Annotated in this window: 54 protein-coding genes, 1 tRNA gene and 1 pseudogene (2 of these 56 cut by a window edge); 37 read left to right on the top strand and 19 right to left on the bottom strand. The window is 64.4% G+C overall.

Annotated features, from left to right (window positions below):
- From parC to B5V03_RS20375, 6 genes are all read left to right on the top strand, one after another.
- A protein-coding gene (gene parC, locus B5V03_RS20405; protein ID WP_129272192.1) for a DNA topoisomerase IV subunit A crosses the window boundary here: on the top strand, nucleotides 1-1,394 show its 3' portion. The gene continues 865 nt to the left of window position 1, outside the view; the window shows 1,394 of its 2,259 coding nt (coding positions 866-2,259); the start codon falls outside the window, past its left edge; it ends in the stop codon at nucleotides 1,392-1,394.
- A gap of 264 nt (nucleotides 1,395-1,658) precedes the next feature.
- The gene (locus tag B5V03_RS20400; RefSeq protein WP_129272191.1) at nucleotides 1,659-3,209 is read left to right on the top strand and encodes an ABC transporter substrate-binding protein; all 1,551 of its coding nucleotides are present in this window, start codon (nucleotides 1,659-1,661) and stop codon (nucleotides 3,207-3,209) included.
- A 4-nt stretch (nucleotides 3,210-3,213) separates the two neighbouring features.
- Entirely contained in the window at nucleotides 3,214-4,758 is a 1,545-nt protein-coding gene (locus tag B5V03_RS20395; protein ID WP_129272190.1) for a GMC family oxidoreductase, read from the top strand.
- A gap of 1,132 nt (nucleotides 4,759-5,890) precedes the next feature.
- Nucleotides 5,891-6,439 (top strand): 2'-5' RNA ligase family protein, encoded by a 549-nt coding sequence (locus B5V03_RS20385; protein ID WP_129272189.1) that lies wholly within the window; start codon nucleotides 5,891-5,893, stop codon nucleotides 6,437-6,439.
- A 2-nt stretch (nucleotides 6,440-6,441) separates the two neighbouring features.
- Entirely contained in the window at nucleotides 6,442-6,777 is a 336-nt protein-coding gene (locus B5V03_RS42395; RefSeq protein WP_245502280.1) for a hypothetical protein, read from the top strand.
- A gap of 524 nt (nucleotides 6,778-7,301) precedes the next feature.
- A complete protein-coding gene (locus B5V03_RS20375) occupies nucleotides 7,302-8,261 on the top strand; it encodes a c-type cytochrome (protein ID WP_245502279.1) in 960 nt (319 codons plus the stop codon).
- A 25-nt stretch (nucleotides 8,262-8,286) separates the two neighbouring features.
- On the opposite strand, the pseudogene B5V03_RS20370 reads toward B5V03_RS20375, so the two are convergent.
- Nucleotides 8,287-8,615 (bottom strand): annotated as a pseudogene (locus B5V03_RS20370) (chromate transporter); the annotation flags it as partial.
- Nucleotides 8,616-8,761: 146 nt separating this feature from the next.
- On the opposite strand from B5V03_RS20370, the gene B5V03_RS20365 reads away from it, so the two are divergent.
- Complete coding sequence (locus B5V03_RS20365) at nucleotides 8,762-9,247, top strand: GNAT family N-acetyltransferase (RefSeq protein ID WP_164988153.1); 486 nt, start codon at nucleotides 8,762-8,764, stop codon at nucleotides 9,245-9,247.
- An 87-nt stretch (nucleotides 9,248-9,334) separates the two neighbouring features.
- On the opposite strand, the gene chrA is transcribed toward B5V03_RS20365, so the two are convergent.
- Together chrA and B5V03_RS20355 are read right to left on the bottom strand one after the other, a co-directional pair.
- A complete protein-coding gene (chrA, locus tag B5V03_RS20360; RefSeq protein ID WP_129272187.1) occupies nucleotides 9,335-10,720 on the bottom strand; it encodes a chromate efflux transporter in 1,386 nt (461 codons plus the stop codon).
- Nucleotides 10,720-11,538 carry a chromate resistance protein ChrB domain-containing protein gene (locus tag B5V03_RS20355; RefSeq protein ID WP_164988152.1) on the bottom strand — a complete coding sequence of 273 codons (819 nt, stop codon included), beginning with the start codon at nucleotides 11,536-11,538 and terminating at the stop codon, nucleotides 10,720-10,722. Before B5V03_RS20355 ends, chrA begins: the two co-directional genes overlap by 1 nt.
- A gap of 198 nt (nucleotides 11,539-11,736) precedes the next feature.
- Between B5V03_RS20355 and dmeF the strand changes: the two genes are divergently transcribed.
- The 5 genes from dmeF to B5V03_RS20330 all read left to right on the top strand — a co-directional run bounded on the left by dmeF (nucleotide 11,737) and on the right by B5V03_RS20330 (nucleotide 17,716).
- Nucleotides 11,737-12,696 (top strand): CDF family Co(II)/Ni(II) efflux transporter DmeF, encoded by a 960-nt coding sequence (gene dmeF / locus B5V03_RS20350; RefSeq protein WP_129272185.1) that lies wholly within the window; start codon nucleotides 11,737-11,739, stop codon nucleotides 12,694-12,696.
- Between the two features lie 89 nt (nucleotides 12,697-12,785).
- Nucleotides 12,786-13,616, top strand: a complete 831-nt coding sequence (locus B5V03_RS20345) for an N-acyl homoserine lactonase family protein (RefSeq protein ID WP_129272184.1) — start codon at nucleotides 12,786-12,788, stop codon at nucleotides 13,614-13,616.
- A gap of 80 nt (nucleotides 13,617-13,696) precedes the next feature.
- A complete protein-coding gene (locus B5V03_RS20340) occupies nucleotides 13,697-14,575 on the top strand; it encodes a DMT family transporter (RefSeq protein WP_129272183.1) in 879 nt (292 codons plus the stop codon).
- Between the two features lie 352 nt (nucleotides 14,576-14,927).
- The gene (locus tag B5V03_RS20335) at nucleotides 14,928-15,575 is read left to right on the top strand and encodes a hypothetical protein (RefSeq protein WP_129272182.1); all 648 of its coding nucleotides are present in this window, start codon (nucleotides 14,928-14,930) and stop codon (nucleotides 15,573-15,575) included.
- A gap of 77 nt (nucleotides 15,576-15,652) precedes the next feature.
- Complete coding sequence (locus B5V03_RS20330; RefSeq protein WP_129272181.1) at nucleotides 15,653-17,716, top strand: methyl-accepting chemotaxis protein; 2,064 nt, start codon at nucleotides 15,653-15,655, stop codon at nucleotides 17,714-17,716.
- A 13-nt stretch (nucleotides 17,717-17,729) separates the two neighbouring features.
- Here B5V03_RS20330 and B5V03_RS20325 read toward each other — a convergent pair whose 3' ends face one another.
- Nucleotides 17,730-17,918 (bottom strand): hypothetical protein, encoded by a 189-nt coding sequence (locus B5V03_RS20325; RefSeq protein WP_129272180.1) that lies wholly within the window; start codon nucleotides 17,916-17,918, stop codon nucleotides 17,730-17,732.
- 31 nt (nucleotides 17,919-17,949) lie between these two features.
- Nucleotides 17,950-19,107 carry an MFS transporter gene (locus tag B5V03_RS20320; protein ID WP_129272179.1) on the bottom strand — a complete coding sequence of 386 codons (1,158 nt, stop codon included), beginning with the start codon at nucleotides 19,105-19,107 and terminating at the stop codon, nucleotides 17,950-17,952.
- Between the two features lie 175 nt (nucleotides 19,108-19,282).
- Here B5V03_RS20320 and B5V03_RS20315 point away from each other — a divergent pair, with 175 nt between their 5' ends.
- A complete protein-coding gene (locus tag B5V03_RS20315) occupies nucleotides 19,283-20,542 on the top strand; it encodes an adenylate/guanylate cyclase domain-containing protein (protein ID WP_129272178.1) in 1,260 nt (419 codons plus the stop codon).
- A 25-nt stretch (nucleotides 20,543-20,567) separates the two neighbouring features.
- On the opposite strand, the gene B5V03_RS20310 is transcribed toward B5V03_RS20315, so the two are convergent.
- Nucleotides 20,568-21,812 carry an MFS transporter gene (locus B5V03_RS20310; RefSeq protein WP_129272177.1) on the bottom strand — a complete coding sequence of 415 codons (1,245 nt, stop codon included), beginning with the start codon at nucleotides 21,810-21,812 and terminating at the stop codon, nucleotides 20,568-20,570.
- 169 nt (nucleotides 21,813-21,981) lie between these two features.
- Between B5V03_RS20310 and B5V03_RS20305 the strand changes: the two genes are divergently transcribed.
- Entirely contained in the window at nucleotides 21,982-23,334 is a 1,353-nt protein-coding gene (locus B5V03_RS20305) for an Nramp family divalent metal transporter (RefSeq protein WP_129272176.1), read from the top strand.
- 130 nt (nucleotides 23,335-23,464) lie between these two features.
- Here the strand turns inward: B5V03_RS20305 and B5V03_RS20300 are convergent, their stop codons facing one another.
- The 3 genes from B5V03_RS20300 to hemB all read right to left on the bottom strand — a co-directional run bounded on the left by B5V03_RS20300 (nucleotide 23,465) and on the right by hemB (nucleotide 26,263).
- Nucleotides 23,465-24,241: an arginyltransferase gene (locus B5V03_RS20300; RefSeq protein ID WP_129272175.1), complete on the bottom strand. Its 777-nt coding sequence runs from the start codon at nucleotides 24,239-24,241 to the stop codon at nucleotides 23,465-23,467.
- 110 nt (nucleotides 24,242-24,351) lie between these two features.
- Complete coding sequence (locus B5V03_RS20295; RefSeq protein ID WP_129272174.1) at nucleotides 24,352-24,891, bottom strand: RDD family protein; 540 nt, start codon at nucleotides 24,889-24,891, stop codon at nucleotides 24,352-24,354.
- A gap of 310 nt (nucleotides 24,892-25,201) precedes the next feature.
- On the bottom strand, nucleotides 25,202-26,263 hold the full coding sequence (gene hemB, locus B5V03_RS20290) for a porphobilinogen synthase (RefSeq protein ID WP_129272173.1): 1,062 nt from the start codon (nucleotides 26,261-26,263) through the stop codon (nucleotides 25,202-25,204).
- Between the two features lie 124 nt (nucleotides 26,264-26,387).
- On the opposite strand from hemB, the gene B5V03_RS20285 reads away from it, so the two are divergent.
- The 12 genes from B5V03_RS20285 to B5V03_RS20230 all read left to right on the top strand — a co-directional run bounded on the left by B5V03_RS20285 (nucleotide 26,388) and on the right by B5V03_RS20230 (nucleotide 36,989).
- Nucleotides 26,388-26,891, top strand: a complete 504-nt coding sequence (locus B5V03_RS20285; protein WP_129272172.1) for a DUF6163 family protein — start codon at nucleotides 26,388-26,390, stop codon at nucleotides 26,889-26,891.
- Nucleotides 26,892-27,406: 515 nt separating this feature from the next.
- Entirely contained in the window at nucleotides 27,407-27,925 is a 519-nt protein-coding gene (gene ldtR, locus B5V03_RS20280) for a transcriptional regulator LdtR (RefSeq protein ID WP_011087797.1), read from the top strand.
- Nucleotides 27,926-28,123: 198 nt separating this feature from the next.
- A complete protein-coding gene (locus B5V03_RS20275; RefSeq protein WP_129272171.1) occupies nucleotides 28,124-28,360 on the top strand; it encodes a hypothetical protein in 237 nt (78 codons plus the stop codon).
- Between the two features lie 37 nt (nucleotides 28,361-28,397).
- Entirely contained in the window at nucleotides 28,398-28,619 is a 222-nt protein-coding gene (locus B5V03_RS20270) for a hypothetical protein (RefSeq protein WP_129272170.1), read from the top strand.
- A 258-nt stretch (nucleotides 28,620-28,877) separates the two neighbouring features.
- A complete protein-coding gene (glyA, locus tag B5V03_RS20265; protein WP_129272169.1) occupies nucleotides 28,878-30,176 on the top strand; it encodes a serine hydroxymethyltransferase in 1,299 nt (432 codons plus the stop codon).
- Nucleotides 30,177-30,192: 16 nt separating this feature from the next.
- Nucleotides 30,193-30,675 carry a transcriptional regulator NrdR gene (nrdR, locus tag B5V03_RS20260; protein ID WP_129272168.1) on the top strand — a complete coding sequence of 161 codons (483 nt, stop codon included), beginning with the start codon at nucleotides 30,193-30,195 and terminating at the stop codon, nucleotides 30,673-30,675.
- Nucleotides 30,672-31,820, top strand: a complete 1,149-nt coding sequence (gene ribD / locus B5V03_RS20255; protein WP_129272167.1) for a bifunctional diaminohydroxyphosphoribosylaminopyrimidine deaminase/5-amino-6-(5-phosphoribosylamino)uracil reductase RibD — start codon at nucleotides 30,672-30,674, stop codon at nucleotides 31,818-31,820. The genes nrdR and ribD overlap by 4 nt, the downstream gene beginning before the upstream one ends.
- Nucleotide 31,821: 1 nt before the next feature.
- Entirely contained in the window at nucleotides 31,822-32,433 is a 612-nt protein-coding gene (locus B5V03_RS20250; RefSeq protein WP_129272166.1) for a riboflavin synthase, read from the top strand.
- A gap of 62 nt (nucleotides 32,434-32,495) precedes the next feature.
- Entirely contained in the window at nucleotides 32,496-32,987 is a 492-nt protein-coding gene (ribH, locus tag B5V03_RS20245) for a 6,7-dimethyl-8-ribityllumazine synthase (protein WP_129272165.1), read from the top strand.
- 3 nt (nucleotides 32,988-32,990) lie between these two features.
- Complete coding sequence (nusB, locus tag B5V03_RS20240; RefSeq protein WP_129272164.1) at nucleotides 32,991-33,485, top strand: transcription antitermination factor NusB; 495 nt, start codon at nucleotides 32,991-32,993, stop codon at nucleotides 33,483-33,485.
- A 154-nt stretch (nucleotides 33,486-33,639) separates the two neighbouring features.
- Complete coding sequence (gene thiL, locus B5V03_RS20235; protein WP_245502278.1) at nucleotides 33,640-34,641, top strand: thiamine-phosphate kinase; 1,002 nt, start codon at nucleotides 33,640-33,642, stop codon at nucleotides 34,639-34,641.
- 227 nt (nucleotides 34,642-34,868) lie between these two features.
- Nucleotides 34,869-36,989 carry a sodium-translocating pyrophosphatase gene (locus tag B5V03_RS20230; protein ID WP_129272163.1) on the top strand — a complete coding sequence of 707 codons (2,121 nt, stop codon included), beginning with the start codon at nucleotides 34,869-34,871 and terminating at the stop codon, nucleotides 36,987-36,989.
- A gap of 105 nt (nucleotides 36,990-37,094) precedes the next feature.
- Here the strand turns inward: B5V03_RS20230 and B5V03_RS20225 are convergent, their stop codons facing one another.
- The 4 genes from B5V03_RS20225 to B5V03_RS20210 all read right to left on the bottom strand — a co-directional run bounded on the left by B5V03_RS20225 (nucleotide 37,095) and on the right by B5V03_RS20210 (nucleotide 39,738).
- Entirely contained in the window at nucleotides 37,095-37,511 is a 417-nt protein-coding gene (locus B5V03_RS20225; protein WP_129272162.1) for a carboxymuconolactone decarboxylase family protein, read from the bottom strand.
- The gene (locus B5V03_RS20220) at nucleotides 37,450-37,878 is read right to left on the bottom strand and encodes a MerR family transcriptional regulator (RefSeq protein ID WP_129272161.1); all 429 of its coding nucleotides are present in this window, start codon (nucleotides 37,876-37,878) and stop codon (nucleotides 37,450-37,452) included. Before B5V03_RS20220 ends, B5V03_RS20225 begins: the two co-directional genes overlap by 62 nt.
- A gap of 242 nt (nucleotides 37,879-38,120) precedes the next feature.
- Nucleotides 38,121-39,134: a Bug family tripartite tricarboxylate transporter substrate binding protein gene (locus tag B5V03_RS20215; protein ID WP_129272160.1), complete on the bottom strand. Its 1,014-nt coding sequence runs from the start codon at nucleotides 39,132-39,134 to the stop codon at nucleotides 38,121-38,123.
- A 118-nt stretch (nucleotides 39,135-39,252) separates the two neighbouring features.
- A complete protein-coding gene (locus B5V03_RS20210) occupies nucleotides 39,253-39,738 on the bottom strand; it encodes an outer membrane protein assembly factor BamE (RefSeq protein WP_129272159.1) in 486 nt (161 codons plus the stop codon).
- Between the two features lie 98 nt (nucleotides 39,739-39,836).
- On the opposite strand from B5V03_RS20210, the gene B5V03_RS20205 reads away from it, so the two are divergent.
- The 6 genes from B5V03_RS20205 to B5V03_RS20180 all read left to right on the top strand — a co-directional run bounded on the left by B5V03_RS20205 (nucleotide 39,837) and on the right by B5V03_RS20180 (nucleotide 44,371).
- The gene (locus B5V03_RS20205; RefSeq protein ID WP_129272158.1) at nucleotides 39,837-40,388 is read left to right on the top strand and encodes a ubiquinol-cytochrome C chaperone family protein; all 552 of its coding nucleotides are present in this window, start codon (nucleotides 39,837-39,839) and stop codon (nucleotides 40,386-40,388) included.
- Nucleotides 40,385-40,954 (top strand): YceD family protein, encoded by a 570-nt coding sequence (locus B5V03_RS20200; RefSeq protein WP_129272157.1) that lies wholly within the window; start codon nucleotides 40,385-40,387, stop codon nucleotides 40,952-40,954. The genes B5V03_RS20205 and B5V03_RS20200 overlap by 4 nt, the downstream gene beginning before the upstream one ends.
- A 300-nt stretch (nucleotides 40,955-41,254) precedes the next feature.
- Nucleotides 41,255-42,316 (top strand): phosphate acyltransferase PlsX, encoded by a 1,062-nt coding sequence (plsX, locus tag B5V03_RS20195; RefSeq protein ID WP_129272156.1) that lies wholly within the window; start codon nucleotides 41,255-41,257, stop codon nucleotides 42,314-42,316.
- Nucleotides 42,313-43,293: a beta-ketoacyl-ACP synthase III gene (locus tag B5V03_RS20190; protein ID WP_129272155.1), complete on the top strand. Its 981-nt coding sequence runs from the start codon at nucleotides 42,313-42,315 to the stop codon at nucleotides 43,291-43,293. Before plsX ends, B5V03_RS20190 begins: the two co-directional genes overlap by 4 nt.
- Nucleotides 43,294-43,426: 133 nt before the next feature.
- Complete coding sequence (locus B5V03_RS20185; RefSeq protein WP_026311906.1) at nucleotides 43,427-43,768, top strand: integration host factor subunit alpha; 342 nt, start codon at nucleotides 43,427-43,429, stop codon at nucleotides 43,766-43,768.
- A 24-nt stretch (nucleotides 43,769-43,792) separates the two neighbouring features.
- Nucleotides 43,793-44,371 carry a MerR family transcriptional regulator gene (locus B5V03_RS20180; RefSeq protein WP_129272154.1) on the top strand — a complete coding sequence of 193 codons (579 nt, stop codon included), beginning with the start codon at nucleotides 43,793-43,795 and terminating at the stop codon, nucleotides 44,369-44,371.
- 82 nt (nucleotides 44,372-44,453) lie between these two features.
- Here B5V03_RS20180 and B5V03_RS20175 read toward each other — a convergent pair.
- The 3 genes from B5V03_RS20175 to B5V03_RS20165 form a co-directional block, all read right to left on the bottom strand.
- Nucleotides 44,454-44,531 (bottom strand) — tRNA-Pro (locus B5V03_RS20175).
- A gap of 389 nt (nucleotides 44,532-44,920) precedes the next feature.
- Nucleotides 44,921-46,555, bottom strand: a complete 1,635-nt coding sequence (locus B5V03_RS20170) for an FAD-dependent oxidoreductase (protein WP_129272153.1) — start codon at nucleotides 46,553-46,555, stop codon at nucleotides 44,921-44,923.
- Entirely contained in the window at nucleotides 46,552-47,940 is a 1,389-nt protein-coding gene (locus B5V03_RS20165) for an MFS transporter (protein WP_129272152.1), read from the bottom strand. The genes B5V03_RS20170 and B5V03_RS20165 overlap by 4 nt, the downstream gene beginning before the upstream one ends.
- A 124-nt stretch (nucleotides 47,941-48,064) precedes the next feature.
- Between B5V03_RS20165 and B5V03_RS20160 the strand changes: the two genes are divergently transcribed.
- Together B5V03_RS20160 and B5V03_RS20155 are read left to right on the top strand one after the other, a co-directional pair.
- Nucleotides 48,065-48,817, top strand: coding sequence for a GntR family transcriptional regulator (locus tag B5V03_RS20160; RefSeq protein ID WP_129272151.1), 753 nt, complete (start codon nucleotides 48,065-48,067; stop codon nucleotides 48,815-48,817).
- A gap of 363 nt (nucleotides 48,818-49,180) precedes the next feature.
- Entirely contained in the window at nucleotides 49,181-49,972 is a 792-nt protein-coding gene (locus B5V03_RS20155; RefSeq protein ID WP_129272150.1) for a hypothetical protein, read from the top strand.
- 93 nt (nucleotides 49,973-50,065) lie between these two features.
- On the opposite strand, the gene B5V03_RS20150 is transcribed toward B5V03_RS20155, so the two are convergent.
- Complete coding sequence (locus B5V03_RS20150; protein ID WP_164988151.1) at nucleotides 50,066-50,686, bottom strand: TetR/AcrR family transcriptional regulator; 621 nt, start codon at nucleotides 50,684-50,686, stop codon at nucleotides 50,066-50,068.
- A gap of 117 nt (nucleotides 50,687-50,803) precedes the next feature.
- On the opposite strand from B5V03_RS20150, the gene B5V03_RS20145 reads away from it, so the two are divergent.
- Nucleotides 50,804-51,778 carry an alpha/beta hydrolase fold domain-containing protein gene (locus B5V03_RS20145; RefSeq protein ID WP_129272148.1) on the top strand — a complete coding sequence of 325 codons (975 nt, stop codon included), beginning with the start codon at nucleotides 50,804-50,806 and terminating at the stop codon, nucleotides 51,776-51,778.
- 121 nt (nucleotides 51,779-51,899) lie between these two features.
- On the opposite strand, the gene B5V03_RS20140 is transcribed toward B5V03_RS20145, so the two are convergent.
- Complete coding sequence (locus B5V03_RS20140; protein WP_245502277.1) at nucleotides 51,900-52,067, bottom strand: hypothetical protein; 168 nt, start codon at nucleotides 52,065-52,067, stop codon at nucleotides 51,900-51,902.
- Nucleotides 52,068-52,575: 508 nt separating this feature from the next.
- Here B5V03_RS20140 and B5V03_RS20135 point away from each other — a divergent pair.
- Entirely contained in the window at nucleotides 52,576-53,547 is a 972-nt protein-coding gene (locus B5V03_RS20135) for an SDR family NAD(P)-dependent oxidoreductase (protein ID WP_129272146.1), read from the top strand.
- Between the two features lie 288 nt (nucleotides 53,548-53,835).
- Nucleotides 53,836-54,951 (top strand): alpha/beta hydrolase family protein, encoded by a 1,116-nt coding sequence (locus tag B5V03_RS20130; protein WP_129272145.1) that lies wholly within the window; start codon nucleotides 53,836-53,838, stop codon nucleotides 54,949-54,951.
- A gap of 15 nt (nucleotides 54,952-54,966) precedes the next feature.
- On the opposite strand, the gene B5V03_RS20125 is transcribed toward B5V03_RS20130, so the two are convergent.
- Nucleotides 54,967-55,395, bottom strand: the 3' portion of a protein-coding gene (locus tag B5V03_RS20125; protein WP_164988149.1) for a MarR family winged helix-turn-helix transcriptional regulator. Its footprint extends 78 nt past the window's final position; the window shows 429 of its 507 coding nt (coding positions 79-507); the start codon falls outside the window, past its right edge — the gene reads right to left on this strand; its stop codon occupies nucleotides 54,967-54,969.

Here is a 55,395-nt window from a genome sequence, read left to right as displayed (position 1 = left end):
AGAAGAAGCTGCCGCTGGTCGGCGACATCAGGGACGAGTCCGCCGAAGACGTCCGCATCGTGATCGAGCCGAAGTCGAAGAACGTCGATCCGGCGCTGATGATGGAATCGCTGTTCCGGCTGACCGAGCTCGAGAACAAGATTCCGCTGAACCTGAACGTGCTGATCAAGGGCCGCGTGCCCAAGGTGGTCGGGCTAGCGGAGTGCCTGCGCGAATGGCTCGACCATCTGCGCGACGTCCTGATCCGACGGACCAATTATCGCAAGGTGCAGATCGAGAACCGGCTCGAGGTGCTCGGCGGCTTCTTGATCGCATTTCTGAACATCGACGAAGTGATCAGGATCATCCGCAACGAGGATGAGCCGAAGTCGGCGTTGATGAAGCGGTTCAAGCTCACCGAGGTCCAGGCGGAAGCCATCCTCAACATGCGTCTCCGGAGCTTGCGCAAGCTCGAGGAAATGGAGATCCGCACCGAGGACAAGAACCTCCGCAACGAGCTGAAGGGCGTCAACGCCATCCTCGCATCCGAACCAGAGCAGTGGAAGAAGGTCGGCGAACAGGTCGGCAAGGTCCGCGACATGTTCGGGCCGAAGACGCCGCTCGGCAAGCGCCGCACCACCTTTGCCGACGCGCCCGAGCACGATCTCGCCGCGATGGAGGAAGCCCTGGTCGAGCGCGAGCCGGTGACGGTGGTCGTCTCCGACAAGGGGTGGATCCGCACCCTGAAGGGCCACGTCGAGGATCTCTCGGGCCTCGCCTTCAAGCAGGACGACAAGCTCGGCTTCGCGTTCTTCGCGGAGACGACGTCGAAGCTGCTGCTGTTCGCGACCAACGGCAAGTTCTTCTCGATCGACGTCGCAAAATTGCCGGGCGGCCGCGGTCACGGCGAGCCGATCCGCCAGTATATTGATCTCGAGCCGGAGGCCGCTCCCGTCACGCTGTTCGTCAACAAGGGCGGACGCAAATTCCTGGTCGCGAGCCACGAGGGCCAGGGCTTTGTCGTCAACGAGGACGATTGCGTCGGCACCACCAAGAAGGGCAAGCAGGTCCTCAACGTCGACATGCCGAACGAGGCCCGCACGGTCACCGAGGTGATCGGCGACACCGTCGCTGTCATCGGCGAGAACCGCAAGATGCTGATCTTCCCGCTCGACCAGGTCTCCGAGATGGCGCGCGGTCGCGGTACGCGGCTGCAGAAGTACAAGGACGGCGGTCTTTCCGACGTCGCTGTCTTCGAGGCCAAGGCGGGCCTCACCTGGAAGGACTCCGCCGGCCGCGAATTCTCCGCGACCATGAAGGAGCTTGCCGAGTGGCAAGGCAACCGCGGTGATGCCGGCCGCCTGCCGCCAAAGGGTTTCCCGAAGTCGAACAAGTTCGGCAGGGTGATCGGGTAGGGGCGGTAGGACGCGACTGTTGCCACAACATCTGTGTATGCTCCGCGAAAGCGGGGCATCCAGTACGCTGCAGCTTCTCGGTTCGATCACGCCCGCCTCTGGAATACTGGATCGCCCGGTCAAGCCGGGCGATGACACCGATACTGAAGCGCGCAAACGCGCGGCAGATAGTCGTGAACGCATACGTGTTTCGGCCTTATGGGCACGAACATTGCCTTTTGTCTGACGACTTCAACGTTTCAGTCAAAAGGCAAAAACACACCAATGTTCAAACTGAAGGCTTTCATTCCGGCGCTGTTCGGCTTCGCGATTGTCGCAGCACCTGCGCATGCGGCGGGCAATCTCGTTGCGGTGCTCGAGGCGGAGATCGTCACGCTCGATCCGCATTTTTCCACGGCCTATATTTCGCGCACGTTCGGCTACATGGTGTTCGACACGCTGTTCGCGAAGGATTCCAAGGGCGACATCAAGCCGCAGATGGTGCAGGACTGGAAGGTCTCAGCCGACGGATTGACCTACAGTTTCACGCTGCGCGACGGCCTGAAATGGCATGACGGTCAGCCGGTCACCGCGGCCGATTGCGTGGCCTCGCTGCGCCGCTGGGGCACCCGCAGCGCGCTCGGCCGCCGCATTTTTGCAATCACGGCCTCGCTCGAGCCGACCGATGCGAAAACCTTCGTGCTGACGCTGAAGGAGCCGTCCGGTCTCGTCATCGACGCGCTCGGCAATCCCGTCAGCCCGGTCGCCTTCATGATGCCCGAGCGCATTGCCAAGACGCCCGGCGACCAGCGCATCACCGAGATCGTCGGCTCCGGCCCGTTCGTCTACAGCAAGGCCGATCACCGCACCGGCGATCGCATGATCCTGAAGAAATTCGCCGACTATGTGCCGCGCCCCGAGCCCGGCGACTTCCTCGCCGGCGGCAAGCGCGTCAACGTCGACACGCTGGAGATCCGCGTCATTCCCGATGGCGCGACTGCCGCGTCCGCCCTCCAGGCCGGCGAGATCGACTTCATGCAATACGCGCCGTTCGATCTGCTGCCGGCGCTCGAGAAGAACTCGCGCGTAAAACTGGTCAACTTCACCGGCGGGAACATGTTCGCCGGCGCCTATCGTCTCAACGCGGCATCGAAGCCGTTCGACGATCCCGCGATCCGGCGTGTGCTGTGGAAGCTGGTCGACCAGCGCGAAGTGCTCGATGCGCTCGGGCTCGATGCCAAATACGCCACGCCTTGCGCGACGTTCTTCACCTGCGGCACCACCTATGACAGCAAGGCGGGCACTGAAGCAGCCGAGAGGCCGTCGATCGAAGCGGCGAAGGCCGCGCTGAAGGCGACGAAATATGCCGGCGAGCCCGTCGTCGTTATGGAGGCCAATGATCTCGAAGCCCCGCGCGTCTCGGCGCAGGTTTTGGCCGAGCGGCTGAAGCAGGCCGGGTTCAACGTCGATTTGCAGGTCATGGACTGGGCGAGCGTGCTGGCGCGCCGCGCCAAGAAGGAAGGCTGGAGCGTCTATGGTGTTCACGCCGGCGGTTTTGACCTCGGCTCGCCGCTCACCAACGTCATGGTCGCCTTCAACTGCGCCGACTTCACCGGCTGGCAATGCGATGCGCGCATCACGCCGTTGGTGGAAGCCTTCGCCAAGGCGCCGGCCGAGGAGGATCGCAAGAAGATCGCCGGTGAGATCCAGAGCATCATGTACGATCAGGCGCCCGGAATTCCGTGGGGCCAGTTCGCCCAGCCGGCGCTTTATCGCGCGACGCTCCGCAATCTGATACCGTCCGCCATCCCGGTGTTCTGGAACGTTGAGAAGTAACGCGATGTACGATGTCATTGTTGTCGGCGGCGGCTCCGCCGGCGCCGCGGTTGCGGCACGGCTCTCGGAAGATCCCGCACGACGCGTCCTGCTGCTCGAAGCGGGTCTGGACTGGCGCGCTGATGAAGCGCCCTGGGAGGTGAGGACGCCGAACCCGATCCCGATCATCCACAAGCGCGAGTACCAGGAGAAATGGCAGTGGCCGCATCTCCTGACGCGCCGGGTGGCGGAGCAGGAGCCGCGCTTCTACTGGCGCGGCAAGGGCCTCGGCGGCTCCTCGATGATGAACGGCCAGATCGCCATCCGCGGCGTCGCCGATGCGTTCGACGAATGGGCGGCCAATGGCTGCATCGGCTGGTCGGCCAAGGAGGTGATGCCGCTGTTCTCGGTGATCGAGGACGATTTTGAGTTCGGCGATGCCGCAGGGCACGGCCGCGGCGGACCCTTGCCGGTCTATCGCGCGCCACCCGAGAAATGGGGCCCGATCGATCGGGGCTTGCGCGATGCGGCACTGGCGAGCGGCTATCCCTGGTGCGACGACGTCAACGGCCCGGATGGGGAGGGCGTCGCCTGCTATCCCATCAACAGCCGCAACAGCCGCCGCATCACCACCAATGAGGGCTATCTCGAGCCCGCGCGCGGCCGCGCCAATCTGGAAATCCGCGGGCATGCGCTGGTCGATCGCGTGCTGATCAGCGACGGCCGCGCAACCGGCCTCCGTGTTCACATCGAGGGGCAGGGCACCCACGAAATCAGCGCGCGCCAGATCGTGCTCTGTGCCGGTGCGATCCATAGTCCGGCGATCCTGCTGCGCTCGGGCGTCGGGCCTGCGGAAGAACTGAAGGCGATGGGGATCGCGGTCGAGCGCGACCTGCCGGTCGGCCGGCACTTCTTCGACCATCCGCTGTTTCGCGCCACGATCCAGCTCCACGAAAACCTGCGCCCGACCGATCCTGACACCCGCCACACCAATTGCTGCGTGACCTATTCCTCGGGCCTCGCCGATGGCGGCAAGCGCGACATGATCCTGATCGCGTTCAACCACCGCGGCGTCGGCGTGCCCGGCGCGATCGGAGCAGGGCTGTTCAACGCCTATTCGCGTGGAACGCTAAAGCTGGCTTCAACCGATCCGTCGATCGATCCCGTCGTCGAGGAGAATATGCTGGCCGATCCCCGCGACATGCTGCGGATGATGGATGCGGTGAAACGGCTGGCCGTGATTACCTCGCAGCCAGCGCTATCAGGCATCGCCGACTGGATCCGCCTCACCGACACCGATCTGACATTGCCGCAGGCAGCAGCCCTGCCGGACCACGAGCTCGACGCGCTGCTGCGCCGTGAGACCGGCGACATCCAGCATGCCGCCGGCAGCTGCCGCATGACCGGCGTCGGCGACGCTGACGGCGTGGTCAACCCTGATGGCACGGTGAAAGGCATCGGCGGCCTGCGCGTCGCCGACGCCTCGATCATGCCGTCCGACTGCCGCGCCAATACCCACTTCACGACGGTGGTGATCGGCGAGGCGATCGCGCGGATGATGATGCGGTAGTTTCAACCGCACCAGATTCCACCTATTCCGTCATCCTGAGGTGCGAGTGGCGCGATGCAAAAGCATCGCGCCGGGAGCCTCGAAGGATGAACGGCCGCGATGCTTCGATACCCTGGCAGCGACAGCCGGGCCGTCGCCCTTCGAGGCTCGCCGAAGAGGCTCGCACCTCAGGGTGATGGGAAGAGAATTGAGCGCGCTCTTCTTGACTCGTCATTGCGAGCCCAGCGACTTGTTCGCCGAAGCTTCGGGCGAAGGCGGAAGCAATCCAGCATCTTTCCGCGGAGGGATTCTGGATTGGTTCGTCGCAAGGGCTCCTCGCAATGACGGAGCACATGGTGCGGCCATCGCGCTCCGATTCACATTTCAAACAGCAGACACACCATTGCCTTCTCGCGGCTCGTATCGCCCGAGGTTTGCTTCACGGCGCGCCCTCATGGAGACAAGGGCGCAGGGAAGGCCGGGCGCCGGCTGGCACCCGCGATCCGTGCGCCGAAAAAATGCACACGGGGTGGACCACAGGTCTCGCCGGATCGCCCGGCCTTCCCTGCGCGAATGGTTTTAACGGTGTCCTTCGTGCTCTCCCCGGGGAGCGATGCACTATTGCCCCCGTCGCCTTGCGGATAGCTGACGCGCGCGCCCGGTCGGGCCGCCACATCACCGCAAGACTTGACGCACAGACCCCGGGCGTCAGGACCACACGACTTCTCCGTCCGCGCACGTCTTCGCTGGGACTCCGAGGGGTGGCGTGTGCTCGCCCCCCGAAACCATGCGAAGACGCTGTCAGCGTCGTGTCGTGCGCGCGAAGGCTGTTGCTCACGGCCAAATCCGCCCTGCAACGCCAATCGCGCCCGACGCCGTCGCGTCCATCGCTGCCCGGGCCTGCGGTTCGTGACGATCGCGATCCGCCCCTTGTCTCAGGCCAGGGTGTGTCGTGTGTACGACAAATCCGAATTTCGGTAAAGTGGAATATTTTCGGGTGCGGGGCTTGACACGTCATGAGGTCACACGGCGCGGGTGTGTTGTCCGACGGGCGGTCGTGCGACCTGGTCATCAACGGCGGCTTGTGAGCCGTTGCGGATATTCGAGGGGCGGTCCAAGATGACGTACTTCACCGGGTTGGGCAGGGTGCTCGATGGCAGTCGCAATCAATATGCGTGCCGATAACGATTCCGCGGACGCGATCGAACAGTTATGGGACCAAGTTGCTGCGTTGGAGGACGGGCCGTCGATGCGCACGCTGGCGTACCGACCACATCTGACATTCGCGATTTATGATTCCCCCGGGATTGACGAAGAGACGGCGTGGAAAGCAATGCTGTCTGCAAGCGCAGGCGAAACGCAATTGCCCGTCACGTTCAGGCGAATGAGGTGGTTCGTAGGCCCGCCACTTGTATTGTGGGTTGAGCCCGAACCGAGCGAGACCCTCAGAAGGTGGCACGCTTTAATCAGCGCTGCGATCGACCCGGCCCACTGTCGGCCACATTATCGGCCCGGTGTGTGGACGCCCCACTGCACACTTGGCACACGCATCGCCGATAGAAACAGCAAAGACGCTATTGCCTTCGCGCAGTCATTCGACCGGCGCATTCAAGTCAATTTCGACGTCGTGGATTGCGTCGTTTTTCCACCTGTGCGGGTCGTTGCGGAGCGGGAGCTGCCGAAGGGGCGTTCCGTTGCGTAGCGATGCTAGCCACCATCGCAGGGTCTCGCGCGGTGCTGATCAAGCCGCTGGTGTCGCAGGCGAGCGTGATCCTGATGCCGGGCAGCGATGGCGTGATCCAGGCTGGCAACCATGGCGACATCCACGGCCTGAACGGCAACCAACTTGTTCGTACCCGCTACGCCTATGCGGCGCGCGGGCTCGTAGTGCTGGTCGTCGATGTCAGCACTGACCTCAGGAGTGCTGTCGACTATATGGCGGTGATCAAGCGGCCGGTGACGGTGGTCGCCACCAGCGCTGGCACGTGGCGCGCGGCAGAGGGGGTTGCGCGTGGCGCGAGGCCGGACGCGCTGGTCTAAACCTCGGGCATTCTCAGTCCGGAGTCGGGCCCGGCGTCGAGGAATGTTGAATCAATCCTCGGCTCGCCGTCGGCACTGCCGCCCACGCTTGTGATTCATCACCGCTATGACGGCTGCAATCTGACGCGGCCTTCTGGCGTCGAGCCCTTCATCAAATGGGCGGGCGGCCGCGCGCGGGTGAGCTGGCTCTTGGGCGGCGTCAACCAAGGTAATCCCTGCTACGCAGACGCTTATCATGGCTTCAAGGGTCTCGATGACCAAGTGGTTGATCTCGCCGCCCGCTTTCGCTGAAGTGTCTCCGTGTGATCGAAAATCAGATTACGTCAGCTTCTGGACCCCAAACCGGACCAGGCACCCAAATCCCCAATTGACGCCAACCTATCCCGGCCCTTCAATGCTTCCTTGAACGCCTAGTGGAGGCACGCCTGCCCGCAGATTTCTGCGGCGCCGCTTCGCGAGCGGCCGATCTTCACGCTTTCGGCTTCGAAGGTCCAGGTCCGTCGATGCGCATGGAGGTCTTAGCCATGAGGATTTCTTCAGCGCTTTTCGCCCTTTCGCTGACGTCGCTTGCTTCAGCGGGTGCGCCTGCACAAAGCCAAGACGGCCCGCCAGCATGGGCCTATCCGGTAAACCCGCCGAATTTCCAACGCGCCCCCGACGATGGTACGCTACGGCGAGTCCCTGACAGCGCCGCCGGTTTTACGCTCACGCAACTGCGCGATCTGTTCGCCGCCCCCGACTGGCATCCGGAAGACCATCCGGCTATGCCAGAGATCGTCGCAAAGGGGAGAAAGCCTGACGTGTTCGCGTGCGGCGTCTGCCATCGGGCAGACGGACCGGGCGGCCCCGAGAATGCCAGCCTGTCTGGCTTCTCGGCGGAATACATCATCCAGCAAACGGTGGAGTTCAAGACGGGCCAGCGTACGAATTCGGTGCCCCGCGTCGCCACCGACCTGATGATCAAGACGTCCAAGGCCATCACCGATCAGGAGCTCAAGGAGGCTGCGAACTATTTTGCGTCAATCAAACCGAGATCGAACATTGCGGTCGTAGAGACCGATACCGTTCCGAAGACACATGTCAGGGACTTGTTCCTTGCGCCGATGGACGGCGGCGAGAAAGAGCCCATCGGCCAGCGCGTCATCGAGATTCCGGAAAACGTTGAACACTTTATCAGCCGGGACTCGCGCGCTCGTTTCATTGCCTATGTCCCGGTTGGCAGCATTCAGAAAGGGCGGGCATTGGCCGCGAGCGGCGACCTCCGCGTCCAGTGCGCCGCTTGTCATGGTGCCGACCTCAAAGGGACTGCCGTGGCGCCAGGGATTGCGGCCCGTTCGCCCACGTACATGTTCCGTCAGCTTTACGACTTCAAGTCGGGCGCGCGGAAGGGCGCCGGTAGCGACCTCATGAAACCGGTTGTTGAAAACCTAGGCATCGAGGACATGATCGCGCTGGTCGCCTATACGGCGTCGCTCATGCCTTAACGTTTCTTGGCTGCCCGTACACGCCCTAGATCACTCCCGCCAGCCGCAACGCCACGCCCGCCGCGCAGCTGCCGGCCAGCACCGTCAGCATGCCCAGCTTAAAGCGAAGATCGCAGTCGCGGCCGCAATCGCCAGCACGAGCGCCGGGATGTCGACGCTGGTCAGCACCGGCCTATCAAAATTCAGCGGGAAGGCGTGCACCGGCACGGTCTTGCGAAACAGCGTGTGCAGCGCGAACCAGATCGAGAGGTTGAGGATGACGCCGACCACGGCTGCGGTGATCGCACTGAGCGCGCCGGCAAGGCCGGTATTGCCGCGCAGGCGCTCGATGTAGGGGGCGCTGCCGAAGATCCAGTCCGCAGGATGGGTTGCGCACTTGCGAAACCCATCACCGCGCGTCTTAAGTCTGCAGATGGGTTTCGCTGCGCTCTACCCATCCTATGGGCTGCCACGTTCATTTGATTGGCGATATGCTTGCGGCTCCAATTGGAGAAAGTGCGATGATCCGGCGTGCCAATGCGTCAGATATCTCTCGGGTGGCTGCTCTCTATCACGCGGTTTGGCACGAGACCCACGCTCCTTTTATGCCCCGGGCCGAAATTATCCATCGGTCCATCGGATTTTTCATGGAAAGGATGACGGCACTGTTGCAGTCGACTTTGGTAACAGAACTGAACGAAGAGGTCGTCGCGTTTTCGGCATGGAGAGGCCAGCATTTGGGGCAACTGTTTGTCGCGATGTCACATCGAGGGACGCGCGTCGCATCAAGTCTGCTGACCGCCGCTGAGATTGAGATGGCCAAGGAAGGCATCGTCGAGGGAGAGCTGCACTGTGCCGTTGGCAATGACCGTGCGCGCCGCTTCTACGAGCGCATGGGCTGGCATCACAAAGCGAAAATAATGGAGCAGGTTGCCGGTGAGCACGAGCAAATCGACGTCCCTTTCTGGTGCATGACCAAAGTTCTCACCATCCAAAATACACGTTGATCGACCACTTTCGCTCCTGGCCTAAGGTCGCCATGCGGCGTCGCCTTCCGGTGGCAAACGGAACGTGACGAACCGTGAGTGCACGCCTCAGATCACCCCCACCAGCCGTAGCGCCACGCCCGCAGCGCAAGAGCCCGCCAGCACCGTCAGCATCCCCAGCTTGAAGCGGAAGATCGCCGTCGCCGCCGCAATCGCCAGCACGAGCGCTGGAATGTCCACGCTGGTCAGCACCGGCATGTCGAAATTCAGCGGGAAGGCGTGCACCGGCACGGTCTCGCGAAACAGCGTGTGCAGCGCGAACCAGATCGAGAGGTTGAGGATGACGCCGACGACGGCGGCGGTGATCGCACTGAGCGCGCCGGCGAGGCCGGTGTTGCCGCGCAGGCGCTCGATGTAGGGGGCGCCGACGAAGATCCAGAGGAAGCACGGTGTGAAGGTGACCCAGGTCGCGAGCAGCCCGCCGAACGTTGCCGCGAGCATTGGTGATAGTCCGCTTGGATCGCGATAGGCCGCCATGAAACCCACGAACTGGAGCACCATGATCAGCGGGCCCGGCGTGGTCTCGGCCATGCCGAGGCCGTCCAGCATCTCGTGCGGCTTCAGCCAGTGATAGTGCTCGACCGCCTCCTGGGCGACATAGGCCAGCACGGCATAGGCGCCGCCGAAGGTGACCAGCGCCATCTTCGAGAAGAACAGCGCGATCTGGCTGAACAAATTGGCCTCACCGAACGCTGCGAGCAGCGCGATCACGGGCACCAGCCACAGTGCCAGCCACAACGCGCCGACCCGGATCGCGCGCGCGGTGTTGGGGCGAACGTGATCGGGCACGGCGTCGCCGAGCATGCTGTCGATCACGGCGCTGCTGCCGCTAGGGCCGTGACCGGCCGGGGCGAATTCGGGGCGGCCTTGCCTCGCGCCGATATATCCGATCACGCCGGCGGCGATGATGATGATCGGGAAGGGGACCGCGAAGAAGAAGATCGCGACGAAGGCGATCGCCGCGAGCGCGATCATGATGCGGTTCTTCAGCGCGCGCTTGCCGACGCGCACCACGGCTTCGACCACGATGGCGAGCACGGCGGCCTTCAGCCCGAAGAACAGCGCCTCGACGAAGCTGACATTGCCGAAGGCGGCATAGATGTAGCTCAGCCCCATGATGGCAATGATGCCGGGAAGGATGAACAGCCCGCCCGCCATCAGCCCGCCGGCGGTGCGGTGCATCAGCCAGCCGATATAGGTCGCGAGCTGCTGCGCCTCCGGTCCCGGCAGCAGCATGCAGTAGTTCAGCGCGTGCAGGAATCGACTTTCGGAGATCCAGTTCTTCTCCTCGACCAGGATGCGGTGCATTACCGCGATCTGGCCCGCGGGCCCGCCAAAACTCAGGCAGGCGACGCGGAGCCAGACGCGGAAGGCTTCGCCGAAGCTGATGCCGTGACCGGCATCAGCTCCCGTTTGATTGGTGCGGGTGTCCATTACGCCTTCACCTTGTTGGTCGGCCAGTTGTGGGTCTCGCCCGTGGCGTCACGGCACCAGCGGTAGAAGGCGTCGTAGAGCAGCATGCCGGCCTCGAGTTGTTCGAGGTCGTCATCGTACATCCGCGACAGCCCGAGCGAGGCTGCGAGCAGGCCGGGCGCTTCCGGGGCCAGATCTGGTCGCGCGGTGTCGGCGCCGCGCACCAGCGTTGCGAGCCGGAGCAAAGGCGGCGACGCGATCCCGAACTCCTCGATCATGACGTCGAAGGTGCAGAGCTCGCCGCGGTGACTCCAGAACACGTTCTCGATGTCGAAGGGGGCTGCGTTGAAGCGCTCGCCGACAGCGGTCACTTCGGACGGTGCCACGAACAGGAACACCGCGTTGGGATCGACAAAGCGGCGGATCAGCCAGGGGCAGGCGATCCGGTCGACCTTCGGCCGCGCCCGGGTCACCCAGACGGTGCGGCCTTTCGCATCGCGCGGCGGCAGCTTGCGGGTGTCGAGCAGCGGCAGTTTCGCCGCTTTCCAGCCCTCAAAGCCGTCTTCCAGGGTTTCCGCTTCCGCGCCGAGCTGCCTGAGCCAGGCGGCCGTGCCCTGTGCGAGCTTGGCGCCGCGCAGGCAAGACACGATGGCGGAGCGGCCGGCAAATTCGCCGCCCCATTCCGCAACGGTCTCGTGGCTGAGCTTGATCGAGCCCGGGATCAGCCGCCGGTCGGCGGCAAAATCCTCCTCCGTGCGTACGTCGATCAGGACAGGAGCATTGGCCGTGCCGATCAGGCGCGCCAATTTATCGGATGATATGGTCGTGAATGTAGACATGTTGTTGCGTCCTCGCAAAAACTGACGGGACGCGATACTTGGGCATGTCGCCTCGTGGGGAGATCGCTCAAATCCCCATGCGCTGATTACAGCGAAACTCGGTATCGCTGTCAATCCTTGGGTGCGATTGGGCCTTAGAAGTTGGGGCATCACAGTCTATATTACGGGCCAACAGCCTGAGATTCCGGAGACTTTGCGATGCATTCTCATTCCATTGAACAGTGGACCCACGACCACGCCTTCCTGGGCGACAAGCACGACGAGAACGAGCGGCGCACCTGGCTCGTGGTCGTCCTGACGCTGGTCATGATGGTCGGCGAGATCGTCGCCGGGTCGCTGTTCGGCTCGATGGCGCTGCTGGCCGACGGCTGGCACATGGGCACGCATGCAGCCGCACTCGGCATTGCCGCCTTCGCCTACCGCTTCGCGCGCCGGCACCTCGGAAATGCGCATTTCACCTTCGGCACTGGTAAGTTCGGCGATCTCGCCGCCTTCTCCAGCGCAATCATTCTGGGCCTGATCGCGGTCGAGATCGCGTATGAGAGCGTGCTGCGGCTGTTCACGCCGGTGCCGATCGTCTATGGCGAGGCCATTGCGGTTGCAGTGTTGGGGCTGTGCGTGAATCTCGCCAGCGCGTGGCTGCTGCGTGACAACCATGATCACCACCATCACGGCCATGCGCATCATGATCACGATGATCATGACCACGATCATGATCACCACCACCACCATCATCACGACAACAACCTTCGCGCGGCGTACGTCCACGTCATGGCGGATGCGGCGACCTCGGTGCTTGCAATCGGTGCGCTTGTCGTCGCCATGTATTCGGGCTGGGTCTGGGCGGATCCGGCGGTCGGCCTGATCGGCAGCGCCGTGATCGCGAGTTGGGCGTTCGGCCTGATCAAGACGTCAGGCGCGGTGCTGCTCGACGTGCGCGCCGACGAGAAGCTGGAGCGGGTGATCCGGGCGCGGATGGAGGTCGGCGACGATCGCGTCACCGATCTGCATCTGTGGCAGGTCGGCCCCGGCCATTGCGCCGTGCTGGTGTCGGTTGTCTCGGACACGCCGAAGCAGCCGGCGGTCTACAAGAAGCGGCTCGCCGGGCTGAAGGGCCTCAGCCACGTCACCGTCGAGGTCGAGACTTGCCCGCACTGATGTGAACGGCGGGGGCGGAATTCAGCGGCGCGGCCGGGGTTGATCCTCGGTCGCAACCGATCCAATCGCTTGCCAAGGAGGGACCAAGGATGATGCCCAGACTCAAGCTCGCTCTCGCCGCCGCTGCGCTCGCTTTGTCCGCTCATGCGGCCATGGCGCAGTCGGAGAAGACCGGCGTCGAAAGGCTCTACGTCCTCAATTGCGGGGAGGGCACCGCCGGCGACATCTCGCGCTGGACGCCCGGCCTGAACGAGGGCAAGACGATGGACTTCGTCGATAGCTGCTATCTCATCAAGCACAGCAAGGGCTGGTTCATATGGGACACCGGCATCGCCGATGCCGTCGCCGCCATGCCCAACGGCCTCGTGCCCGCCGATCCCAAGGCGGTGACCTGGAAGCGGCCGAAGACGCTTGCCGCCCAGCTCGAGCAGCTCGGCGTCAAGCCCGACGACGTCAAGGCGATGGCGGTGTCGCACACCCATCCCGACCACACTGGCAATGTCGAGCTGTTCCCGCAGGCCATGCTCTACGTGCAGAAGGCCGAATATGACTGGCCCGGCGCGAACAACGAGCCGCGCTTCAAGCCGTCGCATCCGGTCGAGCTGCTCGCGGGCGACAAGGACGTGTTCAGCGACGGCAGCGTGACCATCCTGTCGACACCGGGCCATACGCCGGGACACCAGTCGCTGCTGGTAAAACTGCCGAAGACCGGCGCGGTGATCCTGTCCGGTGATGCCGTGCACTTCAAAGACAATTGGGACAACCGCCGCGTGCCCAGCATGAACGCCAACAAGGAGCTCAGCGCGGCCTCGATGCAGAAAATCTCGGACACGCTGGACAAGGAGAAGGCGCAGCTCTGGATCAACCACGACAAGGCCCAGCGCGACAGTCAGAAGATGGCGCCGGAATTTTACGACTGATGCTTGCACTGGTGCTGCTGCCATGACGCCGGCAGCAGCACCGTGCTAGGCCCGCCAAAACGCCGCGACAGGAGATGATCGTGGGAGAGTGGGCGGGGGTCGCGATCGCGTTGCTATCGAGCAGCCTCGGCGGCACCGCCGCGGCGATCACCCGCTACCTCGTCGGCGGCGCCGATCCCATCCTGCTGGCGATCCTGCGCTGGGGGGTCGGCTTCCTCTGCCTGCTGCCGTGTGCGTTACTGCTCCGCGTACGCTGGCCGCAGCGGTCGGACTGGCCGGCGGTGGCGCTGCTCGGTATCTGCTTCTTCGGCCTGTTTTTCATCCTCTACAATATCGCGGTGTCCTACACGACGGCGGCGCGCGCCAGCCTGGCGCTGGCGACGCTGCCGCTCCACACCATGGTGGTCGGCGCGATCCTCGGCGTCGAGCGGCTGACCGCGCGCAAGATCATTGGCGTCGGCATCGCCGTGCTCGGCGTGGCGGCAGCGCTGGCCGCGGGCCTCGCGCAGAGCCCGCCCGGTGCCTGGCGCGGTGAGCTGATCATGACCGGCGCCGTGTTCTGCATGGCGTTCTACAACGTGCTGTCACGCCCCTTCATGCAGCGTTCGAGTCCGCTCGGCTTCCTCACGGTCGGCATGGGCGCGGGCGCCGCCGTGCTGGTGCTGGCGGGGCTGGTGAAGGGCAGCTTTGCGGCGCTCGATCATTTCACGACGGCGCAATGGATTGCCGGCATCTATCTCGGCATCGGCGGCGGGGCGCTCGCCTTCATCCTCTGGGTGATGGCGCTGGCGCGGGCGACGCCGACCCGGGTCGCCAACACGATGACGGTCAATCCGATCGCCGCCACGCTTCTGGCCGCGCTGCTGATCGGCGAGCCGATCACGGCCAATCTCTTGATCGGGCTCATCGCCGTGTTTGCCGGCATCTGGATCGCGACCGGCGAGGCGAAGCCGAATTGATCGGCGCCGCGCATTGCGACCGACACAAAAATGTCGTCCGCAATTTTACGGATAAGTCTGCCTCGCAATTACAGTACGCTGTGCAGATCGATGCAGCTTGAAGCGAGGCATCGTCCCTGCGCTGCTCATGGTTTGAGCATGGCGCTCATCATGAGTTCAGCAGGCATGCCGACCGGAGAGACGGGCATGCGTTCTCCGAAGTTCGTTCAGGCCTTCATTTAAGCGGGCCTTAAAGACTCGGCCGATATGCATGCAAGCGTGCATAATTCAACAGAGCGGCCAGGACATGCGTAATTCGATCGGACGGCGTCAGTTTTTGTGCGGTTGTTGCGCTGTGCTCGGAGCTGCGGCTTTGCCGAGACAAGCGCGAGCGGTGGGCGATCCCGAGATCGTTCCGATCGAGTTCGCAAGCTTCCACGATCAGACGTTCAAGAACGACTATTTGCAGTTCATGAATGTCACGATCCCGCCCGGACAGATTGCCGCCTATCACAGTCACACCAGGGATTTTGCGCAGGTCTACATGGCGGTCTCGGATGCGGAGGGGACTCCGCTTGGCGGCAAGCCCGTCATCACGCCGCGCAAGGTCGGAGAAGTGCTGTTCACCAACTACACGAAGAAACCGGGCGTACACCAGGTCGCCAATGTCGGCGCCAGCGACTTCCGGATCATGGGGTTCGAGCTATTCGATTCGGAGCCCGGGCGCTTTTCACCGCTTGCTCGCCCCGCGCCCTACGTCTCGGTCATGGACAACCACCGTGTGCAGGCCTGGCGGTTGATCCTCCAGCCGGGCGAGGCTGTGCCGGCGATGCAGCAGGCGGCGCCCGGAGTGCGCATCGTGGTGCAGGGCGGCATGCTGGTCGAAGGCATCGAGGGTAAACCGGATCACAAGCTCAACCTGAAGTATGGCGACTTCGCGTGGCAGAACGCAGGCCCCGTACGGACAATGCGAAACGCGGGCACATCGGTCGTCGAGCTCGTCGAGTTCGAACTGAAATAAGGCGTACCGCTGGAGCATGAGGACCGGCGGGGGCCGGCCCTCATGTCGCGGGCAGCATTGCGAATGAGGAGCGGGGCATGTCTATCAAGCGGTCGGGTATTGCGATTGCAGCGTTGATGTCGGGCGTCGTCGTCCTGACCTCGGGCCTGCAACTGAGCGAGCGCTGGAGCGCTTACCAGAACGCCATCGCGGCGCACGCGCTGGAGACCCGTCTGACCGCCGGCTTCGATGCCGTTGGCAGCTTGACCATCGAGCGTGGTCCCGTCAACCGGGCGCTGCTCGGGAAATCCGCAGCGGATGATGCGGTGCTCAAGGAGTTCGCCGACAATCGCCGGACCAGCGACGAGGCCCTGGCAAAGCTGGAGACGCTGGCTCGCGGCGATGCTGACCTGACGCAGCGGGTCAAGGCGGCCGCAGCGAAGATCGCCGCCGCGCGCGAGGAGGCCGCTTCCTACTGGCAGAAGCCGCTGGCTGAGCGTCCCGGCGGCATCGCTGGCAAGGCCATGCGAGACTACGCCGAGGCAATGGCGCGCCTGAACGAACTGCTGGAGTCCGGCATCAAGGCGACGATGCGGCTGAGCACCACGGCGGGAAACCTGCTCGATGTCGCGCAGAAGGGATGGGTGATCAGGCAGACCGCCGGACAGGTCTCGCTGTTGATTTCCGGGCTTGTGACGTCAGGCCGTCCGGCGACACTGGCGGAACGGGACGAACTCAGCGCTGCAAACGGCCAAATGACACGGCTCTGGGCTGAAATCCTCGACCGCGGCGATGATGTTCACGCGCCCAAGAGCACGCGGGCCAGCGTCGGCGCGGCCAGGGATCGCTATTTCGGTTCGGACAAGCCACTGCGCGACGGGCTGACCAAGGCCGCATTCGACGGCACTCCTTACGCGGTGTCGGTGGATGACTGGCGCAAATCCGCCACGAGCGCGAACGCCTCGCTGCTGGGAATCCGTGATGCCGCCTTGCGCGACGCGCAGGCCGTGGCCGAGCAGGACGAAGCCGACGGGCTGGGGGGCATCCTGTTCGCCGTCGCGGCCATTCTGGTCGTCCTGGGATTATCTGCAGCTTCATCGGTGCTGCTCGTGCGCCACTTGCTCACGCCGATCTCGAAGCTTTCGGAGGTGATGACCCGGCTTGCCCGCAACGAGGAGGCCGAGGTGCCCTTCGCCGCCCGCAAGGACGAAATCGGCGGCATGGCTCTCGCCGTGCAGGTCTTCAAAGAGGCCATGGCCACCACCAATCGACTGGCTGGAGAACAGGCCGCCGAGCGGATCGTCAAAGAGAAGCGCACGGCGCGTCTCGAAGGCCTGGTTCGCGATTTCGAGACCAAGGCGGGGGCCATGGTGGCGCTGCTGGCGTCGGGAGCTACCGAGCTCGAGACGACAGCGCGATCCATGTCCTCGACCGCGACGCAGACCAAGGGGCAGGCGACAACGGTCGCGGCGGCCGCCGAGGAAGCCAGCATGGGTGCGAGCACCGTTGCCTCTGCGGCGGAGGAACTGACGGCATCGATCAGCGAGATCAGCCGCCAGGTCGCACAATCCTCGACGATCACCGGCCGGGCGGTGGCCGATGCGCAGCGGACCGACAAGATCGTGCAGACATTGGCCGAGGGGGCCGAGAAGATCGGCGCGGTGGTCACCTTGATCCAGGCTATCGCGGCTCAAACAAACCTGCTGGCCTTGAATGCGACGATCGAGGCGGCGCGGGCTGGCGACGCCGGGAGAGGCTTTGCCGTGGTCGCCTCCGAGGTGAAGATGCTGGCGACCCAGACGGGGACGGCGACGGCGGAGATCGGGGCCCAGATCGCGCAAATTCAGGCTGCCACCAAGGAGGCTGTCGACGCGATCCGCGGAATTACCGGGACGATCGAAGAGGTCAGCTCGATCTCGAATGCGATCGCGACGGCAGTGGAGGCGCAAGGCGTGGCGACGGCGGAAATCGCCCGCAACGTTCAGCAGACATCGCAATCGGTGAAGGACGTGACGGCGACCATCGGCGGGGTGAGCAAAGCGGCAACGGAAACGGGCGTCGCGGCGACCGAGGTGCTGAGCGCGGCCGACGGTCTGTCGCGACAGGCCGTGCAGCTGACAAGCGAAGTCGGCAGCTTTGTTGAGGACGTTCGGGCCGCCTGAAGCGCGATATGCTTTAGCGCGGCGCCGTCACGGCCGGCGGTCCGCTCTCCGGGGTCTTCTTCGGCTTGAGCGAGCCGGCATAGAACGAGATCAGCCAGACCAGCAGGAGAGCGAGGAGATAGACGCCCCAGGCCTGCGGCGGCGTCGTCGCCCAGCGCAAAAGGCCTTTGAACGTGCGGGGCGGGCTGTTGTTGTCGGTCATGGCCCGCTTGTGCGCGAAAGCCGCCGTGCGGTCAATCCGGCCGCTTCCCGGCACGGATCAGGAACAGCGCCGCCAGCGCCGAGAGGCTGAGCGCGGAGGAGACCATCAGCACTTTGGCGCCCATGACGTCGATCAGCAGGCCGAAGGCCAGCGGCGCCACCGCCTGTGCCATCCGCGCCGGCGCGCCGATGACGCCGAGGCGATAGCCAAAATCCTTCGGGCCGAAGATCGACAATGGCAGCGTGCCGCGGGCGATCGTCAAAATGCCGTTGCCCGAGCCGTGGAGCAGTGCAAAGGCGCTCGCGGCGGCGCCGCCGAAGATGGCGACGACGGCAGCTCCGATCGGATGGGTGAGGCAGGCAAGGCGCGTCGACCACAACGGATGAAATCGGCTCAGGACGCTCGCTTCGAGGATGCGCGCCACCACTTGCGCCGGGCCGATCAGCGCGCCGGCGGCGATCGCCTCGACATGCGTCGCGCCGGTTGCTTCCAGGATGCGCGGAAAATGCACCGCCATCGCGCCGGTGACCGTCCACACCGCGGCGAAGACGAAGGCGAGCAGCACCATGGTGCGATCGAGCGGCAGATGCGGCTTCTTGGCGGCCGCTGCCGCCTGCCTCGCGCCCTTGATCGCCGGCAGCATGAAGTAGTTGAGGGGCAGGCCGATCAGGATGTTGGCGGCGGCCCAGGCAAAGCAGGTCTCGCGCCAGCCGATATGGGCGAGCCCCCAGGCGGTGAGCGGCCAGCCGACGGTGGAGGCAAAGCCCGCCATCAGCGTGATGCCGGTGATGGGCCTGCGCGCCTCGGTGCCGTAGATGCGGCCGAGCGCGGCGAAGGCGGCGTCATAGAGCCCCATCGCCATGCCGATGCCGAGCACGAGCCAGGCGATCGCCATCACCGCCACGGATTGCGAGAAGCCGAGCAGGACGAGACCGGCGGCCATGATCAAATTGGAGGCCGACAGCACCTGCCGTCCGCCGACGAGATCGATCTGTCGGCCGATCCGCGGGCCGAGCATGGCCGAAATCACCAGCGAGGCCGAGAACGCGCCAAAGATCCAGTTGGCGGAGATGCCGAGGTCGTGCGCCATGGGATCGGCGAGCAGCGCCGGCAGATAGTAGCTGGAAGCCCAGGCCAGGGTCTGCGTGGTGCCGAGCGCCAGGATGATCGGAAGCTGGCGCTGGCTCATCGCGGTGCGATTCTGGTCTCGGTCTGCGGCGGTCTCATTGATCGCATTTGCAGCCTGCAACAAGAGCGCGTCAACAGCGCCTGCGGCATATTCGACCTGCTGCGGGCGGGAGCCTTGGTTGCGTAGCCTTCGGGCGCGGCCTTTCGCTCGTCACGAATGCACGCCATAATGGCGCATGCAATTGACCTCGCGCCTCGCGCTGATGAACTGGCTGACCGGCCAGGGGCTGACGGGCCTGCCCGAAATCGAACTGCTCCGCGGCTTCTGCGAGCGTTGCCGCGCCGAGGGGCTGGAACTCTCACGCGGGCTCGTCGTCATCGACACGCTGCATCCGATCTATGAGGGCCGCGGCTTCCGCTGGAGCGACCGGGCGAGCAACGAAAGCGACGCGTTCGAATATGGCTCGACCGCCGAGGGCGATGCGGCCCAGAGCTGGCGCCGCTCGGTGTTCTTTCACATGCTCGAGCACGGCCAGGACGAGATGGTGATCGACCTCGCCGACGCGCCGTCGATGGATTTTTCGCAGATCAGCGAGCTCGCCGAGAAGGGCCACAAGCACTATCTCGCCTTCGTGCACCGCTTCGGCGAGAACGGCGCGCTCGGCCTGATGGATTGCCTGTATTCCTGCTGGACCACGCGCCGGGACGAAGGCTTTGGTGAAGATGAGCTCGAAGCCCTGCGCGACCTCGTGCCGGTGCTGGGGCTCGCGATCAAGTCGGCGCAGCAGGTCGACATCGCGCGCACGCTGGGTCGTGTCTATCTCGGCCGTGGCGCCTCGGAGCAAGTGCTGGGCGGCCGCATCTCGCGGGGCGTTACCGAGCGCATCAATGCCGTGCTGTGGTACTCGGATCTGCGCGGCTCGACCGGAATCAGCGAGAGCATCGGCCCCGACGAGATCATCCCGTTCCTCAACGACTATGCGCAGGCGGTGATCGACGCCATCCACGACGCCGGCGGCGACGTGCTGAAGCTGATCGGCGACGGCGTGCTGGCGATGTTCACCGGCGAGGACATGGCGCATGCGCGCCGTGCCGCGCTCCGTGCCGAGCATCTGTCTCGCCAGAACGTCGCGGCGCTGAATAAGCGGCGGGAGGCCGCCGGCCGTCCCGTCACGTCGGCCTATATCGGCCTGCATGTCGGCGAGGTCTTTTACGGCAATATCGGCAGCGAGGACCGGCTCGATTTCACCGTCGTCGGCCCGACCGTCAACGAGGTCAGCCGCATCGCCTCGATGAGCCGCTCGGTCGACCGCGAGCTGCTGGCATCAGCGGAGTTCTACAAGGGGCTGGACGCCGCCGGCCGCCGCTACCTCGTCTCCACCGGCCGCTACGCGCTGCGTGGCATCGGCCGCGCGCAGGATCTCTACACGCTCGATCCCGAGGTGGACGCCAGCGAGCCGGTGACGGGGAGCTACGAGCGCTACCTGGCGAATTAGCTCCGCTGCTCCAATGACGGCGGGGCTAGCACCCCGCCGCCACCTCATCTCCCACCATGTTGGGCTGCCGATCCAGCGCCACGGCAGGCGAGAGCCAGATCACCAGCGCCTGCACGCCGAACACGGCTGCCGCCAGATAGAGGCACGCTTCCGCGCTGTAAAACCCGCCGACGATCGCGCCCAGCGCCGAGCCGAGCGGGCGGGCGCCATAGCTCATGATGTTGATGGCGGAGACGCGCCCGAGCAGGCGCGGCGGCGTCACGGACTGGCGCAGGGTGGTGGTCGAGATCACCCACAGGATCGGCCCGACGCCGAGCAGGAAGAAGCTGAGGCCAGCGAGCCAGGGCGAGGGGACCAGCACCGTCAGTGCCATCACGACCGAGGCGACGAAGCCGGTGACAGGGCCGAGGCCGACCACCGTGCCGAAGGCGACGCGCTGCATCACGCGCGTTGCGAACAGCGCGCCGATCACCATGCCGACGCCGTACATCGTCAGCACGATGCCGACACCGGCGGCGGTCAGGCCGAGATGGCGCACGGCGTAGGGCACGAACACGGCGATCTGGAGGAACCAGCCGGTGTTGAAGATGAACTGGGTGACGAACACCGGCCGCAGCAGCGGATGGTGAAACACGAAGGCTGCGCCCTCGCGGATGTCCTGGAACGGATGGCGTCGCGGGACGGGCGCACGGGCGGGTTCGTAGATGCCGGAGAGCAGCACCACGGCGATGGCCGAGAGCGCCGCGGCAAAGCCGAAGGCCGGGCTCGCGCCCCACCATCCGACCAGCGCGCCGCCAAGCGCAGGCCCGCTGGCAAAGGCGATGGTGCGCGCAAGCTCGATGCGGGCATTGGCAGCCGGCAAGAGGTCAGAGCTCACCAGCGAGGGCACCAGAGCCGGCGCGGCCACGCTGTAGACGACGGTGCCGCACACCGCCGCGAAGCCGAGCAGCGCCAGCAGCGGCAGATTGAGCGCGCCAAGCGCGAGCAGCAGTACGATCGCTGCGAGCGCCGCGGCCCGCAGCGCCTCGGCGCCCGCCATCAACGCGCGGCGGGAGATGCGGTCCGCGAGCAGGCCGGCCGGAATGGCGAACAGCACGAAGGGCAGGGTCAAGGCGGTCTGCAAGGCGCCGGTCTGGCCTTCGGCGACCCCGAGCGTCAGCACGGCGACGATGGGGGCGGCGGCCAGCGCGATCTGTTCGGCCGATTGTGCGGCGAGGTTGGACCAGGCGAGGCGATTGAAGGTGTCAGGGAGGCGCGGGGGATTTGACATGGCTCATTTCCTGCAAAGTCGGATTGGGGCCACTATTCGTCCCTGAGCGCGGTCAAACCCACCCGCTTCCCGACACGGCTGGGCAAAACGCGGCTGCCGGGGGAACCCATGCGGCTAGATGCAGTTGCAAATGAGTTGCAATAAGACCCGACTTCGGTATTCTCACCTCATGGATGCTCGCTCGCCCGACCTGACCCGAGACGCCGCCGGCTGGCGCGCTGATGCGCCGACCACCAAAAGCCTCGCCGAGGTGAATGCCACGGTTGCCATCCCCAAGGCGGGGGGGTGGTGGCGGCGGCTGCTTGCCTTTGTCGGGCCGGGCTATCTGGTCTCGGTCGGCTACATGGACCCCGGCAATTGGGCGACCGACCTCGCTGGCGGCTCGAAGTTCGGCTACACGCTGCTCTCGGTCATCCTGCTCTCGAATTTGATGGCGATCCTGCTGCAGTCGCTGGCGGCACGGCTCGGCATTGTCACCGACCGCGACCTCGCGCAGGCTTGCCGCGCGACCTATTCGCCTGCGGTGAATTTCCTGCTGTGGCTCGCCTGCGAGGCGGCAATCATCGCCTGCGATCTCGCCGAAGTCATCGGCACCGCGATCGCGCTGAAACTGCTGTTCGGCATTCCCCTGATCGGCGGCGCGCTGATTGCCGCGCTCGATGCCTTCCTGCTGCTGATCCTGATGAACCGCGGCTTCCGCTTCCTGGAGGCTTTCGTCATCGCGCTGCTCGTCGTGATCGCAGTCTGCTTCACGGTCCAGCTTGCCGCGGCAGCGCCGCCGGTTGCCGAGATGCTCAGGGGTTTTGTGCCGACGACGGAGATCTTCACCAACCCCGAGATGCTCTACATCGCGATCGGCATCATCGGCGCGACCGTGATGCCGCATAATCTCTATCTGCACTCCTCGATCGTGCAGACGCGCGCCTATGAGCGCAACGACGAGGGCCGGCGCGAGGCGATCAAATGGGCGACGACGGACTCGACCATCGCCCTGATGCTGGCGCTGTTCATCAACGCCGCGATCCTCGTGGTCGCGGCTGCGACCTTCCACAAGAGCGGCCATTCGGATGTTGCCGAGATCGGGCAGGCGTTCGAGCTGCTGTCGCCGCTGCTCGGGCTCGGCGTTGCCTCGACGCTGTTCGCTATCGCGCTGCTTGCCTCGGGCCTGAACTCGACGGTGACGGCGACGCTTGCCGGCCAGATCGTGATGGAAGGTTTTCTCGACCTGCGCCTGCCGAGCTGGGCGCGCCGCCTGCTGACGCGCGGCATCGCGATCATTCCGGTGATCGTCGTCACCGCGATCTATGGCGAGCGCGGTACGGCCGATCTGCTGGTGTTCAGCCAGGTCGTGCTGTCGATGCAGCTGCCTTTCGCCGTCATCCCGCTGGTCCGCTTCGTCTCCGACCGCCGCAAGATGGGCCAGTTCACAATACCACCATACGTCGCCGCGATCGCCTGGATCGTCGCAGGCATCATCGTGATTTTGAACGTGAAGCTGCTGGCGGATACGCTGTTCGGATGATCACACACCGCTGTCGTCGCCCGGCTTGACCGGGCGACCCAGTATTCCAGAGACAGTCGTTATTGAGCCGAGAAGCCGCGGCGTACTGGATGCCCCGCCTTCGCGGGGCATGACAGAGAGTGTGAGGCGGCTAATCCTGCGGCTCGGACACCGCATCGCCTTGCGCGTCGATGCGCAGCCAGCCGGAGGGCGCGAGGCGCTGCTGCGGCAGGAAGCGGGCCTTGTAGTCCATCTTCTTGGAGCCCTCGATCCAGTAGCCGAGATAGACGTAGGGCAGCCCTTGGCGGCGGGCGCGGGCGATGTGGTCGAGGATCATGAAGGTGCCCATCGAGCGGCTTTCCTGGCCCGGCTCGAAGAACGAATAGACCATCGACAGGCCGTCACTGAGCACGTCGGTGAGCGCGACCGCGATCAGCTCCTGGCCGCGGCCGGTGATGCCGCTGTCAGGGCCGCGCTTGCGGTATTCGATGATGCGGGTCTCGACATGGCTGTCCTCGACCATCATGGCGTAGTCGAGCACGGTCATGTCGGCCATGCCGCCGTGGCGGTGGCGGGAGTCGAGATAGGCGCGGAACACCGAATATTGCTCGGAGGTCGGCACGGCGCTGCGCTGCTCGCCGATGATGTCGGCGTTGCGGGCGATGACTTTCCGGAAGTTGCGGGAGGCGCGGAACTCGTTGGCGACCACCCGGACCGAGACGCAGGCGCGACACTGGTCGCAGGCCGGCCGGTAGGCGATCGACTGGCTGCGGCGGAAGCCGCCATGGGTCAGGAGGTCGTTGAGGTCTCCCGCGCGCTCGCCCACGAGGTGCGTGAACACCTTGCGCTCATGCCGGCCCGGCAGATACGGGCAGGGCGAGGGCGCCGTGAGGTAAAATTGGGGGGTGTCGCGCGAGTGCTGGGTCAAGGGACGTCGTGGGCCTCCGAAATGAATATCAGCATCGCGCTACGGAAGCCTCCGGTCAATCGGCCTGCTCGGCAGGTCAGCTTAGTGGGTCTTGGTTGACAGGTTCTTGATCAATAGGTCCTAGCCGCTTGCGACACGGGGGCCCGGACGGAGTTGTTGATCACGACCGTTCCCAGCACGAAATCATGCAGCAGGCGCCGGCGGCTGTTGAACGGGCCGACCAGCACCACGAAGGGCGTCAGGAACGAAACCGTCACCCAGAACAGCACGGCATGGGTGGCGCCGAGCACGAAATAGCCCGGCGCGCCGTACCAGGTGCGCAGTTCCAGATCCATCAGGCGCATGCCGATCGTCGCGGACGAGGACCCGCCGATGCAGGCGCCGTAGTAGACGATGGCCCAGACCACGGAGGCCGGCCAGGCCAGCCAGAACAGCGCCCAGCCGAGGCCGAGCGTCACAATACCGAACAGCGCGATGAAGACGTAGCCGAGGATCACCGGCACCGAGATCACGACCATGTCGATCAGAAAAGCGAACGCCCGGCGCGTCGCGACGCCGCGGAACAGTTCCGGATGGAGGTCAGGGTCGTAAGCGTGGGGCTGCATCGCGCCGTCATTGCGCCAGGCATTGCCCGAGTCCGAATACGACATGGTCCGTTCTCCCAAGGGAAACCCTTGAGGCAGGACATGGGAGCAAGCCATCCCCGTGCCAAGGGCGCGCGGGCGCTAGCAAGCCGAAATATTCCGGCGATTCGGGGGCGGTGCTGTACCGCCGTCATTTCGAACGGTAAGGGGCCGCACTCGTGCGTCACACCCAAGCTGTCGTCCAGCCGAACGCCCATAACCACAGGGAGCAATTTGGCGAAGACTGGCAGTTTATTCTTCGTCGGTACGGATACCACGCACCATCGATCGATCACGCGGTGATGGGTCCCGGCGTTCGCCGGGACGACGGAGAGGTTTACCCCTGCGCGCGCAGCTTCTCCGCCACCTTCGGCGCGAAATAGCTGAGCACGCCGTCGGCGCCGGCGCGCTTGAAGGCGAGCAGGCTCTCCATCATCGCGCGCTCGCCGTCGAGCCAGCCGTTGTTGGCGGCGGCCGCGATCATCGCGTATTCGCCGGAGACCTGGTAGGCGAAGGTCGGCATCGCGAACGTGTCCTTCACGCGGCGGACGACGTCGAGATAGGGCATGCCAGGCTTCACCATCACCATGTCCGCGCCTTCGGAGATGTCGAGCTCGACCTCGCGTAGCGCTTCGTCGGTGTTGGCGCTGTCCATCTGGTAGGTGCGCTTGTCGCCGGTCAGCGTCTTGGCCGAGCCGATGGCGTCGCGGAACGGGCCGTAGAAGGCGGAGGCGTACTTCGCGGCATAGGCCATGATCTGCACGTCGAGCAGGCCGGTGCGGTCCAGCCCTTCGCGGATCGCGGCGACGCGGCCGTCCATCATGTCGGAGGGCGCGATGATGTCGCAGCCCGCTTCGGCCTGCACCAGCGCCTGACGCACCAGCACAGCGACCGTCTCGTCGTTCAAGATCTTGCCGTCGGAGATCAGGCCGTCATGGCCGTGGCTGGTGAAGGGATCGAGCGCGACGTCGCAAAGAATGCCGATCTCCGGAAACTCCTTCTTGATCGCGCGCACCGCCTGGCAGACCAGATTGTCCGGGTTGGTGGCTTCCGAGCCGTCTTCGTCGCGCAGGGACGGGTCGGTGTAGGGAAACAGCGCGAGGCAGGGGATGGTCAGCTTCATGGCGCGCTCGGCGTCGCGGACGGCCTGGTCGACACTGAGCCGTTCGACGCCGGGCATCGAGGCGATCTGCTCGCGCTTGTTGTCGCCGTCGATCAGGAACAGCGGCCAGATCAGATCGTCGGTGGTGAGCACGTTCTCGCGCACCATGCGCCGGGCCCATTCGGCCTTGCGGTTGCGGCGCGGGCGGATGGTCAGATCGAGGGCAGGGGAGGCGGCAGTGCCATCCCGGCGCGAAACCTCGCGCAATTCGATCGGACGCCCGTATTTGATCGCCATCACTCTTCCTCCGGCTGGAATTATTCTTATACCAGCTCGCATGGTTCCCGTCACCGCGGCTTGACCTGCCACAAGGGATGGCCGGCCGATTGATTTTGCGGGGCGAACCAGCCAGAAGGGGGCCATGTCCGAGATCTCCACCCGCGATGCGGCCCGCGACGGCGCCAGTGCCAGGGATGCCGCCCGAGACAATGCCAGAGACAATGCAATGTCGGTGGCAGCGATCTCGTCGGAGCGCGCCGAGTCCGACGACAATGTCTGGACGCGCCGGCTGGTGCTGTTCCTGCGGGTGATGGCGCTGCTCTCGATCCTGAAGGGTCTCTATCACTGGGCGCAGGTCACGGGCTTTGTGGGTGGCGAGGACGAGGCGTTCGAGAACCAGTCGATGGCCTGGCAGGCCTCGACCATCTACTTCGCCGTGATTGAGCTCGTCGCCGCGGTCGGTCTGTGGCTGGCGACCCCATGGGGCGCCGTGGTGTGGCTCACTACCGTGGTGTCGATGGCGGTGATCGAGCTGATGTTCCCGGGAATCTACGGCGGCAGCCTGGTCGTGGTCGGCGTCGAGGTGTTCATGCTCGCCGCCTATCTCGCGCTCGCCTGGATGGCCGCACGCGAACGGCCGCCGTAGCGGGACGATGTCGATACGAAACCGCTCTCGTGCCCCGGACGCAGCGCAGTGCGCCGCACTCGCGGCGTAGTGCGCTGCTGAGCCGGGGCCCATCTCTCCGCGATCTCGCTTGTGGCTTCTGGGTCCCGGATCTTCGCTCCGCTCGTCCGGGACACGAGACCGGAGTTGTGGCTACTTGGTTGACCGCTGGTTGCGTAAAATTTGCCGTAACTTTTGGCTAACCAGCCCGTTCCGCCACAGCTGTTACGCGCGCGTTTCGAAACGGGGCGGGGCTGTTCTGGAATGTGACATCAGGTGCGGACGGAGGGTGAACAGGACCTTGCCAGGGTCAACAGAGGGTTGCGAAAACCCCTTGTGGGACAGGCTTAATCCGCAATTCACTGTCTTAAATTCATGATCTCTTTATTCTCTTATTTAAGCCGATCTTCAAACGCCTCCCCTTAAGTTGCACCTATCAGACGGAGCACAAGTTTCGTCGAATAAGTGTCGATAAAAACGACAACAGGGGAAGTGTCATGATGAAAGCCGTCGCAACTGCGGCAGATACCGCAGAGCGCGTCTCCGGCCAGCAGGGTTCGGTGCAGTCGCTCTATCTGGAAGCTTTGACTCTGGTGGAGCGGCTGCATCGCCGGCTCCTCGACGTGATCAAGGACGAGTTCGATCGTCGTGGCCGCGCCGACATCAATTCCGTGCAGGCCCTCCTGCTCTACAACATCGGCGATAAGGAGCTGACCGCGGGCGAGCTGCGCACGCGCGGTTACTATCTCGGCTCCAATGTCTCCTACAATCTGAAGAAGCTCGTCGAGCTCGGCTTCCTCGATCATCAGCGCTCGCGCGTTGATCGCCGCTCGGTGCGCATCCGCCTGACGCCGCAGGGCCAGGAAGTCCGCCGCATCGTCGACTCGCTCTACCAGAAGCACGTCAAGACGGTGGAACAGGTCGGCGGCATCTCCGGCGAGGAGTTCTCGACCCTCAACAAGTCGCTGCACCGCCTCGAGCGGTTCTGGACCGACCAGATCCTATATCGCCTCTGAGTTTTTAGAGGGAAAGGCCAAGCCGGCCCGCAACAAGACCGGCAAGCCTCCCGAACGTGCCTAACTTCCCCCAAGCGCGCCGGCCCGGCTTTGCCCGGACCGGTGCGTTTTGTCGTCTTCGCGGCTGCAAAATATTTGCCCAGCCGGGCGGAACCAGTTCCCCTGCAGCGCAGTTGTATCTGTGGATCGGAGGATGCGATGCTGGTCGAGCGCGGGCTTCAGGCAATGAGTGTCGAACTCGTCAGCGATGCCTATGCCATCGCCGCGAATTACCTCCGCCGCTCCGGCGCGATCCCCGACACGCTCGTCACCAACGAACGCCTGCTCGAGATCATCATAAAATTGCTTCAGCACGGCGAATTCAACAAGATCAGGCTCGCCAACAAGGCGATCGCCAGCTTCGAGGCGCAGTCCGAGGCCCGCGCGGTTGCTTGATCAGAACTCCCAGAATTCAAGAGAACCAGAGGGTGCCATGGAAGCCGCCATCGACCGCATCATGCAGACCTATGACCTGCTCGCCAACCGCACGTCGGCGGCGAGCGCAGAGGCGCGGGCCAAGGTCACGAACTACCTGAATACGTTGATAGAAGCCGGTGAGAAAGACACCCACAGGTTGACGGTCTGCGGCCTGACCTATCTCCGTCAGCTCGACGGCAGCGTTGATCCCGTGAAGGCGGGCTATACCGGGCTGTGATGGACATCGGCTGCCTCCGGGAGGCCGTTTAAGGTCCGAAGCGGACCCTTTGGGGACAATCTGATCGGGGCGGTTCCTGAGAACCCTGCTCAGCCAATTGCTCCAATCCCCACCATATCTTGCACAAATATCAAGCCCGACCCGCAAACCCTTGGCCGGGGGCGGGCGATGTGGTAGATCGCGCACGCCGCTTCCGATCGCCACACCAGACCCGCCCGTAGCCCGCCACAAGGCTGCGGCGGTGGAGATATTCGCAAGATGACATCAGCCAAAACCGCCTCAGCGCCCGATTCGTTTTTCGCCGCCTCGCTCGAGCAGGCCGACCCGGAAATCGCCGCCGCCATCAAGGGCGAACTCGGCCGGCAGCGCCATGAGGTCGAGCTGATCGCCTCCGAGAACATCGTCAGCCGGGCCGTGCTGGAAGCGCAGGGTTCGGTGATGACCAACAAATACGCAGAGGGTTATCCGGGCGCGCGCTATTACGGCGGTTGTGAGTGGGTCGACGTCGCCGAGAACCTCGCGATCGATCGCGCCAAGAAGCTGTTCGGCGCCAAATTCGCCAACGTGCAGCCGAACTCCGGCAGCCAGATGAACCAGGCGGTGTTCCTGGCGCTGCTCCAGCCCGGCGACACCTTCATGGGCCTCGATCTCGCGGCCGGCGGCCATCTCACCCACGGCTCGCCCGTCAACATGAGCGGCAAATGGTTCAAGGCCGCGCATTACACCGTGCGCCGCGAGGACCAGATCATCGACATGGACGCGGTCGCCAAGCAGGCCGAAGAGGTCAAGCCGAAGCTGATCGTCGCCGGCGGCTCGGCCTATTCGCGCGCTTGGGATTTCAAACGTTTTCGCGAGATCGCGGACTCGGTCGGCGCGTACCTGCTGGTCGACATGGCGCACTTCGCGGGTCTCGTCGCCGGCGGCGTGCATGCTTCCCCCGTGCCGCATGCCCACATCACCACCACCACGACCCACAAATCGCTGCGCGGTCCGCGCGGCGGCCTGATGCTGTGGAATGACGAGGCGCTGACCAAGAAGTTCAACTCGGCGATCTTCCCGGGCCTGCAGGGCGGCCCCCTGATGCATGTGATCGCGGCGAAGGCGGTCGCCTTCGGCGAGGCACTGCGTCCGGACTTCAAGGTCTATGCGAAGAACGTCGTCGAAAACGCCAAGGCGCTGGCCGAGGCGATGAAGAGCCACGGCTTCGACATTGTCTCCGGCGGCACCGATAACCATCTGATGCTGGTCGACCTCCGGCCGAAGGGCCTGAAGGGCAACGCCTCGGAGAAGGCGCTGGTTCGCGCCGCCATCACCTGCAACAAGAACGGCATTCCGTTCGATCCCGAGTCGCCGTTTGTCACCTCCGGTATTCGTCTGGGCACGCCGGCGGCGACCACGCGCGGCTTCGGCGTCGCGGAATTCCAGCAGGTTGGCGGCATGATTGCCGAGGTCCTCAACGCGATCGCACAGTCCGACGACGGCAAGGCGCCGCTGGTCGAAGCTGCGATCAAGGAACGGGTCAAGGCGCTCACCGATCGGTTCCCGATCTATCAGTAAGGCTTAGGGTACACGGATGCGCTGCCCGAACTGCAACAGTCTCGATACGCAGGTAAAGGACTCGCGTCCGACCGAGGATTCTGCCGTCATCCGCAGGCGGCGCGTGTGCGTCGCCTGCAATTTCCGCTTCACCACCTTCGAGCGCGTGCAGCTGCGCGAGCTCACGGTGATCAAGCGCAACGGCCGCCGCGTGCCGTTTGATCGCGACAAGCTGATGCGCTCGGTGTCGATCTCCTTGCGCAAGCGGCAGGTCGAGCCGGAGCGGGTGGAGAAGATGGTCTCCACCATCGTCCGCGAGCTCGAGACCGGCGGCGAGGCCGAGATCTCCTCCGAGGTGATCGGCGAGACCGTGATGGAGCATCTGCGCACGCTCGACGACGTCGCCTATGTGCGCTTCGCCTCGGTCTATCGCAATTTCCGCGAGGCCAAGGATTTCGCCGAGGTGCTCGGCGAACTCTCCGGTGAGGAGGAAGCGCGGCTCGCCGCGATCCGCAAATGATCTTCCGCATCCTGGAAGATCAGTTTGCCCAGAAAATCCGTGAAACCAAGGACGCCGATCGCCGCTTCATGCAGCTGGCGCTGGCGTTGGGTAAGCGCGGGCAGGGGCGCACCTGGCCCAATCCGTCGGTGGGTGCTGTCATCGTCAAGGACGGCGTCATCGTCGGCCGCGGCTGGACCCAGCCGGGCGGGCGTCCGCATGGTGAGCCTGAAGCGCTGCGGCGGGCAGGCGAGGTGGCGCGCGGCGCCACGCTCTACGTCACGCTCGAACCCTGCTCGCATTTCGGCAAGTCGCCGCCTTGCGCCGACGCAGTGATCGCTGCGGGTATCACGCGCGTCGTGGCGGCAATCGAGGATCCCAATCCGGAAGTTGCGGGGCAGGGCCATGCGCGTCTGCGCGCGGCCGGCATCACGGTCGATGTGGGCCTGTGCGCGGCGGAAGCCGCCTTCGACCATGCCGGACATTTCCGCCGCATTCGCGACAAACGCCCGCATGTCGTTCTGAAACTCGCGGTCTCGCCGGACGGCAAGATCGGCGTGGCCGGCGGCAAGCCGCTTGCGATCACCGGCGAGGCCGTGCGCAATCGCGTGCATCTCTTGCGCGCGCAGAGCGATGCCATCCTGGTCGGTATCGGCACGGTGCTGGCGGACGATCCGCAACTGAACTGCCGCCTGCCGGGCATGGAAGCGCGTTCTCCCGTGCGCGTCGTGCTCGACAAGAGTTTGCGCATTCCGGCCGCGAGCCAACTCGTCCGCACGGCGCGCGAGACGCCGCTTTGGGTGGTGAGTTCTGAGCTCGCCGAGGCCGCGACCGCCACGCGGCTTGGCGCTGCCGGTGCGCAAATGTTGCGCATGCCGCCGGGACGTGCATCCGGGCTCGATCTTCCGGCCGTGCTGTATGTACTGGCCGAGAAGGGCATCTCACGGCTGATGGTCGAAGGCGGCAGCCGCGTTGCGGCTTCGTTCGTGGCGGCCGACCTCGTCGACGAGATCTGGCTGTTCCGCGGCGCGGAAGCGGTGGGCCCCGGCGGCGTCGATGCGCTCGATGCATTGCCCCTGTCGAAAATCACGCAGTCGCAGGCCTACAAGGTTCATGCTAGCGAGACATTCGACAAGGATACTCTCACCATCTACGAGCGCGCTTAACATGTTCACCGGCATTGTCACCGATATCGGCGAGATCGTCGGCTTTACGCCTGTGGCGCAGGGCCAGCTGCATCGTCTGCGCATCGCCTGCAACTACGACCAGGCCACCATCGCCGATGGTGCCTCGATCGCCAGCAACGGCGTGTGCCTGACTGTGGTTGCTTCCGGCGTCGCAGGCGGCAAGACCTGGTATGACGTCGATGCAGCGGTAGAGACGCTTGCGCTCACGACGGCGAAGCACTGGAAGCTTGGCACCAGGCTCAACCTCGAGCGCGCGCTCAAGATCGGCGATGAGCTCGGCGGCCATATCGTCGCCGGCCATGCTGACGGCATCGCAACCATCGTCAGCCGCGAGGACCTGCCTGACATGGCGCGGTTCGAACTCGCGACCACGCGCGAGCTCGCCCGCTTCATCGCCACCAAGGGCTCGATCACGCTCGACGGCGTCTCGCTGACGGTCAATACGGTGAAGGACGTGACCTTCTCGGTGCTGATCATCCCCCACACGCTGACGGTCACGACAATCGGTGGCTGGAAGGCGGGCGCTGAGGTCAATATCGAGGTCGATTTGATGGCCCGCTACGCGGCCCGGCTGACGGAAATGACGGTTTAAAACTTGGCTTATCCGGCTGCGACGACTACATACGCGCCGACCCCAGTAGAACGGATTTAACGATGGCAGACGCGCGGCGCGCACCCCTGAAGGACCAGACCGACATTTCCGGCGCGCGTGCGCTGATTGTCGAGGCGCGGTTCTATGACGATCTCCAGGACGCGCTTCTGGACGGCGCGGTCGCCGAGCTGAAGGCGGCCGGCCTGACCCATGACGTCATCACGGTTCCCGGCGCGCTGGAGATCCCGGCGGCGGTGGCCATCGCCATCGATGCGGCTGCGGCGAACGGCAAGCCCTATGACGCGGCGATTGCGCTCGGCTGCGTCATCCGCGGCGATACCATCCATTTCGAGATCGTCTCCCAAGAGTCCTCGCGCGCGCTGATGGACCTTGCGGTTTCGCGAAAGCTGCCGCTCGGCAACGGTATCCTCACTGTCAACAATGAAGACCAGGCCTGGGCGCGGGCGCGCGCCAGCGAGCTCAACAAGGGTGGCGATGCCGCGCGCGCGGCAATTGCGATGCTGCGCATCAAACGTCGCCTGGCGCGGGCCTGAGCCATGGCTGACACGAAAAAACCGGCGGGGCTTACGGAGAAGAAGGCGAACCGGCGCGGTGCGGCGCGGCTCGCAGCCGTCCAGGCGCTGTACCAGATGGACATCGCCGGCGCCGGCATCAACGACATCTTTGCGGAGTTCGAGAGCCATTGGCTCGGCAACGAGGTCGAGGGCGACACTTACCTGCCGGCGGAAGCGGCGTTCTTCCGTGACGTCGTCTCCGGCGTCGTGCGCGACCAGAAGAAGCTCGATCCTCTCATTGATGAGGCGCTGTCGAAGGGCTGGCCGCTGAAGCGGATTGAGGCGATCCTGCGCGCGGTGCTGCGGGCCGGGGCCTACGAGCTGGAGCATCGCAAGGACGTGCCGGGCCGCGTGGTGGTGTCCGAATATGTCGACGTCGCCAATGCCTTCGTCGACCGCGAGGAGACAGGCATGGTCAACGCCGTGCTCGACCAGATCGGCCGCCAGTTTCGCGGCGACGAGTTCGGGCGGGGGTAAATGAGACAACGACTTCCGCCGTAGCCGTCACCCTGAGGTGCCGGAGCGAAGCGGAGGCCTCGAAGGGCGGCGGCGTGCCGCTGAAGGTGCACCTCGGCCATGCATCCTTCGAGGCTCGCAAGGGCTCGCACCTCAGGATGACGGGTCTGCTATCGTGACACAGGACATTAGCCAGGCGTCCGCCGAAGACTCCCTCATCGCGCGCTACTTCAAGCCGCTGGCGACCGATCCCGGCGCGTTCGGGCTGGTCGATGATGCCGCGGTGCTGTCGTCGTCCGGCGACGACATCGTCGTCACCACCGATGCCGTCGTCGAGGGCGTGCACTATCTTGCCAGCGATCCCCCCGACACCATCGCGCGAAAAGCGCTGCGGGTGAACCTGTCCGATCTTGCCGCCAAGGGTGCTGTGCCGGCCGGCTTCGTGCTGACGCTGGCGCTGCGCAGCAAGGAGGATGCCTGGCTCAGGCCGTTCGCGGATGCGCTCGGCGAGGATGCAAAAACCTTCGTATGCCCGCTGCTCGGCGGCGACACGGTGTCGACGCCGGGGCCGCAGATGATCTCGATCACCGCCCTCGGCCGCGTGCCGAAGGGGCGGATGGTCGGCCGTACCGGCGCGCGGCCGGGCGACCTTATTCTGGTGACGGGGACGATCGGCGATGCCGCGCTCGGCCTCGATGTGCTGACCGGCGGGCAGGCCGCCGCGGCGCTCGCGTCCGATCCGGCCGCAAGGGAAGCTGTGGTGTCGCGTTATCGCATCCCGCAGCCGCGCAATGTGCTGGCGCAGGCCGTACGCGACCATGCGTCCGCCGCGATGGACGTCTCTGACGGGCTCGCCGGCGATCTGACGAAACTCTGTGCGGCGTCCGGCGTCTCGGCCACGGTCAATTTGGCGGGCGTGCCTCTCTCGGCCACTGCGGCGGGCCTGATTGCGCGCAAGGCCGTTTGCGTTGAGACGCTGCTTGCCGGGGGCGACGATTACGAGGTGCTGTGCACGGTGCCGCCGGCGCAAAGCGATGCACTGATCGCCGCAGGGCGGGCCGTCGGTGTTGCGGTCACGGCGATCGGCACGATCGTCGCGGGCCATGAGCGGCCGCGCTTCCTGGACGGGCAAGGCCAGGAACTGGCTTTGAAGCGGCTGTCTTACAGCCACTTCTAGGAATTGCTCCAAACCGACGGCCGGGCGTGTTGGACTGGCCTAAATACTTGCCGAGATCGGCTTTTTCGGCCTCATCCGGCGTTGCACCCTCAATTTGATTTTGGCAAGCTCGCAACCGACTGAGGCCGCCTGGGGGCGGCCTTGTTCAAAATCAAGGCGCCGCACCGCATGACGGACAACAAAAGGCGCCGGGGGTACGTACATCAAGGATCTGAGGCAAAAATCACATGACAGCATTATGGTTGATAGTGCTCTGCGGAGTGCTTTCCGTCGTCTACGCGATTTGGGCGACGTCTTCGGTTTTGAGCGCGGATGCGGGGTCGCCGCGCATGCAGGAAATTGCAGGTGCAGTCGCTGAAGGCGCACAGGCTTATCTGCGGCGCCAGTACACCACGATCGGCATCGTCGGTATCGTCATTTTCGTGTTGCTCGCCTACTTCCTTGGTCTCTACGTCGCCATCGGTTTTTTGATCGGCGCCATCCTGTCGGGGGCAGCCGGCTTCATCGGCATGAACGTCTCGGTTCGCGCCAATGTGCGTACCGCCCAGGCCGCGACGACGTCGCTTGCGGGTGGCCTCGAGCTCGCCTTCAAGGCGGGCGCCATCACCGGCATGCTGGTGGCGGGTCTCGCGCTGTTAGGTGTGACCCTCTATTTCGGCTTCCTGGTCCATTCGCTCAAGCTCGCGCCCGATAGCCGCACCGTGGTCGACGCCCTGGTGGCGCTCGGCTTCGGCGCTTCGCTGATCTCGATCTTCGCCCGTCTCGGCGGCGGCATCTTCACCAAGGGTGCGGACGTCGGCGGCGACCTCGTCGGCAAGGTCGAGGCGGGCATTCCCGAGGACGATCCGCGCAACCCGGCCACCATCGCCGACAATGTCGGTGATAACGTGGGCGACTGCGCCGGCATGGCCGCCGATTTGTTCGAGACCTATGCGGTGACCGCGGTCGCCACCATGGTGCTCGCGGCGATCTTCTTCGCCAAGACGCCGATCCTCTCCAACATGATGACGCTGCCGCTCGCGATCGGCGGCATCTGCATCATTACCTCGATCATCGGCACGTTCTTCGTGAAGCTCGGGCCGAGCCAGTCGATCATGGGCGCGCTCTACAAGGGCTTGATTGCAACCGGCATCCTGTCGCTGGTCGGCATCGCCGGCGTGATCTACTCCCTGATCGGCTTCGGCAAGCTCGACGGCGTCGAGTACACCGGCATGGCGCTGTTCGAATGCGGGGTGGTCGGGCTTGTCGTCACCGCGCTGATCATCTGGATCACCGAGTACTACACCGGCACCGACTATCGTCCGGTGAAGTCGATTGCGGCAGCGTCGGTGACTGGTCATGGCACCAACGTGATCCAGGGCCTTGCGATCTCGATGGAGGCGACCGCGTTGCCTGCGATCGTCATCATCGCCGGCATCCTGGTCACCTACAGCCTGGCCGGCCTGTTCGGCATCGCGATCGCGACCGCCACCATGCTGGCGCTGGCCGGCATGGTCGTCGCCCTCGACGCGTTCGGTCCAGTGACCGACAACGCCGGCGGCATTGCCGAGATGGCGGGCCTGCCCAAGGAAGTGCGCAAGTCGACCGACGCACTCGACGCGGTCGGCAACACCACCAAGGCGGTGACCAAGGGCTACGCGATCGGCTCGGCCGGTCTTGGTGCGCTGGTGCTGTTCGCGGCCTACAACCAGGACCTCAAGTTCTTCGTTGCGGACTCCGCGCACCATCCCTACTTCGCCGGCGTCAATCCGGACTTCTCGCTGAACAATCCCTATGTGGTTGTTGGCCTGCTGTTCGGCGGCTTGCTGCCGTACCTGTTCGGTGCGATGGGCATGACGGCGGTGGGACGTGCGGCCAGCGCGATCGTCGAGGAGGTGCGGCGGCAGTTCCGCGAGAAGCCGGGCATCATGCAGGGCACCGACAAGCCGGACTACGGCAAGGCGGTCGACCTGCTGACCAAGGCGGCGATCAAGGAGATGATCATCCCCTCGCTGCTCCCGGTGCTGTCGCCGATCGTCGTCTACTTCCTGATCTACGCCATCGCGGGCGGAGGCGCGGCCGGCAAGTCGGCGGCGTTCTCGGCCGTGGGTGCGATGTTGCTCGGCGTGATCGTGACGGGCCTGTTCGTCGCGATCTCCATGACCTCGGGCGGCGGCGCCTGGGACAACGCCAAGAAGTACATCGAGGACGGTCATTACGGCGGCAAGGGCTCTGACGCCCACAAGGCGGCCGTGACCGGCGACACCGTCGGCGATCCCTACAAGGACACGGCGGGCCCCGCGGTGAATCCGATGATCAAGATCACGAACATCGTGGCCCTGCTGCTGCTGGCGGTCCTCGCGCACTGAGCGGCGCAGACGAGACAAGACAAAGCCCCGCGGCGCGAGCCGCGGGGCGTTTTGTCAGCCAGCGCAATCCGGCTGCACGACAAAACCGGGTTCGACGGTCGAGCTTCAGACTTTGGGCTCCGATCCGTCCTCGGCTCTTTGCGCAAATACCTCCTTCGCTGCGAACAGGCCGTTGAGAGCAGCCGGGAAGCCGGCATAGACGGCCATCTGTATGAGGATCTCGACAATCTCCTCTCGGCCGAGCCCGACATTCAGACCTGCCTCGATATGCACCTTGAGCTGAGGTGTGGCGTTCCCCATGGCCGCGAGCGCTGCGATCGTTGCGATTTCGCGCGAGCGGAGGTCGAGCCCGGGCCGCGAGTAGATGTCGCCAAATGGAAATTCGAATATATAGGTGGCGAAGTCCGGGGCGATGTCACCAAGCGCCGCCACGACCTTATGGCCAGCCTCTCCGTCGATCTCAGCGAGCGCGCGGCGACCGCGCTCCAACCGGCTTTCGCCGGCGTTCGGGTAGTGTTGCATCATAATCCTTCATCCTCTGTTCCGTTTCGGCATAACCGCCGATCTTGGTGTCGAGGACGAGAAGACAGGCATTCAGTTCGTCGACGTGGGCACGCACGCTTTCACGGTGTCGCTCCAGCAGCGCGCGCCGCTCGGCCTCGGTGCCGCTGCCTCGATCCCGGAGTTCCGCGTAAAGCAGCATGTCCCGGATCGGCATGCCGGTCGTCTTCAGACGACCGAGAAACTCGATCCAATCCAGGATCGAGGCATCGTAGTCACGTCGGCTGGATCGATCCCGGTCGGCGTAAGGCAACAACCCGATCCGCTCATAGTAACGGATCGTATGGGCCGTCAGTCCGGAACGCCTTGCGAGTTCGCCGATCTTCATGCCTGTCTCTCATCACGACGCGCGGAAACTACGAGTTCGAGCGCGCTCTAAGTCAAGAGACATTTGGGCCGGCCGATGCGAGCTTTGCTCCGTCGGCGGCGCTGCCGTGCCGGAGAGCCGGCTGATCGAGACAATAAGAACTGCGTAGGGCGGATTAGCGCAGCGTAATCCGCCACCTTACGTACCGCAGCAATCGGCGGTTTACGCTCCGCTAATCCGCCCTACGGATCGTGGCCGTGCCGCTACTGCACGTCCATCTGCAATCCTTCCTTCTGGATGATGCCGGCGAACTTTTTCGTCTCGGCGTCCACGAAGTCGGCGAATTGCTGCGGGGTGCCGTAGTCGGCGCGGGCGCCCATGGCGGCGATGTTCTTCTTGATGTCGTCGCGTTCCAGCATCGCCTTGACCTGGAGATTGAGCGCTTCGAGTACGGCGGGCTGCACGCCCTTCGGCAGGAACACGGAGAACCACGACGACACGTCGAAATTGGCCAGCTCCGGCGCACTCTCGCGCATGGTCGGCAGGTCCTTCGCGAGGTCGCTGCGCTCGGTCGTGGTGACGCAGAGGCCGGTGAGGGTGCCGTTCTGCACCTGCGGCAGGCTCGGATAGAGATTGTCGAACAGGATCTGGATGTCGCCGGCGAGCGCGGCCTGGAGCGCGGGCCCGGCGCCGCGGAACGGGATGTGCGTCATCTTCAGCCCGGTGAGCTGGAGGAACCAGGCGCCGGTGAGGTGAGGGCTCTGGCCGACGCCGGAGGAGGCGTAGCTGAGCTTGTCCGGATTGGCCTTCAAATAAGCAATCAACTCGGCGACCGACTTGATGCCGGTCTTCGGATGCGCCGAGACGATATTCGGGATCCGGATCATGTTGGTGACAGGCTGGAGCTGGTCCGGCTTGTAGGTGAGGTTCTTGAAGATGCTGTAGGCGATCGCGTTCGGCCCGGGATTGCCGATCAGGATGGTGTGTCCATCAGGCTTTGAGCGGACGACCTCCGCCGTGCCGATGGTGCCGCCGCCGCCGGAGCGGTTTTCGACCACGGCCGACTGGCCCCAGGCGGTTTGCAGATGAGCGGCCAGCAGCCGGCCCATGACGTCGGTCGAGCCGCCGGCCGCAGCCGGCACGACGAGGCGGACGTTCTCGGTGGGCTTCCAGTCGGCGAGGCTCGATCGCGGCAGGATCGCTGCGGCCGACAGGCCGGCGGCGCCGGTGAGCACGCGGCGGCGGGATAACAAAGTCTTTTGAAGTTTCGTCGGCACGAATCCGCTCCCTGCTTCTTTGTTTTGCAGAGAGCGTATGGAACCCGGCGCGCAACGGCAAGTCGCACGCGAGGGCAAGTGCTGCGCAGAGAGCGGCACGACGCCGCAGGCTGAATGCTCAGTTAAAGCTGAGCAGCTTGAACAGCGGCGCGAGGTAGCTCATCTCCTGACCCGACGTCGCCGTGGTCCGGCTGATGAAGTCGAAGATCTTGCCGTCCTGGAGGCCGTAATTGGCAAGCCGGCGCACGCGGCGATTTTTGTCGAAATAGACCGCGATGACGCGCTGGTCGACCACCTTCTGGTTCATGAAGGCGACCACGCGCTCCGAGCGCTGCGAGATGTAGTAGAACACCTCACCGTCGAGGGTCGCGACCGTGGAGGGCGTGCCCATCACGATCAGCACCTGGTCCTGGCTCGCGCCGATCGGGATCTGCTCGAGCGCGCCGGGCGGCAGGATGTAGCCCTTCTGGAATTGCTCGCCGGTGCAGCCCGCAAGGGCGCCGCCGACCAGAGCAACGGCCGCGAGCATGCGCAGGCCGCGCCAGCGTGCAGAAAGGCCGCGCTGCTTGTTGGCGCGCAGGCTGGTCCTAATCGTTATCGTCATAGCGGAACTGATTCCGTCCCCTTGCGTCGCGCGAGGCGCTGAAGTACCGGGCGGAGGCTCTGAATGCAAATCGCGCGCGCCCGCTTGCGGAAACCACAATGCTTTGGCCGTTCAATCACTTCAGGAAACCCCGGCTCGCCCCGGCCGGCACCATTGAAGCCATCTATGGCATGATCGTGACGCAGGCGCGAGAACCCATATTTTACCGCGACTTGGGCGTCCCGGATACGGTTAACGGGCGTTTCGACCTGTTGCTGCTGCATCTCTGGCTGCTGCTGCGCCGCCTGCGCACGGTTCAGGGCGCCACCGAGCTGTCGCAGGCGCTGTTCGACCGCTTCTGCGAGGATATGGACGACAATCTGCGCGAGATGGGGATCGGCGACCAGACCGTGCCGAAGCGGATGCGGGCCTTCGGCGAGGCCTTTTACGGCCGGGTCCAGGCTTATGACCAGGCGATGGACGCCGGCGGCGAGGCGCTGGCATCGGCGATCTGCAAGAATATCTTGAATGGGGTCAGCCCCGACCAGGCAGAGCGGCTCGCGATCTACGCCCGGGCCACGCAGGCCGATCTCGACCGGACCGATGAGGTTGCGCTGTTGCGCGCGTCCTTCAAATTTCCCCCGGCGCTTCCCGAGGATGTCACGTCATGAGCCGACCAAACGCCGAATCCAATCCCGACCCGTGGCGGTACCCGGTTATCGTCGCGCAAATTCCCGACACCGGCCTGCATCGCAAGCTCGAGGCATCGGCCGCTGAGCGGCAGGCGATGGCCGAGCTCGCCGGATTGCGGGAGGTCCTGTCCGCCCAGGCCGATTTCGACGTCGTGCCGAGAAGCGGCGGCCGGATCGAGGTCACGGGACGGGTCCGCGCCCGGATCGGCCAGATCTGCGTGGTCACGCTCGATCCGATCGAGAATGAGATCGAGGAGGAGGTGGACCTGGTGTTCGCCCCCGAGTCCGAGGTGCGGCGTCTGGCCGACCTGATCGAGGAGGGCCGGGACGGCGAGGAGCCGCCGGAGGTCGCCGACCCGCCGGAGGCCATTATCAATGGCATCATCGACCTCGGCCGGCTCGCGACCGACGCCGTGTTTCTGGCGATCGATCCCTATCCGCGCAAGCCCGGGACTGTGTTCGAGGCGGAGGTCACAGCTCCGGACCCGGAGGACCATCCTTTCGCGGTGCTGAAGGCGCTTCAGGACAAGAAGAAGGGCCAGTAGCTGCCGATTCCCCGTAGCACCGCTTTGCTACGGGGCGCGAGGCGCTTGCGGGGCTGGTTTGAGAGCCTGATTTATCTCTTTGATTTCCATGTATTTCCTGTAAGTTCCGCGCGTCCGCCGCCGGGTCGCCCCGAATGCAAAAGGCTGGGGGCAAGAGGTTGTTTCGGGATAGCAAAACGCTATTGTCGCGCCCCGGTCAGGGCGCGGCGTGGCGCCAGGCCGGTCGCCATGTCCATGGCGAAGCCATTCTGCGGCCCCGCTCGTTCAAGACCGCACCAGATCAGGTTTTCCAGGACTTTTATGCCAAGCAAGGTTCGTATTGCGCTTGACGCCATGGGGGGCGACGCCGGCGCCGCCGTGGTCATTCCGGGCGCCGCCATCTCGCTTGGCAGGCATCGCGACACCGAATTCCTGCTGGTCGGGGACCGCGCCAAGATCGAGCACGAGCTCGATCGATACCCCCAGCTCAAGGCCGCTTCGAAGATCATCCATACCGACGTTGCCGTCAGCGGCTCGGACAAGCCGAGCCAGGCGCTGCGGCGCGGCCGCAAGACCTCCTCGATGTGGCTTGCCATCGACGCGGTGAAGAAGGGCGAGGCGGATGTCGCGGTCTCCGCTGGCAATACCGGCGCGCTGATGGCGATGTCGCGCTTCCACCTGCGCACGCTGCCGGGGATCGACCGGCCGGCGATCACAGGGATATGGCCGACCAAGCGCGGCGAATCCGTCGTGCTCGATCTCGGCGCCACCATCGGCGGTGACGCGCACCATCTGGTGTCGCTCGCGCTCATGGGGGCGGCCACGGCGAGCGTGCTGTTCGACAAGAAGCGACCCACGGTCGGGCTCCTCAATATCGGAACCGAGGAGATCAAAGGCCACGAGGAGATCCGCGAGGCCGGAGAAATTCTGCGGGCGCGGAACCTGCCGGAGCTCGATTATATCGGCTTCGTCGAGGGCGACGGTATCGGCAAGGGTCTCGCCGACGTCATCGTCACCGAAGGTTATGCCGGCAACATTGCGCTCAAAGCTGCCGAGGGAACCGCGCGGCAGATGGCGGAATTACTCCGCGAGGCGATGCAGCGGAGCTGGCTGTCCAAGCTCGGCTATCTCTTCGCGCGCGGCGCCTTCCAGGCCCTGCGCAACAAGATGGACCCGAACAAGTCCAACGGCGGCGTGTTCCTGGGTCTGAAGGGACTGGTGGTCAAGAGCCACGGCGGAACCGGCGCCGAAGGCTTTGCCTATGCGATCGATGTTGGCTATGAGATGGCTCACTACGATCTCCTGAACAAGATCAATCAGATGCTCAACCGCGAGGGCAGTGCACTCAATTCCGTGCAGTCCGCGCAGGAGGCTGTTTCGTGACCAAAATTCGTTCGGTCGTGCTGGGCTGCGGCTCTTATTTGCCGGAGCAGGTGGTGACCAACGCCCAGTTGGCGACACGTATCGACACGTCCGACGAGTGGATCGTGCAGCGCACCGGGATTCGCGAGCGGCACATCGCGGCCGAGGGCGAGTTCACCTCGCATTTGGCGATCAAGGCGGCGCAGGCAGCGCTGACCGATGCCGGCCTGGACGCGCAGTCGATCGAGCTGATCGTGCTGGCGACCTCGACGCCGGACAATACGTTCCCCGCGACGGCCGTTGCCGTCCAGCACGCGCTTGGCATCAACCACGGCGCGGCGTTCGACCTGCAAGCGGTGTGTTCGGGCTTCGTGTTCGCGCTTGCCACGGCCGACAATTTCCTGCGCACCGGCGCCTACAAGCGCGCGCTCGTGATCGGCGCGGAGACCTTCTCACGCATCCTCGACTGGAACGACCGTGGCACCTGCGTGCTGTTCGGCGACGGCGCCGGCGCGGTCGTGCTGGAAGCGCAGGAGCAGCCGGGCAATGCGGCGACCGACCGCGGCATCGTCACCACGCACTTACGCTCCGACGGCCGCCACAAGGCAAAACTGTTCGTCGACGGCGGGCCGTCCTCGACCCAGACCGTCGGCCATCTGCGCATGGAGGGCCGCGAGGTCTTCAAGCACGCGGTCGGCATGATCACCGACGTGATCGTCGATGCCTTCGAGGCCACCGGGCTCAATGCCGACAGCATCAACTGGTTCGTGCCGCACCAGGCTAACAAGCGAATCATCGACGCCTCCGCCCACAAGCTGCATATCGCGCCGGAGAAGGTGGTGCTGACGGTGGACCGTCACGGCAACACCTCGGCGGCCTCCATCCCCCTGGCGCTGGCGGTGGCGCGCAAGGACGGCCGCATCAAGCGCGGCGACATGGTTCTGCTGGAGGCGATGGGCGGCGGCTTCACCTGGGGCTCGGCGCTGGTGCGCTGGTAAGCCACAGTCGATAAAATTTTGCCGGAATCAGCGCGGATTATCGATGCGTCTGCATTGATGAGCGCTGTTGACCGCCGTATCGTAACCTCCTAATTTCAGACAACAATTGTTCGCCGTGATGTGGGGCAGGGCGATGACCGATCAAAGTAAAACCGTAACGCGTGTCGATCTCTGCGAAGCCGTCTACCAGAAGGTGGGCCTGTCGCGGACGGAATCGTCTGCGTTCGTGGAACTGGTGCTGAAGGAGATCACCGACTGCCTTGAAAAGGGCGAGACGGTGAAACTGTCCTCGTTCGGCTCTTTCATGGTTCGCAAGAAGGGTCAGCGCATCGGACGCAACCCGAAGACCGGCACCGAGGTGCCGATCTCGCCGCGGCGCGTCATGGTGTTCAAGCCGTCGGCGATCCTGAAGCAGCGCATCAACGCCCAGCACCGCACCAACGGCGACGGCAGCAAGGTGCAACCCGAGGCGTAACCGCCCTCGCAAAGGATTTGGCATTTGGACAAGGCGCCGGATGCGTTCCGAACCATCAGCGAAGTAGCGCAGGAACTCGACATCCCGCAGCATGTGCTGCGGTTCTGGGAGACGCGATTCTCCCAGATCAAGCCGATGAAGCGCAGCGGCGGTCGCCGCTATTACCGCCCCGACGACGTCGACCTGCTCAAGGGCATCCGCCGTCTGCTCTACGGCGAGGGCTACACCATCCGCGGGGTGCAGCGGATCCTGAAAGAGCACGGCGTCAAATCGGTGCAGGGGCTGGCCGACGGCGCAGCCGCGGTCTCGTTCGGCGCCATCGAGGACGCCATCGGCGCGAGCCTGATGGAGCCCGACGACGAGGCGCCCATCAAGGGCGTCACGGAGGCCGACGAGGACGACTACCAGGGCGACGAGGAGGAAGGCATCGACTTCCGCTTCACCGAGGTCGACGACGAGGACATCCTCACCACCTTCCGCAAGGGCGGCACTCCCGCAGCGCCGGCCGGCCCGAGCGCACTGGACCGGGAACGGCTGGGGCGGGCGCTTGCCGACCTCGTCGTCTGCCGGGAAATGCTCGATCAGGCGCTGAAGGACGGGTGAGGGCAACCGTCGCACAAGGGTCAGCGCCCGCAGCGGGCTCTATCCCCGCCGTCCATCCACCCGACCGATGCTTTGAGAAAAATGGTCGGAGCGAGAGGATTTGAACCTCCGACCCCTAGTCTCCCAGACTAGTGCGCTAACCGGGCTGCGCCACGCTCCGAACGTCGTTCCATTAGCTAGGATCGGCGCGATGCGCAAGGCGAGGTCGCAGCATTTTGGTGTCCCCGCCCACAGCCCCGGAACTGCCACGAAGGCGGCGAAAAGCGTGGCGTATGGCTGCTGTGGTGGCCAGCAGACCAAAATGCCGAAAACAACCCCATGCACAGTAGCGATGCCGTTGCCGGATAATGCTTTTCCGATGTTGAGTGATGTTTTTCCGAAGTCGACTTGACCCGTCGGGCAAAACAGGCGCATGATGTCATCATGCAGCGTGGGGCAGGACGCCACCGCCTCGACCGCGCTGACGCACATGAAGGCTGCCGGTCCCGAAGGTCTACGCATCGACTTGCGGCAACCGTCGCACCCGGCCACGACCGGCGGCGCTCTCCACTAACCCAGTTCCGATCCCAAGGCCTGCTCGAGCAACTTCCGGCTCGGCTCGTAGCGATTGACGAATTGATCGATCAGGAGGGGTGTTCGCCCGGTGCGGCAGGCTTCGATGGTGTCGGTGATGTCGGCGAGCTTCATCTGGATCGCGGCGCGGTTGCCGGAGGCGCAGAGCTTGCGGACATAGTCGAGATAGATCTCGCATTCGGCGGGGCCGACCTCCTGGAAGCGGCGATAGTAGTCCGCATTCGGCGGCGGGGTGGTGATCTCGATGATCTCGCACGCCTCCTGGCTGATGCCGAGAGAATTGAGCATCTCGCGTCCGCCGCCGCGTTCCATCATCGCGTCGTGCAGAAGGGCGGATTCGATGTGGGCGCGGCTCGCATCCGGTTTGCGGAAGATGAGGCGCAGCGCCACGCGCTCGAAATGCTGCGCCCAGGGGCGGCCGAGATGATCCTTGATGCCGGCCTGTTGCTGGTCGACGGCCGCGATGATCTCCGTGTACCAGGATGCGCTTGGAACGAGCGTCATGCGTTGGTCCCCTTCTTGTCTGGCGTGTTTGCGATCCGAATCCTCGGACGAGAGCTCGACGAGCCGCTGCTCGCTCGGGCGAACGGCGCGGCTGAGGCTACGCTGGCTTGCGACGTCCTCGACCCGGCGCTGCCATCCCTCGACCATCGGGCGCATCGCGACTTCCCAGTCGCCAAGCCCGGCATCGATGTCGTCAGCGTGGGCAACCGCCTCCGCGAGCGCGACGGCGTTGACGATGCTGACGCCGGCACCTTGCCCCAGGCTCGAGGGCATCGCGTGGGCGGCATCGCCGACGATCGCCGCGCGTCCTCTCGACCAGGTCGACAGCGTCGTCGTTGCGTAGCGGTCGTGGCGGCCTGCGCTGCCAACCCGCCGCAATGTCGGCGCGAGATCCGGAAATCGCGCGGTCCAAAGCGCGCCAGCGATCGGGACGGACGTCGCTTCGACATCGATGATGGGGGCCATCAGGCAGAAGTAGAAGGCATCCGAGCCGCACGGCGTGTAGAGCACCCGCAGGGGACGCCCGCGGTAATCATAGTAGTCGTGAATGCTGTTCCATTTGTCGTCGCGCAGCCCGTCGCGATCGAGAAGGATTCGCGTGATGCCGTCCTGGTGCGGGACGCGTGTGATCGGAATGTCCAGGGTTTGGGTGATGGTCGATCTCACACCGTCGGCGGCGATGACCAGATCGGCCGCGAGCCGGGTGCCGTCTGCGAGGATCAACGCTCCACGCGGATCCGCCGCAACGGCCCGCGATCCGCCGGCGATGCTGACGCCGGCGCGCCTTGCCGCCTCGATCAGGGCGACATGAAGAGCCGCCCGGGTCGTGGTGGTGATGTTGCCGTCGGTGGATGCATTCGATTGTCGCGCGCCGTCGATGTAGACGCAGTGCGCGGCAGGTTTGAATGCTCCACGCATGAAATCGTCGTAGGCGCCGGTCTTGCGAAGGGCGTCATGAACGAAGCCGTGGACATAGAGACCGGCACCGACGCTTCGCGGCTCGGGATCGGCCTCGTACACGCAGACGCGCCATCCCGCGCGCGCGAGCACGGCCGCCGCGGCGAGGCCGGCATAGCCGGCCCCGGCAATCATCGCTGTCCGCGTCATTCGGCCGGTGCCTCGACGGCGTTGGCCGGCGCTGCAACGTCATGTGCCGACGACGCTGCCTCGAGCGTCTTGCCTTTGGTATTGGGGCCGACCAGGGCCACCGCGATGATGCTCGCAATCAGCAGACCGTCGCTCACCAGGAACAGCGCGAGCCGCCCATGCAGCACGGCGAAGATCCCGAACGCCAGCAGCAGGAGGATGCCGCCGACGCGTCCCCAGGCCGAGGCCATTCCCATCGCCGTCGTCCGAATTTCGGTCGGATAGAGTTCTGGCGTGTAGGTGTAGATGCAGGTCGAACCGTTGCCGAGGAAGAAGGCGGTGAACCATGCACAGGCCATGATCGTGACGGGCGTATTGGCGAGGCCGAACAGCGTGCTGGAGATTCCGATCCCGGCGAAGCAGATCATCAGCCAGTATTTCCGGCCGACCAGATCGAGGAAGTAGCCTGCGCCGATATAGCCGGGAATGAAGCCGGAAAAGATCACGACCGTGAACTCGGTCGATCGCACGATGGAAAAACCGTCCATCGCGAGCAACGTCGGCAGCACGGACTGGAAGGTGTAGAGCACGCCGTACTCGGTGAACCACACCATCCAGAGCATGATGGTGACAGGCAGGATGGCGGGCGCGACGATCTCGCGCCGGCTGACCGGGCGGGTGACGGGCACCGGGATCGGAACGACAGGTGGCAGCGTGCCGCCGTTCGTCCGCGCCACCTGCGCTTCGATCGACGCGACGATCTGTTCGGCTTCCTCGGTGCGGCCCTGGCTCACCAGCCACCGCGGGCTCTCGGGAAGGAAGGTCCGCATCAGGCCGATCAGGAGCGCGAACGGGAAGGTGAGCGCGAGCGTCCAGCGCCAGCCCACTGTCGGGATCAGCAGCAGCGCCCAGACCGGGGAGAGGGCGATGCCGATCGCGAAGAAGGCCATCATCCAGCCGTTGAAGCGGCCGCGCAGCCGCGAGGGCCAAAGCTCCGCGAGATAAGGCGGCACCACGCAGCTCTCCATGCCGACGAAGATCCATGTGAAGAAGTTCAGCAGGCAGAAGATTTCGATGCCGGGGGCAAGCGCGCGGGAGGCCGAGAACAGCGAATAGAGGCCGAGGCTCCAGGTCATCACGGCCTTGCGCCCGAACCGGTCGGCGACGAAGCCGACCAGAACCGAGCCGAGCAGATAGCCGCTCAGCCCGATCGCCGATGTCACGCCGAGCGCGAGCGGGCCGAGGTTCCATTCGGTTCGAAAAGCTGCGAAGGCAAAGCCGGTGACGGCCGTGTCCAACGTGTCGAAGAACAGTGAAAGCCCAGCAATGATAAGGACTTGAACGTGGAAGCGGGAGGGAGGCAGCCGGTCTATGCGGGCAACGAGCCCTTGGGCAGTGATGCTCATGGACGAGATCCTTTGCTTGCGCGAAAACGGCCCGGCAGTCGCCCTCGCATGGCACGGCAGAAATGATAGAATGTCCGTGCATGCACAGTGTATGCACGGTGAATAAAGCAAGGCAAGATATTTCATGATGGCCAAGAGACCACCGCCGCCGCCGGGCAAAGGGCAGGGCGTCGAGTTCGCCTACACGGCGCTTCGGCGCGAGATCGTTTCGCTCACCCTGCGACCGGGGACGCCGCTGGACGAGGCTGCTCTCGCCGCAAGGCTGGGGCTGTCGCGAACACCCGTGCACGAAGCGCTCGTCAGGCTCGCCTCGGAATCCCTGGTGGTGCTGCTGCCGAACCGCGGCGCCAGCGTCGCAAGTCTCAATTGGGATGACCTACGTGAGATGTTCGAGGCGCTCGATATCAACCAGCGGCTCGTCACCAGGTGGGCGGCGCTACGCCGAACCGATGCCCAGCTTGCCGAGATCGATGCGGAGCGGATTGCATTCGAACAGCATGAGGCGGCGGGCCGCGTGGAGGAGATGAACGAGAGCAATTGGCGGTTTCATGCGCTGATCGCCACCGCGTGCGGCAACAAGCTGATCGAGCGCAACTACCTCCACCTGCTCACGCTCGCGCTGCGGATTGCGTATCTGGCCTACAACGTCGAGCACTTCGCGTCGAAGGCCGCGTATCAGAAGCACATGAATACGATCCTGACCGAGCACATCGCCATGGTCGCGGCGATCAGGGACAGGGATGCGGACAAGGCGGATGCCCTGGGGCGCTCGCATGCCGATCTCGGTAGGCAGCGGATACAGGATGTGATGACGAGAGGGGTGAGCAGCGAGCTTGATATCGCGCTGGATCATCCGGTTGCGGTGTTGAAGGAATGAGGGTGTGGCGAGGGGCGCCTTCCACATCAACCTCGCGTGGAGTTCGTCCCGATTCAATTTAGAGCGCTGTCCCCGAACTAGGTCGTCTGGCTCTCCTGACAAAGTTTCGGGGGTACGCGACGGGACTTGTCAAAATCGCAGGGAGTGTCAGGGGTGGATCCGGTGAGGTTGTGGGCCGCCTATCATAATTGCACCAAGCGATTCCAATAGGTTAAGTGAGGCTCAAATCCACTCGCTCCGACCATTTTTCTCAATAATATCATCGCCTCTTAAGGCGGTCGGCTTGCGTGGGGCTGCCCTTTTCAGATGGTATGTAATATTCGTTCCGCGACCATTATTAGGGTGCGCATGAAATAACAGGCAATGTCCGAAAACACGCCTGCAGAAACTTTCACAGATGCCTTCGATGCCACGCTGGCTAACTTGCCGTGGATACTGTTGCTCGTCTCTGTCGAACGAGGATTTGATGGTCACTATCTCCAAGCGGCCGGTGCTCTAGGTGGGTGCGTTTTGGCTTTTGTGCTCGCAATCCATCGACGCGTATTTGATCGGTGGACAGACCCAATGAGGAGAAAGTGGTTGGCTCTAGCTCTGATAGTGATCGGCGCGTCGATCGTCGCCATGGGCGTTTATCTTCTCTGGAATCAGCAAGCCCCCGCAGCTATGGGAACTGGAGCCCCGGCTGCGGACGAGTTGGCGCGACGACTTGATGAGGAGCGGGCCGCAAGGTCGTCGATCGAAGCGCAGCTCACAGCGGCAAAGCGCGATCTGGATGAGCTGTCTCAGCGAGCTCGATCGGCCGCTCCAACTCCGCCGATTGCACCGCCGAAGGACAGACGTTTCACAGACAAGACGATTCGGCAGCTCCGGGCGATCTACGAAGGTCGAACGGGCCTTCAGGCCGAAGCGTTTATCTCTGATGAGTATGGCAAGTCTATCGAAGTCGACGGTAAAGTCGTTTCTGTTTTTAGTGGCATGGCAATGCTCGCATCAAACGAGAACAATAGCGATATGGTCGAGTGTCGCTTCTCGCCGCCTTGGAATCCCAAGCTCAGTACTTATCGGATCGGCGACATGATGAAGGTGCTTGGCGTAATTGCACCGACGCAAAACGGTGCGCAGATTTACTTAAACGACTGCGAAATCCGAAACTAACCTACAGCTACAATTGCACTGATTCACGCAGTAATCCTGGTGTGGCGCGAGCTATGCTAGTTCGTCGGGTCGGCCCCAGCTGCCGTGCCTCTTCTACCTCAAATACCCCACCACCATCCGCGTCGTCTCCTCCACCAACACCTTCACCATCTTCTCCGTCAGCATCTCCGTCTGGTTCAGCACCGTGTTGTGCGCCACCGACTCGATCGTGCTGACGCAGATGAAGGTTGCGACATCGAGGTCGACCTTGCGCATCTCCTTGCGGCGGCTTTCGAGATAGCCGCGCACGAGGGTGTGGACCTCGCGGTTGAAGGCTTCGACGTCTTTCAGATGTTTGCGCGGGATCTGCTCGGCGAGGACGCGGTGCAGTTTCGGGTTGATGCGGTGGGCCTCGATCGCGACCGTGACGAGTTGTCGCACGGCTTTATCGAGTGGCGTGTCGGCGATCTTCTTGAGCGCGGTGCGGACGATCGCCATGATCTCCTCGTTGTGGCGCTCGATCACGGCGGCGACGAGGGCCTCCTTGCTCGGAAAATACTGGTAGAGTGAGCCGACACTGACGCCGGCGATCTCGGCGATGCGGTTGGTGCTGGCCTGTTCAAAACCTTCCTTGACCAGAATGCGAGCAGTTGCCTCGACCAGCGCATCGACGGTGGCGCGGGATCGCTCCTGCGAGGCATTTTTCCGAGGGCTTGTGGGCGGTTTGCGGGCCACGGGTTTGTGATCTGAATGCGAGTAGGAAAAGCGAGCGAATGCTCGCATTATATGTGCCGGGGGGCGACGGGTCGGCAAGTTTTTTGCCGCCTTTCCAAAAGAAGCGGGGATGGTATCATGAGCGTTGCCAGACTTGTGTCGGCCTTCCAGTTCTGCCCGGGGGCTTGCGTGTTCGGTGCGCGGGCGCCGCGCGATCCCTCTCCGAGTTTGCAAAGCCGCGTCTTCAACCTGCTGCTCAGGCTGCTGCCCTACAAGCAGCAGCTCGCATCGGCCGAGGCCGTGCAGGCACATGTTCAGAAGCTCGCGCTGGAGCCGGCTTCATTCGAGCCGACGGGGCTTGGCCGCGGCGTCGAGGCGATCCTGACCAAGATGGGGGGATGGCCGGTCTATTACACCGCACCGTCGTCGGGCCACGAGGGCTGCAACCACGTGATGTTCCTGCATGGCGGCGGCTACATCAACGAGATCGTGCCGGCGCATTGGCGTTTTGTCGGGCAGATGACGCGCAAGGCGGGCGTCGTCTGCGTCGTGCCGATCTATCCGCTGGCGCCGCGCGCTACTGCGGAGGAGGTCGTGCCGACGACGGGCGAGCTGTTGCGGATGCTGCTCGAAGATGCCGGGTCTGCGAAGGTCACGGTGGTTGGCAATTCCGCCGGTGCCGGCCTCGCGCTCGCCGCATGCCAATGGCTGCGCGATCACGGGCATCGGCAGCCGAACCGATTGATATTGATCTCGCCTGCGGCCGATGCGTCGGTCAGCCGTCCGGAGCAAATGGAGATCGCTGGCCGCGATCCGATCCAGGACATTCCGGGGATACTTGAGGCGGGGCGGATGTATGCCGGCGAGCTCGATGTCGGCCATCCCCTCGTCAGCCCGCTCAACGGTGGCTTCCGTGCGCTCGCGCCGATGACGATTTTCTCGGGCACGCGCGATCTGCTCTATCCCGACAGCGTCGATCTTGCGGAGCGGGCGCGGGCCGTGGGCGTGCCGGTCGAGCTGCATCTGTTGCGAGACCAGCCGCACAATTATGCGCTGATGCCGACGCCGGAGGGGCGGCGGGCGCGTGCGCTGATCATGCGTGCAATAGCTTAAGGAGGGGAAGGTGTGACTGACGTCACAGGGCGCGCAGCCTCGGTGGGTCTGGCGCTGGCGGTGTTCGCGCGGGGAAGGCTGCCCCGGGCGTTTCCTCAAATCACGTAATTTTGCGGGGCCTTCAGGCGTGGCCCTTGATCTCGTAGTGGCCCGGCACGCATTTGTAGCGGTCGAGGCGCCAGTTGGTGTGATAGATCGGATGCTCGCCCATCCATTTCGCCAAGGGCGCCTGTGCGCCGATCGCACACTGCATCATCGACATTTCAGGCGTCATGTTGCTGTCGGTCACGATTTCCTCGACGCAACTGCCTGAGCTAGCTGCGCTAAGCCGGCAGAGCACGGCTACGACGGTCACGAACATTCCAGTCACCTCATCGGTCGTTTCAGACCACGAAGAGGATGCAAGCGGAGTGCCAGAGCCTGTGACACAAACAACACGCTGGCCTGGCCGACTCAACCCAGCGTCCACCTCCATTTGGTGATTCGGATTGTAAAAAAATTGCCCTTAAACCGAAGCCGGGCAAATACGGGGACCCCGATGTGCCGGTCGCCTGTGGCGGCAGCGCCACGGTGGCGGGGCCGTATCAGGGCGTGGTGACGGGCGTGATTCGGCGCCGGCGGCACCCGCAGGTCGTGCGCAACCCTTTCCAATAATCCGCGCGTCGAAATAATCGATGTCGAACAGCCGCGCCGATCCGCTTTTACCTGCGGATGCAGCGCTGCTACATTTCGCGCGCGCCCCCGATGAACGGGCAGCGATGAAGAAACAAACCGATAAGGGAGGGGCCGAAAGTCCCATGAAGGATTTTGCAGGAAAGATCGCCGTGATCACCGGCGGCGGCACGGGAATGGGACGCGAGCTCGCACGGCAGCTCGTTGCCGAGGGTTGCAATGTCGCGATGTGCGACGTCTCGGAAGCCGCGATGGCCGAGACCAAACGGCTCTGCGAGGTGGAGAAGCTGCCGCAGGGGCTACGCGTCACGACGCACGTCGCCGACGTCTCGATCGAGGATCACCTCAAGCGTTTTCGTGGCGAGCTCGCCGAGCAGCAGAAGACCGACAAGATCCATCTGCTGTTCAACAATGCAGGCATCGGCGGCGGCGGCAGCCTGTTCACCAACACCCGCGAGCAATGGGAGCGCACCTTCAACATCTGCTGGGGCGGGGTCTATCTCGGCGTGCGCACCTTCCTGCCGATGCTGGTGGCAGCGGATGAAGCCCACATCGTCAACACCGCGAGCGTCAACGGCTTCTGGGCCTCGATCGGCATGAACCAGGCGCACACCGCCTACAGCTCGGCCAAGTTCGCGGTGAAGGGATTTACTGAAGCGCTGATCAACGACCTCCGCCTGCACGCGCCGCACGTCAAATGCTCGGTGGTGATGCCCGGCCATATCGGCACCTCGATCGTCTCCAACTCGCGCAAGGTGCAGAGCGCCGATGGCTCGGAGCGACTCAACGCCGACGAGGTGGTGCTGACCCGCAAGCGCATGGTCGCAGCCGGCGTGCCGGATGCCGACAAGATGTCGGACGACGACATCCAGGCGGTGTTCGCCGAGCGCGCCCGCAGCTTTTTGGAGGACGCACCGACGACTGCCGCGCAGGCCGCGAAGATCATCCTCGACGGCGTCAGGGCGGAGCGGTGGCGCATTCTTGTGGGCGAGGATGCAAAGCGTCTTGACGAACGCGTTCGTGCCACGCCGGAGCAGGCCTATGACCGTTCCTTCTACGAAAGTTTTACGCAGGAGGTCGGTTGGAAGCTCGGCTGAATGTGTTTGGCTGAGACTGTCAACGAACGTGCGCGCCTAGGTATGATGATCATCATTGCAAGAGGTGCGCAGGTCCATTTTACGTGCCATCTCTTGCCAGTTTTTCTTGCCAGTTTTCGGCGCGCTATGACGAAACGGAATGTTACGCATGCAACATATTCCCGCGTTCAAGCGATGTTCAAGCGATGGTGATGTCAAACGGCTCTCATTCGGCGCACGGCGGCTTGGTTAGGGAACCGAAATAGTTTAGTGAATCGGGGGTAACGCGATGATAGAGCGTAGCTCCCGATGATACCCGCATGCCTCTCCGACGACTGGATCCTTTGCCCGGAGCGAGAGGACATCTCCGCTGAATTCACGCGGCTCCTCACCGCGGCGCAGGAGGGTGGCGCCACCATCGCTGAATGCCTGATGATCGCGCGGCAGCTCAAGCAGGGCGGCGAGCAATCATGGCACCGAGAGTGGAAGAAGCTTGCACGCGCCAACCGTCACCGTGCCGAGGCGGCGTTCGCGGAGGGCCACATGGCGACCGCGCAGCGCAATTGGCTGCGGGCCCTGAACTATTACGGTGCGGCGGCGATGCCGCTCGACCAGGCCGACGAACGCCGCTGGGTCGCGGTGCTGGCGATGCAGGAATGCGCCCGCCGCTACCTTACGGCGCGCGCGCCGGCCGGCGAAGTCGTGACCATACCCTGGGTCGAAGACCATTCGTTGCAAGGCTACTTCCTGCCCGCGTCGTCAGCGGGTGCACGGGCTCCGGCCGTGATCTGCATCGGCGAGCCCGGCCACCGCAAGGAAGAATTCCTGTTCAAGCTCGCGCCGCACGCGCGCGAGCGCGGATTGTCGATGCTGGCGCTGGACCTGCTCGGCGACCAGCGCGACGATTACACCGATACGCTTCTCCAGCGCCGCGATCTCGAGAGCTCGATTGCCAGCGCCATGGACTATCTGGAAACGCGCGGCGACGTCGATTTCGATCGTGTCGCGATCGTTGCGGACGGGTGGGGCTCGTCCTTTGTCGCACGCGCGGTGTTGCTGGAGCCGAGGCTGGCCGCGGCCGTCTGCGACGGCGGGCTGTGGGATCTGCACGAGCGGTCCTTCTTCGCCAGCCGTTTTGCGATGAGCGACCTCAGCATCGTGCCGGTGCCGTCTGCGCCGCTGATGGCCTCCAGCGCCGACTGTCCGGTGCTGATCACGCTTGGCGAGGACGGCTGGCTCAAGGCCGACCATGCGCGGAAAATCGTGCAGAAGTCGCGGCTCGGCAGTTCGGATATCGTGCTGAAGGTGTTCACCGCGGCGGAGACCGGCGCGGCGCAGGCTCACGCGGACAATCCGAGCCTTGCCAACGAATACATCTTCGACTGGCTGGAATCGCAGCTCGGCGCGGTCGGCCGGCGGATCTGAACGGCGTCTGCCGTCCTAGTAATCGAGAGAGATTCTGACGCAGGCCTTTTCGAGCCGGGTCTTCAGCGTCGCGAGCTTGGCGGTGAATTCGGTGAGCTCGTTCTCGTCGAACTCCTGGAAGACGAATTCACGGATCGTCTTGTACTGATCGTTGAGGCTCGCGATGTGCTTCTGCGTCTTGTCGACCAGCGAAAGCCGCACCACGCGGGCATCGGTCGGCGAGGGCCGCCGGCGCAGCAGGCCTTTCTTCTCCAGCAGCTTGGACTGGGTGGTGACGAAGGACGGGTCGACGTGAAGCAGCTTGGAGACCACGTTGACCGGCACACCGTCGTCCTTGTCGAGGTCGGAGATCGCCATCAGGATCAACCATTGCGGGCCGCTGATGCCGAGCGTCCTCGCCCAGAACTGACGCAGCTCCTCCAGGTGCATGTTGATCGACGATAT

This window comes from Bradyrhizobium betae, assembly GCF_004123905.1.
GTDB lineage: Bacteria > Pseudomonadota > Alphaproteobacteria > Rhizobiales > Xanthobacteraceae > Bradyrhizobium > Bradyrhizobium betae_A.
Note: the sequence above shows the minus strand (reverse complement) of the source record. Positions and strands in the feature narration are given on the sequence as shown.

Excerpts from the sequence above, each read along its gene's own strand:
- B5V03_RS20185 (WP_026311906.1), top strand. The coding sequence starts at position 43,427 with ATGACCGATCAAAGTAAAACCGTAACGCGTGTCGATCTCTGCGAAGCC.
- B5V03_RS20200 (WP_129272157.1), top strand. The coding sequence starts at position 40,385 with ATGAGCCGACCAAACGCCGAATCCAATCCCGACCCGTGGCGGTACCCG.
- ldtR (WP_011087797.1), top strand. The coding sequence starts at position 27,407 with ATGATGAAAGCCGTCGCAACTGCGGCAGATACCGCAGAGCGCGTCTCC.
- glyA (WP_129272169.1), top strand. The coding sequence starts at position 28,878 with ATGACATCAGCCAAAACCGCCTCAGCGCCCGATTCGTTTTTCGCCGCC.
- B5V03_RS20305 (WP_129272176.1), top strand. The coding sequence starts at position 21,982 with ATGGATGCTCGCTCGCCCGACCTGACCCGAGACGCCGCCGGCTGGCGC.
- B5V03_RS20145 (WP_129272148.1), top strand. The coding sequence starts at position 50,804 with ATGAGCGTTGCCAGACTTGTGTCGGCCTTCCAGTTCTGCCCGGGGGCT.
- B5V03_RS20345 (WP_129272184.1), top strand. The coding sequence starts at position 12,786 with ATGATGCCCAGACTCAAGCTCGCTCTCGCCGCCGCTGCGCTCGCTTTG.
- B5V03_RS20270 (WP_129272170.1), top strand. The coding sequence starts at position 28,398 with ATGGAAGCCGCCATCGACCGCATCATGCAGACCTATGACCTGCTCGCC.
- B5V03_RS20170 (WP_129272153.1), bottom strand. The coding sequence starts at position 46,555 with ATGACGCGGACAGCGATGATTGCCGGGGCCGGCTATGCCGGCCTCGCC.
- B5V03_RS20285 (WP_129272172.1), top strand. The coding sequence starts at position 26,388 with ATGTCCGAGATCTCCACCCGCGATGCGGCCCGCGACGGCGCCAGTGCC.
- B5V03_RS20160 (WP_129272151.1), top strand. The coding sequence starts at position 48,065 with ATGATGGCCAAGAGACCACCGCCGCCGCCGGGCAAAGGGCAGGGCGTC.
- plsX (WP_129272156.1), top strand. The coding sequence starts at position 41,255 with ATGCCAAGCAAGGTTCGTATTGCGCTTGACGCCATGGGGGGCGACGCC.
- B5V03_RS20295 (WP_129272174.1), bottom strand. The coding sequence starts at position 24,891 with ATGTCGTATTCGGACTCGGGCAATGCCTGGCGCAATGACGGCGCGATG.
- B5V03_RS20385 (WP_129272189.1), top strand. The coding sequence starts at position 5,891 with ATGGCAGTCGCAATCAATATGCGTGCCGATAACGATTCCGCGGACGCG.
- B5V03_RS20205 (WP_129272158.1), top strand. The coding sequence starts at position 39,837 with ATGCTTTGGCCGTTCAATCACTTCAGGAAACCCCGGCTCGCCCCGGCC.
- chrA (WP_129272187.1), bottom strand. The coding sequence starts at position 10,720 with ATGGACACCCGCACCAATCAAACGGGAGCTGATGCCGGTCACGGCATC.
- ribH (WP_129272165.1), top strand. The coding sequence starts at position 32,496 with ATGGCAGACGCGCGGCGCGCACCCCTGAAGGACCAGACCGACATTTCC.
- B5V03_RS20225 (WP_129272162.1), bottom strand. The coding sequence starts at position 37,511 with ATGCAACACTACCCGAACGCCGGCGAAAGCCGGTTGGAGCGCGGTCGC.
- B5V03_RS20220 (WP_129272161.1), bottom strand. The coding sequence starts at position 37,878 with ATGAAGATCGGCGAACTCGCAAGGCGTTCCGGACTGACGGCCCATACG.
- B5V03_RS20155 (WP_129272150.1), top strand. The coding sequence starts at position 49,181 with ATGTCCGAAAACACGCCTGCAGAAACTTTCACAGATGCCTTCGATGCC.
- B5V03_RS20310 (WP_129272177.1), bottom strand. The coding sequence starts at position 21,812 with ATGTCAAATCCCCCGCGCCTCCCTGACACCTTCAATCGCCTCGCCTGG.
- ribD (WP_129272167.1), top strand. The coding sequence starts at position 30,672 with ATGATCTTCCGCATCCTGGAAGATCAGTTTGCCCAGAAAATCCGTGAA.
- B5V03_RS20135 (WP_129272146.1), top strand. The coding sequence starts at position 52,576 with ATGAAGGATTTTGCAGGAAAGATCGCCGTGATCACCGGCGGCGGCACG.
- B5V03_RS20250 (WP_129272166.1), top strand. The coding sequence starts at position 31,822 with ATGTTCACCGGCATTGTCACCGATATCGGCGAGATCGTCGGCTTTACG.
- B5V03_RS20130 (WP_129272145.1), top strand. The coding sequence starts at position 53,836 with ATGATACCCGCATGCCTCTCCGACGACTGGATCCTTTGCCCGGAGCGA.
- B5V03_RS20275 (WP_129272171.1), top strand. The coding sequence starts at position 28,124 with ATGCTGGTCGAGCGCGGGCTTCAGGCAATGAGTGTCGAACTCGTCAGC.
- B5V03_RS20325 (WP_129272180.1), bottom strand. The coding sequence starts at position 17,918 with ATGACCGACAACAACAGCCCGCCCCGCACGTTCAAAGGCCTTTTGCGC.
- B5V03_RS20355 (WP_164988152.1), bottom strand. The coding sequence starts at position 11,538 with ATGTCTACATTCACGACCATATCATCCGATAAATTGGCGCGCCTGATC.
- hemB (WP_129272173.1), bottom strand. The coding sequence starts at position 26,263 with ATGGCGATCAAATACGGGCGTCCGATCGAATTGCGCGAGGTTTCGCGC.
- nrdR (WP_129272168.1), top strand. The coding sequence starts at position 30,193 with ATGCGCTGCCCGAACTGCAACAGTCTCGATACGCAGGTAAAGGACTCG.
- B5V03_RS20330 (WP_129272181.1), top strand. The coding sequence starts at position 15,653 with ATGTCTATCAAGCGGTCGGGTATTGCGATTGCAGCGTTGATGTCGGGC.
- B5V03_RS20210 (WP_129272159.1), bottom strand. The coding sequence starts at position 39,738 with ATGACGATAACGATTAGGACCAGCCTGCGCGCCAACAAGCAGCGCGGC.
- B5V03_RS20365 (WP_164988153.1), top strand. The coding sequence starts at position 8,762 with ATGATCCGGCGTGCCAATGCGTCAGATATCTCTCGGGTGGCTGCTCTC.
- B5V03_RS20375 (WP_245502279.1), top strand. The coding sequence starts at position 7,302 with ATGAGGATTTCTTCAGCGCTTTTCGCCCTTTCGCTGACGTCGCTTGCT.
- B5V03_RS20165 (WP_129272152.1), bottom strand. The coding sequence starts at position 47,940 with ATGAGCATCACTGCCCAAGGGCTCGTTGCCCGCATAGACCGGCTGCCT.
- B5V03_RS20230 (WP_129272163.1), top strand. The coding sequence starts at position 34,869 with ATGACAGCATTATGGTTGATAGTGCTCTGCGGAGTGCTTTCCGTCGTC.
- B5V03_RS20400 (WP_129272191.1), top strand. The coding sequence starts at position 1,659 with ATGTTCAAACTGAAGGCTTTCATTCCGGCGCTGTTCGGCTTCGCGATT.
- B5V03_RS42395 (WP_245502280.1), top strand. The coding sequence starts at position 6,442 with ATGCTAGCCACCATCGCAGGGTCTCGCGCGGTGCTGATCAAGCCGCTG.
- B5V03_RS20315 (WP_129272178.1), top strand. The coding sequence starts at position 19,283 with ATGCAATTGACCTCGCGCCTCGCGCTGATGAACTGGCTGACCGGCCAG.
- nusB (WP_129272164.1), top strand. The coding sequence starts at position 32,991 with ATGGCTGACACGAAAAAACCGGCGGGGCTTACGGAGAAGAAGGCGAAC.
- B5V03_RS20320 (WP_129272179.1), bottom strand. The coding sequence starts at position 19,107 with ATGAGCCAGCGCCAGCTTCCGATCATCCTGGCGCTCGGCACCACGCAG.
- B5V03_RS20395 (WP_129272190.1), top strand. The coding sequence starts at position 3,214 with ATGTACGATGTCATTGTTGTCGGCGGCGGCTCCGCCGGCGCCGCGGTT.
- dmeF (WP_129272185.1), top strand. The coding sequence starts at position 11,737 with ATGCATTCTCATTCCATTGAACAGTGGACCCACGACCACGCCTTCCTG.